This is a genomic window from Gilliamella sp. wkB195 (assembly GCF_001690445.1).
GTDB classification, from domain to species: Bacteria; Pseudomonadota; Gammaproteobacteria; order Enterobacterales; family Orbaceae; genus Gilliamella; species Gilliamella apicola_E.
The window spans coordinates 1-57,671 of the sequence record NZ_LZGP01000005.1 but is presented as its reverse complement, the minus strand read 5'-3'; the positions used below and the strand labels follow the sequence as shown (position 1 = coordinate 57,671).

General features: G+C 35.6%; 49 protein-coding genes and 1 pseudogene (1 of these 50 running past the window's edge). 34 read left to right on the top strand and 16 right to left on the bottom strand.

Annotated elements, in window-relative coordinates; translation table 11 throughout:
• A protein-coding gene (gene prfC, locus A9G08_RS01290) for a peptide chain release factor 3 (RefSeq protein WP_065561949.1) crosses the window boundary here: on the top strand, window positions 1–1,076 show its 3' portion. The gene continues 517 nt to the left of window position 1, outside the view; 1,076 of the gene's 1,593 nt are visible here — the last part of the coding sequence; its start codon lies off the left edge, out of view; its stop codon occupies window positions 1,074–1,076.
• Window positions 1,077–1,108: 32 nt separating this feature from the next.
• Here the strand turns inward: prfC and A9G08_RS01285 are convergent, their stop codons facing one another.
• From A9G08_RS01285 to A9G08_RS01270, 4 genes are read right to left on the bottom strand one after another with little or no spacing between them, the layout of a single operon-like run.
• Entirely contained in the window at window positions 1,109–2,221 is a 1,113-nt protein-coding gene (locus tag A9G08_RS01285) for a hypothetical protein (protein WP_065561948.1), read from the bottom strand.
• Window positions 2,211–3,626: a glycosyltransferase family 2 protein gene (locus tag A9G08_RS01280; protein ID WP_065561967.1), complete on the bottom strand. Its 1,416-nt coding sequence runs from the start codon at window positions 3,624–3,626 to the stop codon at window positions 2,211–2,213. Before A9G08_RS01280 ends, A9G08_RS01285 begins: the two co-directional genes overlap by 11 nt.
• 33 nt (window positions 3,627–3,659) lie before the next feature.
• Window positions 3,660–4,544, bottom strand: a complete 885-nt coding sequence (locus tag A9G08_RS01275; RefSeq protein ID WP_065561947.1) for a hypothetical protein — start codon at window positions 4,542–4,544, stop codon at window positions 3,660–3,662.
• Window positions 4,532–5,722, bottom strand: a complete 1,191-nt coding sequence (locus A9G08_RS01270; RefSeq protein WP_065561946.1) for a YaiO family outer membrane beta-barrel protein — start codon at window positions 5,720–5,722, stop codon at window positions 4,532–4,534. Before A9G08_RS01270 ends, A9G08_RS01275 begins: the two co-directional genes overlap by 13 nt.
• Before the next feature lie 294 nt (window positions 5,723–6,016).
• Between A9G08_RS01270 and ptrA the strand changes: the two genes are divergently transcribed.
• From ptrA to A9G08_RS01215, 11 genes are all read left to right on the top strand, one after another.
• A complete protein-coding gene (gene ptrA, locus A9G08_RS01265; RefSeq protein WP_065561945.1) occupies window positions 6,017–8,896 on the top strand; it encodes a pitrilysin in 2,880 nt (959 codons plus the stop codon).
• A 100-nt stretch (window positions 8,897–8,996) separates the two neighbouring features.
• Window positions 8,997–9,869 (top strand): helix-turn-helix domain-containing protein, encoded by an 873-nt coding sequence (locus tag A9G08_RS01260; protein WP_065561944.1) that lies wholly within the window; start codon window positions 8,997–8,999, stop codon window positions 9,867–9,869.
• A gap of 30 nt (window positions 9,870–9,899) precedes the next feature.
• Window positions 9,900–11,180: a 3-phosphoshikimate 1-carboxyvinyltransferase gene (aroA, locus tag A9G08_RS01255; RefSeq protein WP_065561943.1), complete on the top strand. Its 1,281-nt coding sequence runs from the start codon at window positions 9,900–9,902 to the stop codon at window positions 11,178–11,180.
• A 1-nt stretch (window position 11,181) separates the two neighbouring features.
• The gene (gene cmk, locus A9G08_RS01250; protein ID WP_065561942.1) at window positions 11,182–11,862 is read left to right on the top strand and encodes a (d)CMP kinase; all 681 of its coding nucleotides are present in this window, start codon (window positions 11,182–11,184) and stop codon (window positions 11,860–11,862) included.
• Between the two features lie 120 nt (window positions 11,863–11,982).
• Window positions 11,983–13,665, top strand: a complete 1,683-nt coding sequence (gene rpsA, locus A9G08_RS01245; protein WP_065561941.1) for a 30S ribosomal protein S1 — start codon at window positions 11,983–11,985, stop codon at window positions 13,663–13,665.
• Window positions 13,666–13,764: 99 nt separating this feature from the next.
• The gene (gene ihfB / locus A9G08_RS01240) at window positions 13,765–14,055 is read left to right on the top strand and encodes an integration host factor subunit beta (protein ID WP_065561940.1); all 291 of its coding nucleotides are present in this window, start codon (window positions 13,765–13,767) and stop codon (window positions 14,053–14,055) included.
• 199 nt (window positions 14,056–14,254) lie between these two features.
• Window positions 14,255–16,552, top strand: coding sequence for a DNA internalization-related competence protein ComEC/Rec2 (locus A9G08_RS01235; protein ID WP_065561939.1), 2,298 nt, complete (start codon window positions 14,255–14,257; stop codon window positions 16,550–16,552).
• A gap of 67 nt (window positions 16,553–16,619) precedes the next feature.
• On the top strand, window positions 16,620–17,633 hold the full coding sequence (lpxK, locus tag A9G08_RS01230; RefSeq protein WP_065561966.1) for a tetraacyldisaccharide 4'-kinase: 1,014 nt from the start codon (window positions 16,620–16,622) through the stop codon (window positions 17,631–17,633).
• Complete coding sequence (locus A9G08_RS01225; RefSeq protein ID WP_065561938.1) at window positions 17,630–17,809, top strand: Trm112 family protein; 180 nt, start codon at window positions 17,630–17,632, stop codon at window positions 17,807–17,809. Before lpxK ends, A9G08_RS01225 begins: the two co-directional genes overlap by 4 nt.
• A gap of 20 nt (window positions 17,810–17,829) precedes the next feature.
• Complete coding sequence (kdsB, locus tag A9G08_RS01220) at window positions 17,830–18,594, top strand: 3-deoxy-manno-octulosonate cytidylyltransferase (protein ID WP_065561937.1); 765 nt, start codon at window positions 17,830–17,832, stop codon at window positions 18,592–18,594.
• A complete protein-coding gene (locus A9G08_RS01215) occupies window positions 18,595–19,284 on the top strand; it encodes a DUF2461 domain-containing protein (protein ID WP_065561936.1) in 690 nt (229 codons plus the stop codon).
• Between the two features lie 24 nt (window positions 19,285–19,308).
• Here the strand turns inward: A9G08_RS01215 and A9G08_RS01210 are convergent.
• Window positions 19,309–19,626: pseudogene (locus A9G08_RS01210) on the bottom strand (MarC family protein); the annotation flags it as partial.
• Window positions 19,627–19,682: 56 nt separating this feature from the next.
• A complete protein-coding gene (gene ssb / locus A9G08_RS01205) occupies window positions 19,683–20,204 on the bottom strand; it encodes a single-stranded DNA-binding protein (protein ID WP_065561934.1) in 522 nt (173 codons plus the stop codon).
• Between the two features lie 204 nt (window positions 20,205–20,408).
• Here ssb and corA point away from each other — a divergent pair, with 204 nt between their 5' ends.
• The 4 genes from corA (at window position 20,409) to A9G08_RS01185 (ending at window position 23,184) form a co-directional block, all read left to right on the top strand.
• Window positions 20,409–21,350, top strand: coding sequence for a magnesium/cobalt transporter CorA (corA, locus tag A9G08_RS01200; RefSeq protein ID WP_065561965.1), 942 nt, complete (start codon window positions 20,409–20,411; stop codon window positions 21,348–21,350).
• 184 nt (window positions 21,351–21,534) lie between these two features.
• The gene (locus A9G08_RS01195) at window positions 21,535–22,494 is read left to right on the top strand and encodes a glucokinase (RefSeq protein WP_065561933.1); all 960 of its coding nucleotides are present in this window, start codon (window positions 21,535–21,537) and stop codon (window positions 22,492–22,494) included.
• Window positions 22,495–22,516: 22 nt separating this feature from the next.
• The gene (locus A9G08_RS01190) at window positions 22,517–22,765 is read left to right on the top strand and encodes a YcgL domain-containing protein (RefSeq protein WP_081299438.1); all 249 of its coding nucleotides are present in this window, start codon (window positions 22,517–22,519) and stop codon (window positions 22,763–22,765) included.
• Window positions 22,762–23,184: a YcgN family cysteine cluster protein gene (locus A9G08_RS01185; protein WP_065561932.1), complete on the top strand. Its 423-nt coding sequence runs from the start codon at window positions 22,762–22,764 to the stop codon at window positions 23,182–23,184. The genes A9G08_RS01190 and A9G08_RS01185 overlap by 4 nt, the downstream gene beginning before the upstream one ends.
• Before the next feature lie 27 nt (window positions 23,185–23,211).
• Here A9G08_RS01185 and A9G08_RS01180 read toward each other — a convergent pair whose 3' ends face one another.
• The gene (locus A9G08_RS01180) at window positions 23,212–23,769 is read right to left on the bottom strand and encodes a YggT family protein (RefSeq protein ID WP_065561931.1); all 558 of its coding nucleotides are present in this window, start codon (window positions 23,767–23,769) and stop codon (window positions 23,212–23,214) included.
• A 36-nt stretch (window positions 23,770–23,805) separates the two neighbouring features.
• Window positions 23,806–24,507 carry a YggS family pyridoxal phosphate-dependent enzyme gene (locus A9G08_RS01175; RefSeq protein WP_065561930.1) on the bottom strand — a complete coding sequence of 234 codons (702 nt, stop codon included), beginning with the start codon at window positions 24,505–24,507 and terminating at the stop codon, window positions 23,806–23,808.
• A gap of 36 nt (window positions 24,508–24,543) precedes the next feature.
• Between A9G08_RS01175 and A9G08_RS01170 the strand changes: the two genes are divergently transcribed.
• The 4 genes from A9G08_RS01170 to A9G08_RS01155 all read left to right on the top strand — a co-directional run bounded on the left by A9G08_RS01170 (window position 24,544) and on the right by A9G08_RS01155 (window position 27,342).
• Window positions 24,544–25,491 (top strand): type IV pilus twitching motility protein PilT, encoded by a 948-nt coding sequence (locus A9G08_RS01170; protein ID WP_255305699.1) that lies wholly within the window; start codon window positions 24,544–24,546, stop codon window positions 25,489–25,491.
• Window positions 25,492–25,590: 99 nt separating this feature from the next.
• Window positions 25,591–26,400, top strand: a complete 810-nt coding sequence (gene proC / locus A9G08_RS01165; protein ID WP_065561928.1) for a pyrroline-5-carboxylate reductase — start codon at window positions 25,591–25,593, stop codon at window positions 26,398–26,400.
• A 293-nt stretch (window positions 26,401–26,693) separates the two neighbouring features.
• Entirely contained in the window at window positions 26,694–26,903 is a 210-nt protein-coding gene (gene cspE / locus A9G08_RS01160; protein WP_034909833.1) for a transcription antiterminator/RNA stability regulator CspE, read from the top strand.
• 157 nt (window positions 26,904–27,060) lie between these two features.
• Window positions 27,061–27,342: a DUF5339 domain-containing protein gene (locus A9G08_RS01155; RefSeq protein ID WP_065561927.1), complete on the top strand. Its 282-nt coding sequence runs from the start codon at window positions 27,061–27,063 to the stop codon at window positions 27,340–27,342.
• Window positions 27,343–27,361: 19 nt separating this feature from the next.
• Here A9G08_RS01155 and A9G08_RS01150 read toward each other — a convergent pair whose 3' ends face one another.
• From A9G08_RS01150 to A9G08_RS01140, 3 genes are all read right to left on the bottom strand, one after another.
• A complete protein-coding gene (locus A9G08_RS01150) occupies window positions 27,362–27,832 on the bottom strand; it encodes a thermonuclease family protein (protein ID WP_065561926.1) in 471 nt (156 codons plus the stop codon).
• 98 nt (window positions 27,833–27,930) lie between these two features.
• Window positions 27,931–28,452: a bifunctional 3-hydroxydecanoyl-ACP dehydratase/trans-2-decenoyl-ACP isomerase gene (gene fabA / locus A9G08_RS01145; protein ID WP_065561925.1), complete on the bottom strand. Its 522-nt coding sequence runs from the start codon at window positions 28,450–28,452 to the stop codon at window positions 27,931–27,933.
• 138 nt (window positions 28,453–28,590) lie between these two features.
• The gene (locus tag A9G08_RS01140; RefSeq protein ID WP_141673897.1) at window positions 28,591–30,366 is read right to left on the bottom strand and encodes an AAA family ATPase; all 1,776 of its coding nucleotides are present in this window, start codon (window positions 30,364–30,366) and stop codon (window positions 28,591–28,593) included.
• Window positions 30,367–30,544: 178 nt separating this feature from the next.
• Here A9G08_RS01140 and A9G08_RS01135 point away from each other — a divergent pair, with 178 nt between their 5' ends.
• Window positions 30,545–32,311, top strand: a complete 1,767-nt coding sequence (locus A9G08_RS01135; RefSeq protein ID WP_065561924.1) for a DUF3413 domain-containing protein — start codon at window positions 30,545–30,547, stop codon at window positions 32,309–32,311.
• Between the two features lie 25 nt (window positions 32,312–32,336).
• On the opposite strand, the gene lipA is transcribed toward A9G08_RS01135, so the two are convergent.
• Window positions 32,337–33,290, bottom strand: coding sequence for a lipoyl synthase (gene lipA, locus A9G08_RS01130; protein WP_065561923.1), 954 nt, complete (start codon window positions 33,288–33,290; stop codon window positions 32,337–32,339).
• 10 nt (window positions 33,291–33,300) lie between these two features.
• Entirely contained in the window at window positions 33,301–33,921 is a 621-nt protein-coding gene (gene lipB, locus A9G08_RS01125; protein ID WP_065561922.1) for a lipoyl(octanoyl) transferase LipB, read from the bottom strand.
• 374 nt (window positions 33,922–34,295) lie between these two features.
• On the opposite strand from lipB, the gene aceE reads away from it, so the two are divergent.
• The 3 genes from aceE to lpdA are packed head-to-tail and all read left to right on the top strand — an operon-like array spanning window position 34,296 to window position 39,977.
• Window positions 34,296–36,962: a pyruvate dehydrogenase (acetyl-transferring), homodimeric type gene (aceE, locus tag A9G08_RS01120; protein WP_065561921.1), complete on the top strand. Its 2,667-nt coding sequence runs from the start codon at window positions 34,296–34,298 to the stop codon at window positions 36,960–36,962.
• 12 nt (window positions 36,963–36,974) lie between these two features.
• Window positions 36,975–38,537 (top strand): pyruvate dehydrogenase complex dihydrolipoyllysine-residue acetyltransferase, encoded by a 1,563-nt coding sequence (aceF, locus tag A9G08_RS01115; protein ID WP_081299436.1) that lies wholly within the window; start codon window positions 36,975–36,977, stop codon window positions 38,535–38,537.
• A gap of 15 nt (window positions 38,538–38,552) precedes the next feature.
• Window positions 38,553–39,977 carry a dihydrolipoyl dehydrogenase gene (gene lpdA / locus A9G08_RS01110; protein ID WP_065561920.1) on the top strand — a complete coding sequence of 475 codons (1,425 nt, stop codon included), beginning with the start codon at window positions 38,553–38,555 and terminating at the stop codon, window positions 39,975–39,977.
• A 769-nt stretch (window positions 39,978–40,746) separates the two neighbouring features.
• On the opposite strand, the gene A9G08_RS01105 is transcribed toward lpdA, so the two are convergent.
• Entirely contained in the window at window positions 40,747–41,925 is a 1,179-nt protein-coding gene (locus A9G08_RS01105) for a carbohydrate porin (RefSeq protein WP_065561919.1), read from the bottom strand.
• Window positions 41,926–42,272: 347 nt separating this feature from the next.
• Between A9G08_RS01105 and prfA the strand changes: the two genes are divergently transcribed.
• From prfA to A9G08_RS01080, 5 genes are all read left to right on the top strand, one after another.
• Window positions 42,273–43,358 (top strand): peptide chain release factor 1, encoded by a 1,086-nt coding sequence (gene prfA / locus A9G08_RS01100; protein WP_065561918.1) that lies wholly within the window; start codon window positions 42,273–42,275, stop codon window positions 43,356–43,358.
• A complete protein-coding gene (gene prmC, locus A9G08_RS01095; protein WP_065561917.1) occupies window positions 43,355–44,191 on the top strand; it encodes a peptide chain release factor N(5)-glutamine methyltransferase in 837 nt (278 codons plus the stop codon). The genes prfA and prmC overlap by 4 nt, the downstream gene beginning before the upstream one ends.
• 17 nt (window positions 44,192–44,208) lie before the next feature.
• A complete protein-coding gene (gene kdsA / locus A9G08_RS01090) occupies window positions 44,209–45,063 on the top strand; it encodes a 3-deoxy-8-phosphooctulonate synthase (RefSeq protein ID WP_065561962.1) in 855 nt (284 codons plus the stop codon).
• Window positions 45,064–45,471: 408 nt separating this feature from the next.
• Window positions 45,472–46,887, top strand: coding sequence for an OprD family outer membrane porin (locus A9G08_RS01085; protein WP_081299435.1), 1,416 nt, complete (start codon window positions 45,472–45,474; stop codon window positions 46,885–46,887).
• Window positions 46,888–46,896: 9 nt separating this feature from the next.
• Window positions 46,897–49,551, top strand: a complete 2,655-nt coding sequence (locus A9G08_RS01080; protein WP_065561916.1) for a beta-N-acetylhexosaminidase — start codon at window positions 46,897–46,899, stop codon at window positions 49,549–49,551.
• A 77-nt stretch (window positions 49,552–49,628) separates the two neighbouring features.
• On the opposite strand, the gene rraB is transcribed toward A9G08_RS01080, so the two are convergent.
• Complete coding sequence (gene rraB, locus A9G08_RS01075; protein WP_065561915.1) at window positions 49,629–50,015, bottom strand: ribonuclease E inhibitor RraB; 387 nt, start codon at window positions 50,013–50,015, stop codon at window positions 49,629–49,631.
• A gap of 28 nt (window positions 50,016–50,043) precedes the next feature.
• Here rraB and rnm point away from each other — a divergent pair, with 28 nt between their 5' ends.
• From rnm to rluB, 4 genes are all read left to right on the top strand, one after another.
• Window positions 50,044–50,916 carry an RNase RNM gene (gene rnm, locus A9G08_RS01070; RefSeq protein ID WP_218058368.1) on the top strand — a complete coding sequence of 291 codons (873 nt, stop codon included), beginning with the start codon at window positions 50,044–50,046 and terminating at the stop codon, window positions 50,914–50,916.
• 65 nt (window positions 50,917–50,981) lie between these two features.
• Window positions 50,982–51,602 carry an L-threonylcarbamoyladenylate synthase gene (locus A9G08_RS01065; protein ID WP_065561914.1) on the top strand — a complete coding sequence of 207 codons (621 nt, stop codon included), beginning with the start codon at window positions 50,982–50,984 and terminating at the stop codon, window positions 51,600–51,602.
• Window positions 51,603–51,631: 29 nt separating this feature from the next.
• Entirely contained in the window at window positions 51,632–52,336 is a 705-nt protein-coding gene (locus A9G08_RS01060; protein WP_081299434.1) for a DUF3592 domain-containing protein, read from the top strand.
• Between the two features lie 42 nt (window positions 52,337–52,378).
• Window positions 52,379–53,239, top strand: a complete 861-nt coding sequence (rluB, locus tag A9G08_RS01055) for a 23S rRNA pseudouridine(2605) synthase RluB (protein WP_065561913.1) — start codon at window positions 52,379–52,381, stop codon at window positions 53,237–53,239.
• Between the two features lie 303 nt (window positions 53,240–53,542).
• Here rluB and A9G08_RS01050 read toward each other — a convergent pair whose 3' ends face one another.
• Entirely contained in the window at window positions 53,543–54,559 is a 1,017-nt protein-coding gene (locus A9G08_RS01050; protein WP_065561912.1) for an amidohydrolase family protein, read from the bottom strand.
• A 1,307-nt stretch (window positions 54,560–55,866) separates the two neighbouring features.
• On the opposite strand from A9G08_RS01050, the gene A9G08_RS01045 reads away from it, so the two are divergent.
• Window positions 55,867–57,162: a hypothetical protein gene (locus A9G08_RS01045; RefSeq protein ID WP_141673896.1), complete on the top strand. Its 1,296-nt coding sequence runs from the start codon at window positions 55,867–55,869 to the stop codon at window positions 57,160–57,162.
• The last annotated feature ends 509 nt before the right edge of the window (window positions 57,163–57,671 follow it).

The window sequence follows — 57,671 nt, the reverse complement described above, 5'->3', positions numbered from 1 at the left end:
CAATTGGTTGTGGTAAGTTATTTAAAGGGGTCTATCATTTAGCTAAAAATGAAACTTATCTTTATCAAACCGGTAAAGGTCATACCATTCAAGAAGTTAGAATCATTAAAGGATTAGATAATCCTGAACTTGATAGCACCATTGGTGATGATTTAGCCCAACAACTTCGTGATGAATTAGAATTAGTGCAAGGTGCATCAAATGAGTTTGATTTAGATGCATTTTTGTCTGGTGATTTAACGCCTGTGTTTTTTGGTACTGCGTTGGGTAATTTTGGTGTAGATCATATGCTTGATGGTCTAACCGCTTGGGCGCCAGCACCACAGCCTCGGCAAACAGATAAACGAGAAGTTGAAGCAAGCGAAGAAAAATTTACCGGTTTTGTATTTAAGATCCAAGCAAATATGGACCCTAAACACCGAGACCGTGTTGCATTTATGCGCATTGTTTCAGGTAAATATGAAAAAGGTATGAAGTTACGCCATGTTCGCATTGCTAAAGATGTTAATATTTCTGATGCATTAACCTTTATGGCAGGCGATCGTGATCATGTTGAGCAAGCTTATGCTGGTGATATTATTGGTTTGCATAATCACGGTACGATTCAAATTGGGGATACGTTTACCCAAGGTGAAGATCTTAAATTTACTGGTATTCCTAACTTTGCACCGGAATTATTCCGTCGAATTCGTTTAAAAGATCCACTTAAACAAAAACAATTGTTAAAAGGTTTAGTTCAGCTTTCAGAAGAAGGGGCTGTTCAAGTATTCCGACCAATTGCTAATAATGATTTAATTGTTGGGGCAGTTGGGGTGTTACAGTTTGATGTGGTGGTTGCCCGTTTGAAATCTGAATATAACGTTGAAGCAATTTATGAGCCAGTAAACGTCACCACTGCGCGTTGGGTTGAGTGTAGCGATGCTAAGAAACTTGAAGACTTTAAACGTAAATGTGAACAGAATTTGGCTTTAGATGGTGGTGATAATCTTTCTTATATTGCACCAAGTATGGTTAATCTAAATTTAACCCAAGAACGTTATCCGGATGTTGAGTTCAGAAAAACTCGCGAACATTAATATGCTATATAATAAAAGAGACGCTGTCTCTTTTATTTACTTTCCAAACCATTCAAAGCAAATCGTTCAAATGATGACCATTGAGAAAAATATGTTGATAGCTGGTTAATCGTGCTAAATAATTTTTTTTCTTCTCCCATAAAGCTAATAGATTGATTTAAGCTTGTGGTTTGTGATTCGTCACTTTGTGTATATGGATTTTCGTTTTCTGATGTTTCATCTTCAATAATGCTGCTTTCAAGAGCGATAACAATTTTTTTATTATTGAGCTCTCCCCAAGTTAGCCATTGAGCACTAATCGTATAAATTTGTGCTAATTTTGTGCGATAAGCCATAATAATTAATTTTGAGCTATATGGTTGTGTCTTTTTGACTATATTTTTTCCGTCTTCTATATCAAGTAACCAAAATGGTAAGACTATTTCAATTTTATCCTGCCAAGTTTCACTTAATGTTTTTATTGCATTATTCCATTTTTGCCAAATGTGACTTTTATTTTGTGCATATTCAGTCAATAAGTAAGGTTCAATATCATATTGAATTCCAGCAAGACAAGGATTGTGTATTTGGCATAACTGTTTAATGACTTTATTGCGTTCAATGGCATTTTTTAGACCTGAATCAGTAATCATATCAGGTGCCCCTTCAACAGCAATAATGCTCATCTGCTTTTTAGCCGCGATATCAAGTAGTTGAAATAGCTTATCTTGATTTTGAATATGCCCATTGACTATATTTAATTGGAGATAAACTTGATTAATCCCTTTTTGTTTTAGTTTAGTCAGAAATTGACTTGGTGAATGAATCCAATTTTCAGTATGCCAATTCCACATCGAAATATTGATATCGGATCTATATTGATTGGGCAAAGAGGTATAATTTGACTTCATCTTATCCGCATTTAATTGATTAATATTTGAATAGACATTGGTATTTTTAAGAACAGAATTAGTGTTTATGAAATCTTTTTTTTCAAGTAGCTTTAATAGTAAGGTAGCACTTTTTTTGATTTCAGGAATACTTAAATAATACCAATGTTTTAAATTGATGGAATTAATATTTAACGCTAAATTTTCAGCAAATGTTGCAGGACTAATAAAACTTATCACAAATAATAAATAGATGATTTTAAGTTTATTTGTCAAATTTTACCCTCTCCATTTTTCCCCAAGATAAATTGCCTTTTATTAATCTAGCATAGCCTTTAAGCTTCCAATATAGGTATAACTGTCGATAACCAAAGTTATCTAGTAATGCAGTAATAAATAGTTTTAGTAGATATCTAGTTTTATCTAAACCTGATAATAGCACACCATCAATCGCTATAGCAAAAGCACTTATCAGGCTATTGTATCCAAAAACGATTAAAAAATAAGATAACATTACGTTGCTATCTATCATGTCAAGAGACCAAATCAACGGGATTAAAAAGTACCCTAGCAGTTCAGCAATTGGACCTAAAATATCGGTTAATATTGAAAAAGGTAATAGCATAAGGCTTAACTTTTTATATTTTAATTTAAAAGTTAACGACTTAAAATTTATAAAAGTTTGTAGCGCGCCAATATGCCATCGTATACGTTGGTTTTTTAATACCTTCCATTTTTCAGGCACTTGGGTCCAACATATGGCGGTTGGTACATAATCAATTTTGTAATCAACATTAGAGTCATAAATATATTTGTGTAATTTTAGAGTAATATCATAGTCTTCGCCAACAGAACCGACACAAAAACCACCGACCTTTATTGCAAAATCTCGTCTAAATAAACCAAATGCACCTGAAATTATCGGTAAAGTATTAAAATGATTCCAAGCAATTTTTGCCAAGAGAAATACTCTCATATATTCAAGAACTTGAATTTGTACAATGAATCTTTTAGATAAATTGATTTTAGATATTATTCCATTTCTAATAGAGCAACTATTAGCAACTCGCACCGCTCCACCGACTGCAACTGTTTTTGGGTCGTCAATTAAAGGGACTACAGCTTTGTTAATGGCGTCAGGTGCTAAGATTGAATCGGCATCAATAAGACAGATAATTGGGGAGTTGCTTAAATTAATTGCGGCATTATGCGCGTCTGCTTTGCCACCATTTTCTTTATCTATAACTCTAAGCCGGCTATCTTTTTTTGATACATAAACATCTCTTATTTTAGCATGAGAGAGTTGATTACGTTCATTTAAGTGATGCGCAATAGGTTGTAAATCAAAGTACTCTTTCACTTTTGAAAAAGTGTTGTCCGTTGAGCCATCATTTACAACTATCATTTCAACATTAGGATAATGAGTTGCTAATGTTGATTCGATACTATCAATTATAGTTACACTTTCATTATAAGCTGGTAAAATGATGGTAATTGGATGTGAAATACCGTCATTTTCGGTCTGGATTTTTCTCTCTTTGTTTGGATTTTTAAGTAACACATAAATTGTTACTAATAGTTGCACAAAATAGATGAATATTTGCACTAATCCAATTAGCATAATCGTTATAACTAAGAATTTAACACCGAACATCATTATGTTGTTTATATAATCACTCATTGTTTCACCCACATTTCTTGCTTTAAGAATTATTTAATTTTTATTGATAAATAGTTTGCTTTTTAAATCAAAATGTTCTGTTATTAGTTTTTCAATGGTTAATGATTTCTTTATGTAACATTCTTCATTAATGAAATTAAGAAGATAACAACTGTGTATAATCCCTTGTGGCGTTGTTTGTAGTCCCAGTAAGTTTTCAAAAAAAGTTTGCATATAAATACGCTCATCTTCTTTTGCAAGAATAAGGTAGGGGGTAATGTAGTTCTTAGAAATTTTTTTTAAAATAGTAAAAAATTGGTGATTGGCAAAATCTTCACAATTGATTAGCGATTCAAGCTCTAGAAATTTATTAGAAGGTAAAAGCCTAAAAAAGCAAAATACGCCTTTTTGCGGTATCTTGTTAAATAGCTTAATAATTATCTGAATTATCGAAATACCTGAAGCGTTTTTAACTAGACTCAATGCTGCAGCAATGGCGACTTCTTGACGAGAACTGTTACAAGCCTGAATTAACGCTTGATTCGTTTTTTCGCAAGGATAATATGCTAACATGTTAGCTGCATCAATTTTCTGTTTTATTGTGCCTTTTTTTAATAGTAACCTAAGTTTATTTTGGAATGGTTCCAGATCAAAATAAGTTAAAATATGTTTTTCGCGATGTTTCTCGAAAAAATAGGCAGTAATTATTGCTACGCAATTTAGCGATAATTTTTTTGTTATCTCTTGCTTAAAATAAGATTCATCACCAGTTTTCAATGCTTTTTTGTAAATTTTTAGCAATTGCAATTTTAATTTCTTGTGTCTTCTAAATTGAATTTCACGTTTGATGTAAATTGCAATGGTTACTATCAATACAATAAAGCTAATAAAAATGAAACAGGCATTATATAAATTTAGGTATCGAGTTAGAATGTCCATTTTATTCCACATCCTAGTGTTTTTTTAGTATATAACTTACGGCTGTGGTTGGTTTGAACTCTTTCTTCATTATTATAGTTTACAAACCCAGTTATTGAATTAGATATGTCATATGACAATCCAATAAAATGAGATTTGACTTTAATTAATGAACGATTAAATTTTATCGAACGGTCGGATGTTTCTTGACTATTTGCATATCCTGCAAAGAGATGTAATTCTTCTGTAGGTGATATGGTGGTTTTAAATAAATAACCACTCATATGATGGTTGTCTTGATCAAATGTGTTGTACCATTTACCTGCTATGGATAAACGATCATTAAAGAAAAATTGTTCAATACCCGGTAAAATAGTTTTAATGTTGCCATCGTTATAGTGGTCCAACTTTGCATCGAGGGTGATATGGAATGAATTTATTTGATCATTATACGGGGAAAATAATTGATAATCCCCACCGGTTGTTATTGTATATGTTGCGTAAAATTTTTTAGATGTGGCGACAGAACCTGATAGATAACCATACGCTTTATTGTTGAATGTATGCCAATAAGTGAGGCCTATTTTTTGGTCGTTGCTATGAAAACGGTTTGCCTGGGTTAAATGGCCGGTTATGGTATTTTGCGGTGATAGCCGATAAGATAGTGCTAAATCCACTTCATTCCAATTTGGCAAAGATTTAGATAATCGACTATGTGTGCCAGATAGAACAATATTCCAGTAATGTGTATTTTTTTTTATGTTATCAATGTTTGCCTGTAGGGACAGTAATTGTTCGTCATTAGGTGTGAGATTTAAGTACTTATCAAGTAACAATTTGGCTTTTTCGGGATGGTTAGGATCTTTTGCTAAAACAACACTAACTAAACCATATTGCGCATCTACGTAATTGGGGGCGATATCAAGTGCGGATTCAAACGATTTTTTTGCTTGTTCTAACTGAGTTAGTGCGTAATAATTGAAACCTAGTTGGACAAGAATATCGGAATTATTTGGCTGTAGTTGATTCGCTTTTATTAATTTTGATATTGCTAATTCAAAATTTTTTGTTTTTTTCGCATCAATACTTTCTTTTAATAATTGATCTGCTTTTATTGCATCATTATCTCTATTTGTGGTTGCTACTGTTTGATAACTGCAAAACAAAATACTGACAATTAAGACAAACTTATAGTACATATAATTACCTTAATCCATTAAATTATTTCTAAATATCAAAAACTAATGTGTATCTTTATGCGTCGATAAAATCGACAAATTTGGGAAAGTTTGGAACTGAGTAGCGTCTAACGTATTTTTACTAGATTAATACGATAAACGTATTGGGCCGAATTATATATGAAACAGATAATAAAATACATATAAAAATTAGGTATGTTTTTTGAAATTTGACATATGTCCTTTTATTGTTGGTTTTTAATCGTTTTATTTATTAATTCGGAATATAATGAACGCTTATTTGGAAAGAATTCTATGAATAATATGAAAACAAGAACACTATTTTTTACTGCATTAACTCTTTTTTCTTTTAACAATTCATTTGCTATTGAAAATAAGCATGATCATTCTGTTTTATTAGATAAAGTTCACCAAAGCGAACGAGATGATCGTCAATATGAAGTGATTGAACTTGATAATAAAATGCGTGTGTTATTAGTTTCCGATCCTAAGGCAACCAAATCACTCGGCTCTATCGCATTGCCTGTTGGTTCCTTATATGATCCAGCTCTGCAACAAGGTTTAGCTCATTACACAGAACATATGGTGTTAATGGGGTCGAAAAAATATCCTCAACCATCAAGTTTTACAGAATTTTTGGCTCGACATGCCGGTAATTACAATGCGACAACTAGCGGTAATCGCACCGCATTTTTCTTTGAAGTTGAAAATGGTGTAATTAATACTGCATTGGATTATTTAGCTGATGCCATTGCTGAGCCAATTTTTGATCCTAAATTTGCTGATAAAGAACGTAATGCTGTTAATGCTGAGATGACATTGTACCGTTCAAGTGATGGTTTTCGAATTCAACAAGTTGATTCTGAAACGATAAATCCTAATCATCCTGCTTCACAATTTTCTGGTGGGAATTTAGAAACGTTACGTGATAAAGATAATAGTAAGTTGCAAGATGCATTGGTTAATTTTCATGATAAATATTATTCAGCTAACATTATGGTTGGCGTTATTTATAGTAATCAACCGATCAAAAATTTAGAAGCGTTGGCTGAATCTACTTATGGTCAAATTCCTAATAAAAATATAACGGTTGCGCCAATTACTCAACAAGCTATTACTCAGGCGTTTACTGGTAAAGAAATTACTATGATACCCGCCCAACCAAGAAAAATGTTGTCGTTAAAATTTCCGATTGAAAATGATATCGACAAATTTTCTGATAAGACCAATGAGTACCTTATTTATCTAATCAGTAATAATAGTAAAAATACGTTAGCTGATCAGCTACAAAAACAGGGCTTAGTTGAAGCCATTCAAGCCACTAGTGATAGTAAATATTATGGTAATAGTGGCACATTTAATATTAATGTTATTTTAACCGATGAAGGCTTAGCTCAGAAAGATAAGGTTATTGCTGCGATTTTTAATTATTTACAATTAATTGAGAAGCAAGGTATTTCTGATGCGTATTATGATGAGATAAAAAAGGTCTTTGCTTTATCCTTTAAGTATAAAGATGTTAACCGTGATATGTCTTATGTAGAATGGTTATCTGATCAGATGCTTCTTTATCCAGTTAAAAATGTATTAGATTCTGATTATGTTGCTGAACATTTGAATAAAGATGCGGTTATCAATCGAATCAAAAGTTTTACTCCAGAAAATGCTCGTGTGTGGTTAATTGCCCCAAATCAAACTACAGATAAAACGGCCTATTTTCTTAATGCACCTTATAAAGTTGATAATATTACTGATGAATTAAAAACAACTTGGACCGATTTAGGTAAAGCGTTTTCTTTTAGTTTGCCTGAGTTAAATCCGTATATTCCTGATAACTTTGATATTGTGAAACAAAATAATGATCAGATTCAACCTGCTACATTTAGTAAACGGGGTAATCATATCCATTTTGTTAGTCGTCACTTTAGTAACGATCCTAAGGCTGTAATTGCTGTTTCTTTACGCAATAATCAGGCGTTTAAAGATGCAAAATCGTCAGTTGCTTTTGAGTTGCTTGATTACATCGTGAGTCGAGATTTGACGCAATTACAATTTCAAGCAGGTAATGCTGGAATATCATTATCAACGGGTCTTGATAATGGTTTGATGGTAACCGCTAATGGTTTTAATCAACATTTACCGGATATGGTTTTAGCAATTCTTAATAGTTATCGACAAGTGACCATTGATGAGCAAAATTTACAATTAGCTAAATCGTGGTATCTTCAACGACTTGATGGGGCTGACCATTTTGAAAGTATACGTCTAGCGTCAGAGCCAGTTCTCGCTTTATCGAAAATGCCTCACTATTATGAACGAAGTGAAAGACGACAAATTACCAATAATATCACTGTAAGTGATGTTCAAGCTTATCGCGATAGTTTGATGACTCAATCAGTTCCTTATATGATTAGTTTGGGTAATATCTCAAATGAAGATTCATTAGATCTTTATCATGCCGTTCAAAAGACTTTGAAGCGCGATGTTGAATTCACGCCATTAGATGAGATTAAAATTAACACTGCCTTTACAGCTAGAATCACCCAACAAGCAAAAAGCACAGATAATGCGTTGTTAATGACTTATTTTCCAATCAATTATGATTCCACTAAGAGTCAAATAGTTGGATATACTTTAGCTAACATTATGTATTCTTGGTTTTTTGATCAACTGCGTAGCAATGAACAATTAGGTTATCTAGTTGGTGTTTTTCCATCATACATAAGTGAATCAGTAGGATTGGGTTTTGCTGTTCAAAGTAATCAATATGATCCGGCTTATTTATTAAAACGTTACCAAGCGTTTTATCCAACAATGTTAACTAAACTAGAAGCATTATCTAATGATGATGTTGAAGAGTATAAGAGAAGTATCATCGAAGAGCAGACAATGCCACCACAATCTTTAGATGAAGAGTTTGATCGTTTGAGATCAGACTATCGCTTATCTCGTTTCCAATTCGATTCGCGTGATAAAAAAATAGAGTTACTTAAAAAACTCACTAAAGAGGATTTAATTGAATTTTATAAAAGTGCAGTTATTGAACAAAAAGGTTTGGTAATAGCATCGCAAGTATTAGGTCAACCTGAGGAGGGTAAAAAACAACCTGAAGCGATTACCGATTATACTGAGTTCAAAAATGCATCATCGTTACAAGACGAATTGTTAAAATAATATTCTCAAACATAGATTCGATCTGAAATATCATTACATTAAATTGGCATTGTACTTATCATATGGTACACTGCCGAAATCCCAATAGTTTGAGTAAATTATGATTACTGGATCGACTGATTATTTTGCTATCGGACAGCGGTTACGAGCTTATCGTATCGCTGCCTCTCTTAGGGCTGAAGAGGTTGCTGAAAGTCTTAGGATCTCAAGAGCTGCGGTTTACCGTTTAGAAAAAGGCGAAATCGTTAAAATAGAAACGCTTGAACGATTAGCTTCTTTGTTAGATACGTCATTTGCTAGTTTACTTGGCATTGATACAGAATATTATTCAAGTGGTGAGGGTTTTTTTGAGCGTATGCGTCAACTCGAAGAGCAGTCCACTCATATCTTTTCTCATTTCGATCCCTTTTCTTTTCTTTTAACTTCGCCTGATTATTTGTCTCATTTAGGGATGATGTTAAGAGAATCGAGTGATAATATTGAAGCTGAAAGATATGCGACTTCTTTATCTATTTTACATGATCGCAAAACTCAGTTTTATCAATCTGTCCCTAAAGTAATTAATTTAATTAGCTTACGTAATGTTGAACGGTTTTTGCATATTGGCTTAGTTGGCAATCTGACTATTTCGCCGGGTAAAAAGTCTGAAAGAATGTTGTTGGCGCGCAAGGAGGTCTATCATTTAATCGAATTAATTGAAGATCAAGCTTATGCACCAACAATTGCTATTACTGAGCAAGCTATTCCATCTATTGCTTTCCAAATATTTTATCAAAATGATAATGCGTTAGCTTTAGCTATGAGCCCGTTTAGATTAGGTGAGTTACCTAATATTACAACTGGTATCGCCTCAATAACTTCATCAGAAGATGCGATTAAGCGTTATCGTCATTTATTTGATAAATTGTGGCAAGATAGTGCCAAAGATCAGCAAGCGATAAATTTATTGAAAGCCACCTTAGATAAATTCTAAAGAATATTGAAATTATTAAAGAGAGTTACTATGTTATCTTTAACATTACAACCGATAAAAAAATTTAGTGGTACGATTAATCTACCTGGTTCTAAAAGTGTTTCAAATCGTGCCTTACTTTTGTCTGCACTTAGCAATGGTAAAACACGATTAACTAATTTACTTGATAGTGACGATGTACGCTATATGCTTGATGCTTTAAAAGCTTTGGATATTAAATATCAATTATCAAGTGATCGAACAATTTGTGATATTGAAGGAGTAGGTGGCAAATTACACTCTACTCACCCATTAGAGCTATTTTTAGGTAATGCTGGGACCGCTATGCGTCCATTAGCCGCTGCGTTGTGTTTAGCTGATAACAATATTGTATTAACCGGCGAACCTCGTATGAAAGAGCGTCCAATTGGCCATTTGGTTGATGCTTTGCGTCAAGGTGGGGCTAAGATTGATTATCTTGAAAACGAAGGTTATCCTCCATTACATATCCTTGGTGGTTTTACCGGTGGAAATATTGAGGTAAATGGTTCGGTATCAAGCCAGTTCTTAACCGCACTTTTAATGGCTGCACCGCTAGCTGCCAACGATACTGAAATTACTATTATTGGTGATCTGGTTTCTAAACCTTATATTGATATCACGATAAAAATGATGGAGATGTTTGGTGTTTCGGTTATTAATGAAAAATATCAAAAATTTATCATTAAAGCTAATCAAACTTATCAATCACCAGGCCATTATTTGGTTGAGGGTGATGCCTCTTCAGCCTCTTATTTTTTAGCTGCTGCAGCAATCAAAGGTGGCACCGTTCGCGTAACAGGTATTGGTAAAAAGAGTTTACAAGGCGATACCCAGTTTGCACATGTGCTTGAAAAGATGGGCGCTAAAATTACTTGGGCGGATGATTATATTGAATGTACTCGCAATGAATTAAATGGCATTGATATGGATATGAACCATATACCTGATGCAGCAATGACCATTGCAACTACTGCGTTATTCGCTAAAGGTCCAACGACTATTCGAAATATTTACAATTGGCGTGTTAAAGAAACGGATCGCTTATCAGCAATGGCAACCGAGCTACGTAAAGTAGGTGGGACCGTTGAGGAAGGGGATGACTATATTACAATTATTCCTCCAATTAAATTAAATCATGCTGATATTAAAACTTACAATGACCATCGTATGGCAATGTGTTTTTCATTAGTTGCACTGTCTGATACTCCAGTCACAATTTTAGACCCAAAATGCACAATGAAAACCTTTCCTGATTATTTTGAACAATTTAAACGATTAAGCGAAATATAACATGACTAAAAATATTCCGGTTATTGCTGTTGATGGACCAAGTGGAGTTGGCAAGGGCACTTTGTGTCAAGCATTAGCGAATCATTTTAAGTGGCACCTTTTAGATTCTGGTGCTATTTATCGTGTTCTTGCACTTGCTGCTTTGAAACAAAATATTGCTTTAGATGATGCTAAACAATTAGCAACATTGGCTCTTAACCTGCCGCTTACGTTTGATACCAGTAGTGATGATGTGAAAGTTTTGTTAGATGATGTGGATGTTTCTCGCGAGATAAGAACAGAAGAGACTGGTGGAGCCGCTTCAAAAGTTGCGTCAATAAATGAAGTTAGAGTTGCTTTATTACAGCGACAAAGAGACTTTAGACAGTTGCCAGGGCTAGTTGCTGATGGTCGTGATATGGGGACAGTGGTCTTTACTGATGCCCCAGTTAAACTATTTCTTGATGCTAGTGCACAATCAAGGGCAGAAAGAAGAATGAAACAGTTGCAAGATAAGCAAATTCATGCTAAATTCGCCGAAATTTTGCAGGAGATAACCGCGCGAGATGAACGAGATCGTAATCGAGTTGTTGCGCCATTAAAGCCTGCGGTTGATGCACTAATAATTGATACAACATCGCTTTCAATTCAAGATGTTTTTAATCAATCTGTTATGTATATTAAAGAAAAACTTGCGCTGTAAGTTTATATTTAAACTTTGGCGTGAACCAAGCTCCATTACAAGGATGAGTGGAGTATCGTAAACAACCCCACAAGACATGAAGTAATGTGGACGTTAAATTAAACTTAAAGTAAATAAAATATGACTGAATCTTTTGCTCAACTCTTTGAAGAGTCTTTAAATCAACTAGACACTCGTTCTGGTAATATGATCCGTGGTACTGTCGTTGCAATCGACAAAGATGTTGTTTTAGTTGATGCTGGTTTAAAATCTGAATCAGCAATTCCAGTAGAGCAGTTTAAAAATGCCCAAGGCGAATTAGAAGTTCAAGTTGGCGACGTTGTTGACGTTGTTCTTGACTCAATTGAAGATGGCTTTGGTGAAACAATTTTATCTCGTGAAAAAGCTAAACGTCATGAAGCGTGGCTAACATTAGAGAAAGCAGTTGAAGATGCTGCAACCGTTTTAGGTGTTATCAATGGTAAAGTTAAAGGTGGCTTTACGGTTGATCTTAATGGCGTTCGTGCGTTCCTACCAGGTTCGCTTGTTGATGTTCGTCCATTACGCGATACTTCTCATATTGAAAATAGAGAAATCGAATTAAAAGTTATTAAATTAGATCAAAAACGCAACAACGTAGTTGTTTCTCGTCGTGCAGTAATTGAATCTGAAAATAGCGCAGAAAGAGAACAACTTCTTGAAAATCTACAAGAAGGTTCTGAAGTTAAAGGTATCATCAAAAATCTTACTGATTACGGTGCATTCGTTGATCTTGGTGGGGTTGATGGTTTACTTCATATCACTGATATGGCTTGGAAACGTGTTAAACACCCAAGTGAAGTGGTTGAAGTTGGTCAAGAATTACTTGTTAAAGTTCTTAAATTCGATAAAGACCGTTCACGTGTTTCTCTTGGCTTAAAACAATTAGGCGAAGATCCATGGGTTTCAATCGCTAAACGTTACCCAGAAGGTACTAAAGTAACTGGTAAAGTAACTAACTTAACTGATTACGGTTGTTTTGTTGAAATCGAAACTGGCGTTGAAGGTTTAGTTCACGTTTCTGAAATGGATTGGACTAACAAAAACATTCACCCATCTAAAGTGGTTAGCTTAGGTGATGAAGTTGAAGTTGTTGTTCTTGAAATTGATGAAGAACGTCGTCGTATTTCTCTTGGTCTTAAACAATGTAAACCAAATCCATGGTTACAATTTGCTGAAGCACACAATAAAGGTGATAAAGTTAGCGGTAAGATCAAATCAATCACTGACTTTGGTATCTTCATTGGTTTAGACGGTGGTATTGATGGTTTAGTTCATCTTTCTGATATTTCTTGGAATATGCCAGGTGAAGAAGCAGTTAAAGCTTATAAGAAAGGTGATGATATTGAAGCTGTTGTTTTACAAGTTGATGCTGAGCGTGAACGTATCTCATTAGGTATCAAACAACTTGAAGACGATCCATTCAGCAGTTTTGCATCTAACTTCAAAAAAGGATCAATTGTTAAAGGTAAAGTTACCGCTGTTGATGCTAAAGGTGCAACAATCGAGATTGCTGAAGGTATTGAAGGTTACTTAAAAGCACAAGATATTGCTCGTGAACGTGTTGAAGATGCAACTACTGCATTGAACGTTGGTGATGAAGTTGAAGCGAAGATTGTAAATATCGATCGTAAAACTCGTGCAATTTCTTTATCTATACGTGCTAAAGATGAAGCGGATGAGAAAGAAGCACTTGCTGCTGTAAATAATACTGCACCTCAAGAAGATGCGTCATTTACTAACGCAATGGCTGAAGCATTCAAAGCTGCGTCAAAAACTGAGTAAAAAATATCTATTGAAAGAGTAAAGAGGGCTTGCCCTCTTTTTCTTTTGTGGTATAAAATGAATAAATTATATACTACATAAATTAAATTAGGAGTGACCATGAACAGATCCGATTTAGCTGAAAAAATAGTCAACTGGCGGGCACACCTTCCTGTGCAACTGGTTGATGATGCTGTTAGAGATATTATTGAGCAAATCGCATTAGCGATGGAGACTAACGATCGTGTTGAAATCCGCGGTTTTGGTAGTTTCAGCTTAAATTATCGTGCTCCACGTAAAGCAAGAAATCCTAGAACAGGTGGAAATGTTGAAGTTAAACACAAATATATTCCTCATTTCAAACCAGGGAAAGAGCTACGTGAACGCGTAAATAATGCAGCTAAAGCATAATTAAATTTAGTTAATTAAAAAAAGCCTTTGAGTAAAATCAAAGGCTTTTTTGTTATTGAATAAATCATTTTCTTTAATATAAAAAGTGAAAGAGTTATCTGTAAATTGGAATAGAGATCTAATATTAATTATAAATTAACTTCAAAAAAATCTGAGCATGTTAGATTGGCTGTTTAGTCAATATAAGAAGTAGAAGTTGATGCGGTGTTCAATAGATTTAATGGCAATAGCAATTTCATTAGGTAGCATTCCATTAATTTTTTTACCATCGTTACCCAATGATCAAGATTGGTATATTTTAGCTTTTATACTGATTATTTTAGCGGCTAAATTTCAACGTTATTTTACTTTTATCATCATCCTTGGATTAAGCTTTCTCTGGTCGACCGCTATAGCAAAGCAATATCTCAATTCAATTGAACCTTATATAGACCAAACATTAGCAATAACGGCAAAAGTTGAAAGTATTAATACACAGGCTCCTGCTAAAATTCAAACAATGACTCCCCATTATGTAAAATTTTCAATTACCAATATTTCCGATCAACCTTTGCCTTCACCCATACCCGTCATTATCTATTGGGAACAACCTGAATTAATAAAAGCTGGACAAATTTGGCAATTAACCATTAAAACTAAAGTAGTCCATAGTTATTTAAATGAAGGAGGGTTTGATAAACAACGATTTGCGATAGCCAATAAATCTTTATTAAAAGCCAAAGTCATCAAATCAGTTTTACTCGAGGATAAATCTAATTTTCGACAAATCGTTGCAGATAAATGCCTACCTTATATTAATTTATTTAGTTATCGAGATATTTTATTAGCACTTGGTTTTGGTGATCGCTCACAACTTGAAACTCATAATCGAATAACAATGATGCAAACCGGTGTTGCTCACTTAATGGCTATTTCTGGAATGCATATTCTATTAGTCTTTTATATTTGCTTTGGAATAACTAAAGGATTCGTTTTTTGCTTACCACAACGTTATATTTATTTCTTCCTACCGATTATAGTAGGTTGGTTGTGCAGTATTGGTTATACGTGGTTAACCGACTTTAATCCACCAGCATTACGAGCGATTTTTGCTTTATCGATTTGGATATATTTGCGTTATAAGAATAATCAAATAAGTGCATGGCAAAAAGTTAATCGTATTATTGCATTACTATTAATTATTGATCCGTTAATGATATTGTCCGAAAGTTTTTGGTTGTCTTGCTATGCTGTTGTTAGTTTAATTTTTTTGTTTGATTGGTTACCACTACCTAACGCGATGAAAAATAAAAAACGGTGGTATTTATTTAGGTTATTACATTTACAATTTGGTTTGACACTATTACTTCTACCAATCCAATTGTATGTTTTTCATGGTATAAGCGTTGTTTCACTGGTTGCTAACTTGATTGCTATTCCTATTATCTCTCTAATCACTTTCCCAGCAATTTTACTGGGACTAGTATTTAGTTTAATCAACTGCTTTTATCTTGCTTTATGGTTCTGGTTTGTTGCCCAATATTCGCTTGAATGGTTATTTCATTGTTTAGATTATCTAAATTATATATGGTTAACTATCTCAATGGATTTTTACTTTCTAAGCTTTATTGGTTGGTTAGCCTTTATAATAATAAGAGCAGCAGTTTGGCGAAGATTTAGTTTTACACTTTTCATTATTTTGACGCTGGCTTTTTCTCCATTCTATAAACAACCAGATTATCTTTGGCGAATGGATATGCTAGATGTTGGGCATGGTCTTGCTATTGTAATTCACAATGGTGAATCAGCTATTTTATATGATACGGGTGCAAAATGGGAAAACAGCTCAGCAGCAGAGCAAATTATTACTCCTTTTCTGCAATGGCATAACCTCCAGCTTGAAGGAATTATTATTAGCCATAGTCACAATGATCATATTGGCGGATTATCCTATTTACAACAACGTTATCCCAATGCCTGGCTTATGAGTTCATCTTTAAATTTACGCAATGATTATAATTGCTTAGCTAAGCATAATTTTTATTGGAAACACTTAAATCTTAAAGTGCTATGGCCGACTAAATTAGTTGATAACACGGAAAATGCTGATTCGTGTGTAATACAACTTACTGATGGTCGATTTTCAGTGCTGTTAACCGGTGATTTAGAACGAAGGCAAGAGTATGATTTAGTTATGCAACATAAGAAAAAACTATCTTCAACAATATTACAGACTCCACATCATGGGAGTAATACTTCGTCAAGTTATCCATTTTTAAACTACGTTAATCCAGTTAATGCATTAACTTCAACCTCACGTTATAACCCTTGGCAACTCCCTTCAAATAAAATCACTGCTCGTTATAAAGAGTTAAATATCAATTATTTTGTTACAGGAAGAGAGGGGCAAATAAGTCTGTTTTTTTATCCTACTTCATGGCAACAAAAAACGTTGCGACATGACATTAATCCAAGATGGTATCATGATTGGTTTGGTAGTTTACCATTTTATGAGTAAAATAAGGGAAGTACTTTAAATAGGATTACTAAAGGTTTAAAAATGATTGAAAATAGCGGGCGATATGATGATTGAAAAACTGTGGTATGGTAAAAATAAATCATTTTGGTTGCTACTGCCATTTTCATTATTATATGGATTTATTGCTTCCGTTCGTCGACAACTATACAAATTTGGTGTATTAAAATCATGGCAGTCTCCTGTTCCAATTATTGTTATTGGAAATTTATCGGCGGGAGGTAATGGTAAAACGCCACTTGCCATTAGTTTAATTGAGGCGTTGAAATCTAAAGGACTAAAAGTAGGATTAGTTTCGCGAGGTTATGGTGGAAAATCTGATCACTATCCATTAGTCTTAGATGAACATAATGGAACTGAACAAGCCGGTGACGAGCCTGTATTAATTTTTCAGCGAACCCATATACCAGTAGCAGTCGCGCCAAAACGAGTTGACGCAGTTAAAGCGTTATTAGAATCTTATCAATTGGATGTGATTTTAACCGATGATGGTCTACAGCATTATGCGTTAGCTCGTGATATTGAGATTGTTGTGGTAGATGGAAAGCGCCAATTTGGTAATGGGTTGTGGATACCTGCTGGACCTATGAGAGAAAGAAGAGAAAGATTAAAATCGGTTGATTTAATTATTATCAATGGAGATAGTACCGGTGATATAGTAAATCAATTTCCAGACAAAACTTTCACCATGCAATTATTACCGGGTCATGTAGTGAATCTCTCAACTAACGAACAATGTGAATTATCATCACTTCATCATATTTGTGCAATTGCAGGCATCAGTAATCCAAAGCGTTTTTTTGATATGTTAATTAAAATGAAAGCTGATTTAGTTCATACAGAATCTTTTGCTGATCACCAAAATTTTACCCTTCCGTTATTAGAGAAAGTAGTAGAAAATAATCAAACACTTTTAATGACTGAAAAAGATGCAGTAAAATGTCGTCAATTTGCATTACCTAACTGGTGGTATTTACCCATTGATGCAGTAATACCAAATCAAGCTATTGAAAAGATTTATTCACTATTTGAAGAAAAAAAATCACTAAGAGAAAAAAAATGATTCTATTAAGTGCTATTGCTTGTCCTATATGCCATGGTCAATTGGAGTATGATAAGCAAAATCAACAATTAATTTGCCAAAAAGATCGGCTGGTCTATCCGATTAAAGAGGGTATTCCGGTTTTATTAGCAAGCGAAGCAAAGCAATTAGTTCCATCTCATTGTGATAAAGAATAAAAAAGTTTAGAGGTAATTTTATGAGTTTTACAGTAATTATTCCTGCAAGATATGCTTCAAGTCGTTTGCCAGGAAAACCGCTTGCAGATATTCATGGCAAACCAATGATAATTCGAGTTATGGAGCAGGCTAAAAAATCGTCAGCTAATCGAGTAATCATTGCAACGGATAACCAACAAGTATTTGATGTAGTCAAAAGCTATAATGGTGAAGTAATTCTCACTAGCGATAAGCATAATTCCGGTACAGAACGGTTAGCGGAAGTAATTGATAGTTACAAATTTGCTGATGATGAAGTTATCGTTAATGTTCAAGGTGATGAGCCTTTGATTCCCCCAGTTATTATTGATCAGGTAGCCGAAAATCTAGTGAAATTCAAAACTGGCATGGCAACGTTAGCTGTTCCTATTGATAGCGTTGAAGAGGCGTTCAATACGGGAGCAGTAAAAGTCGTGACAGATAAAGATGGTTATGCACTTTATTTTTCAAGAGCGACTATTCCTTGGGAGCGAGACCGTTTTGCTAATTTAAATGAGCAAGGTAAGGTAGATCAAATTGGCGATTTTTATTTACGTCATATAGGAATTTATGCTTATCGAGCTGGTTTTATTAGGCAGTATATAAAATGGGCACCTTCGGCATTAGAGTCAATTGAAATGCTAGAACAACTGCGTGTACTTTGGTATGGTGAAAAAATTCATGTCGCTGTAGCTAAAGAACCTCCAGCAATTGGTGTCGATACTCAAGAAGATTTAGAAAAAGTAAGAACATTATTTAAGGAGTAGATGATGGCAACGTTTACAGGTTTTACTCAGGCAGGATTAAACTTTTTACAAGATGCATGGATTAATAATAGTAAGGCTTGGTTTGATGAACACCGAGCTATTTATGACAATGATTTAGTAAAACCTTTTAGATTATTAGTTGAGCAGTTAACGCCAGCTATGCTAAAAATTGATGAGTGGTTTGAAACGCGTCCCGCTATTGGTAAAACCATATCTCGTATTCATCGTGATACTCGATTCTCAAAAGACAAATCGTTATATCGTAGCCGACTATGGTTAACTTTCAAACGCCCAAATCGTGATTGGAAAGAGGCGCCAGCCTATTTTTTTGAAATCAGTCCAGATTGTTATCGTTACGGATTAGGTTATTATTGTGCATCGAAACAGACTATGGATATATTTCGTGAAGAAATTTTAAATGATACCGAAAAATTTCTAAAAGTTATTCGATGTGTTAAAAAGCCATTTGAATTAGTTGGTGAGTCTTACAAAAGACCTTTACTCAAAGATGAAAAAATATCGACATGGTACAACCGAAAAAATCTTGCCGTGATGGTAACCAATAATGATATTGAAGATGTATTAGATGGTAACTTAGCTGATAAACTTGCTAAAGGTTTTAAACAACTATTACCACTATATGATTATTTAATGCGGGTTGAAATGATTAAAAACATTCCAAATCTGTAAAATAGCTATGAAAAATAGCACTCCTCAAATATTTGAAAAGCTTAATATTAATTCTTTAACACCATTTATAATAAACTGGGTACCCACACAAACCAATAAAAAAAACATAATTCTCGAAGTGGCTTCAATGCCACTTTTTCCCATAAACCGCATTATGCTGCCTGCGCAACGCATACAGAACCATAAAATAATACATAATAGTAATGGAATAGATGATGCATAAACTACCCAAGTTGATACGTTATACCTTCCACTTTTAACAGTTGAAGACATGCTGATAATCATCGCAATGGTTCTTGGACCAGAGGTGCTTGGCATAGAAAAGGCTAAAATTGTAATATTTTTTGAAAAAGGCGTAATTTATACGCCTATATAATAATGAATCGAATAAATAACGATTAAAATGGAATATCGTCATCGAAATCCATTGGTGGTTCAGGCATAGCTGGTTGACTTGCTGGTGCAGCTGATGAAGCACGAGGTGCTGTAGGAGTAGTTGGCGCAGAGGATGTATTATTTGCACTTTGTCCCCAACTCTTTGAACCTTCATTATAAGAGTCATTATTTGGACGGTTTCCTAAAATTTGTAATATTCCACCGATAGGGTTGATAACAACTTCCGTAGTGTAACGATCTTGACCTGATTGGTCTTGCCATTTACGAGTTTGTAGTTGTCCTTCAATATAAACTAGTGTTCCTTTTTTAATGTATTCACCAGTAATTTCAGCTAATTTACCAAATACGACAATTCGATGCCATTCTGTTTTTTCTCGATTCTCGCCAGTTTGCTTGTCTTTCCAAGTTTCTGATGTAGCAACATTAAAATTTGCGACAGTATTACCAGTTGACATGACACGTACTTCTGGATCTTGACCTAAATTACCAACTAAAATGACTTTATTAATTCCTCGGGTTGCCATTATAAACTCCTAACAATTGCATATATATAATTGCGCTATTGTAACATGAGACTGAAATAACATCACCGAATTTAATTTAAATTTGGAAGTTTGTATCCAAATTTTAAAAATTTAGAAAGATTGGCTTAGACATAGGAATTTCTGCCTATAACGAGTATAATGCCACCCATTTCATATCTTAAACATTTTTCTGCCGGAGGCCTTATGATTAATGCGTTTGGATTAAAAAACAAACAATTAGTAAAAATTAATGAAGGCGATATAAAGAATGCGACCTGGATTGATTTGATCGAGCCGGAAGAAGCTGATCGTGAATTTATCCTGACCAATTTAGGTCAAAATTTAGCAACAAGTATCGAATTAGACGATATTGAAGCATCAGCTCGTTTTTTCGAAGATAATGAAGGACTACATGTTCACTCCTTCTTTTTTTATGAAGATGCTGAAGATCGCGCCGGTAACTCTACCGTCGCTTTTACAGTGCATAATGGACGTTTATTTACATTGCGTGAACGCGATTTACCTGCGTTTCGACTATACCGAATGCGTTCTCGTTATCAGGGAATGAATGATGGAAATCCGTATGAAGTTTTATTAGATTTATTTGAAGTTAAAGTTGAACAGTTAGCCGATCAAATTGAAAATATCTATAGTGAGCTAGAAGAATTGAGCTTAATTATCATGGATCGTTCTGCTCAGGAACATTATGACGAAGCGATTACTTCTTTAGCTGAGCTCGAAGATACGGCATGGAAAGTACGCCTATGTTTAATGGATAGTCAGCGTGCGGTTAACTATTTAGTTCGTCGTGCTAAGATGCCTGTTGAACAGTTAGAACAAGCGCGAGAAGTTATTCGAGATATTGAATCATTGGTACCCCATAATGAATCATTATTCCAAAAGGTTAACTTTTTAATGCAAGCAGCTACTAGCTTTATAAACATTGAACAAAGCAGAATAATTAAGATTTTCTCGGTTGTTTCAGTGGTATTTTTACCACCAACAGTGGTGGCATCAGCATACGGTATGAACTTTGAAAACATGCCAGAGTTAAAATGGGAATATGGGTATCCTTTATCATTATTATTGATGTTATTAGCTGGTGTTGCACCTTATATTTACTTTAAACTCAAAAAATGGCTTTAGTGGTTATTTTCCTTTCAACTTTTTAAAAATTTACCGCTAACAATTTTGTTAGCGGTAATAGTAAATTCTGTTAAAGCAATCTAGTTAAATCATTATAAATAGTCCATAATATTGCCAGTTTTATTTTAATATTTATTGAACTATTGTTCATATAGAAAGATTTATTTTTAGAAAAGGGAATAACATGAGTCAATATGCACTAGTTACCGATATTGGTGGAACCAACGCTCGTTTTGCACTTTATGATTTAGCAACTAATGAATTATCCGCAATAACTAAAATCCTCATTTCAAAAGATGATGTACTACTTGAATTAATTAAAAACTATTTGAAATCCCAAGCGGTAACAGTGGATATGGCTTGCATTGCCATAGCTTGCCCAATCAATGAAAGTGATTTGATTGAAATGACTAATAATAATTTGTCGTTTTCTCGTTCAGAACTTATCAAAGAACTTAAACTAACTAAGTTAGAAGTAATTAATGACTTTACTGCAGTTTCAACATCTATTCCTCAATTATCAGCACAAGATGTGATTAAAATTGGTGGTGAGGAGCCGAATCTTGATTATCCAATAGCAATCTATGGTGCCGGAACGGGGTTAGGGGTTTCTCATTTAGTTAAAGTTAATGGTCATTGGATTAGCCTATCAGGCGAGGGTGGTCATACAGAATTACCTATGGTTAATGAACAAGAAGATCGAATTTTAGCTCAGTTAAGAAAAAAATTTGGTCGAGTTTCTTCAGAGCGTTTTTTATCGGGTAATGGTATCGTTAATATCTATCAAGCTTTGTTACAGATCAATAATCAACCAGTTGAAGATATCACGCCAGATATTATCGTAAATAAAGCATTATCAAATAGTTGCCCAATTTGCTCAGAAACATTAACTCATTTTTGTACTTTTATGGGGCGATTTGGGGGTAATTTAGCCTTAACACTTAATACTCAAGGCGGTGTGTATATTGCTGGCGGTATTGTGCCTAGATTTATAGAATTTTTTAAATCATCACCATTTAGAGAAGCATTTGAACATAAAGGTCGTATGTCTTATTTAGTTAAAAAAATTCCTGTTTATGTGATTACTCATAAAGATCCGGGATTATTTGGTGCAGGTGTCTATTTGCAAAATAGCCTGAGATAATTGAGAAATAGGATTTTAGTTTATGATGTGGTGTTATATTTATAGAAGCACAAAAAAAGAAAATTGTTATCTCTATATGGAAAAAGAGAACGATTTCTCTCCAATTCCTGAAAAAATTATGTCAATTTTTGGCACGCCAGCTTTTGTCATGAAAGTCTTACTCGATGGTAAACGTCGTTTTGTGGTAGGAACAGCACAGGAAATTGAGGAAAAAATTAAAGCAGATGGATTTTTCTTACAAATGTTAAATGAAGACGATTTTAAAGTATGATTGAACCATTTTGGGAATATAAAACTTTAGATCAAATGAGTGATGACGAGTGGGAACAACTATGCGATGGTTGTGGCCAATGTTGCCTAAATAAATTACAGGACGAGGATACTGACGAAATACTGTATACCAATGTTGCATGTAATTTGCTTGATTCAAATACTTGCCAGTGCAGACATTACCACAACCGTTTTAAATATGAGCCTGATTGCATCAAGCTAACAAGAGAAAATTTACTGACAATTGAGTGGTTACCAGCAACTTGCGCTTATCGTTATTTTTCAGAAACAGGGCAGTTACCGCAATGGCATCCATTAATTGTTGGAAATAAAAAGTTAATGCACAAATTAAAAATATCAGTCAAAAATCGAATTGTGTATGAAAAAGATGTGATTTGTTGGGAAGATCATATTATTTAAAAAGAGAGCCTAGGCTCTCTTTTATTTTTATAGTATAAGCCATAAATTTCCAAGAAAATCGACAGCTAATAAGTTTAAAAACATTAATATAAAAACAAATATCATAAATGAAATATCAATCATACCTAATGGCGGTATAATGCGCCGAATAGGTGCAATAAGTGGTTCTGTTAATTGAGCAAGTAATTCATCAGTATAAGATTGTCCACGACTAACCCAACTTAAAATAGCTCTAAATAATAATAACCAAAAAATGAGGTGTCCAACCGCATGGGCCATTGCAGCCAAGGCAAATAATAGGTAATAAGGGCTAAACAACGGTGCGTTATATCCCTCAAAACGGAAAATAAACATAATTTTTAGTAATGCAACTGCATAAAAAAGAATCCATGTCGCCGTGTCGATACGGCCAATAGATGGAATAAGTTTTCGCATTGGACCAATAATCGGTTGGGTAATACGAACGATAAATTGAGTAAAAGGATTATGAAAATTTACTCGCGCATACTGCATCCACAAACGTAGAATAACTATGTATAAGCAAATAGTGAAAATAGCCCTTCCTAAGAAGATTAACGAAATCATTTAATACTCCTAAAATCTAAAATGATCTGCAATATATCACACATATTGCCGTGCACCAAAGATTGCACTACCAATGCGAACCATTGTACTGCCTGCAACAATAGCTGCTTTCATATCGCCTGACATGCCCATTGATAATGTATCTAAAAAAGGATAATCCGTTTTCAATGATTCTAAAAGCTGAGTCATCTGTTCAAATACCTCAAGTTGTTTAGCATAATCATTTTCTATCTCGGGGATAGCCATAAGGCCACGTAACCTTAAATTAGGTAATGTAATTATCTGCTTAACCAAATCGGCAACTTCATCTACTACAATTCCAGATTTACTCTCTTCATTACTAATATTTACCTGAATAAGAACATTTAGCTTATCCATATCTGTAGGTCGCTGATCATTTAAACGCTGAGCAATTTTGAAACGTTCAATGGTGTGCATCCAATCAAAATTTTCAGCAACTAGCTTAGTTTTATTTGATTGCAATGGCCCGATAAAATGCCAAGTAATCGGGGTATTAGGCATATTTTTATTAAAGTAAGCAATCTTTTCAACACCTTCTTGAACATAGTTTTCACCAAAGGCTAATTGGCCTGCATCAATTGCTTGAGCGATTAATGTGACCGGCTTGGTTTTACTTACTGCAATAAATTCAATTGTATTGGGATTTCGATCGCAATCTAAGGCAATTTTATGTATTTCATTTTTAATCTTGATTAAATTGTCATGTACTGTATTCATATTAATTCCCAATAAACTAATGGATAGTGAGTGAAAATGATAAATTCAATGTTGGCTTTTAGTGTAACGCAAAAAGCTTCTGATTTGCATCTTTCTAGTGGTGAAAAACCGTGGATTCGTATTAATGGTGAGCTAAAACCTATTGCGCAAGATAAATTATCGCCACAAAAACTTGAAATTGATTTATTTAATCTATTAAATGACGATCAAAAGGGGCTATTACAACAGCATCGACAAATTGATTTTGGTTATCATCTTGAAGATATAGGGCGTTTTAGGGTAAATATTTTTTATCAAAAACGTGGTATTTCAGCCGTATTTCGAATTATTAAGCAACAAATACCAAGCTTAACTGATATTCAGGCACCTGATGTACTAAATGAATTAGCAAAAGCAGAATCTGGAATTATCTTAGTTACTGGCGCAACCGGTAGCGGAAAATCGACAACTTTAGCTGCATTAATTGATCATATAAATCAGACGTTAGCTAAACATATTATCACATTAGAAGATCCTATTGAGTTCATTTATCAAAGTGATAAATCACTTATCCAACAACGCGAAATTAACCATTTTGGTGGTGCAATTGATAGTTTATTAAGGCAAGATCCAGATATCATTTTATTGGGTGAATTACGCAATAAACAGACCATTCAAGCTGCATTAACTATTGCTGAAACTGGTCATTTAGTTCTTGCTACATTGCACACTCGTACCGCAATACAGACAATCAACCGTATTATTGATGTGTTTGAAGAGGGAACACGTGCATTAATTCGTACTCAGCTATCTAATAGTTTAAAAGCGATAATCTGTCAAAAATTAATTCCTTATAAACAAAGTCGAAAAGCTATTTTTGAAGTTCTGATCAACACCCCAGCCGTCAGCAATTTGATCAACGAGGGTAAAACAAGGCAGATATTATCATTAATGCAAACAGGTCAACAGTTTGGTATGCAATTAATGATTGATCAAGTTAGATAGTAAAAATTTCATCTTCTTTTTATTCGTAAATATTATAAGTTTTATACAAAAATTTATTTTATAATCTTTATACTATTTCAGTCATAAAGGTATAAACAAATGGAACAGCATATAGGTTTTATCGGTATTGGTAATATGGGTAGTGCCATTTTACAAGGTATTTTAGCAAGTAATATTGTGCCGGGAACGCAAATTTATGTTTATGATCCTCATCTCGAAAAGGGCCAAGCACTTCATCAAAGCCATTCAATAAATAATTTAAAATCAGCAAGAGAAGTTGCACGAGAATCAGATATTGTTTTCATAGCGGTTAAACCTAATGTTATTGTGGATGTCTTAAATGATATTCAAAAAGAGTTAAAAAAGGATACCATTCTCATCTCGATTGCAGCCGGTGTCACGATTAAAACTATTGCACAATGTGTAGGTTATGAACAAAAAATTGTTAGAGTTATGCCAAATACGCCAGCTTTAGTAAATGCTGCTATGTGTTCTATTACACCGAATACAGAAGTGACTGATCAAGAATTAACAATTGTTGAAACTTTATTGAATTGTATTGGTGAAACAGAAGTTGTACCTGAATACTTAATCGATGCCGTAGTTGGAGCAAGTGGCTCTTCTCCTGCATTTGTATTTATGTTCATTGAAGCATTGGCTGATGGTGCAGTTAAAGGTGGTTTATCTAGAAAACAAGCTTACAAATTTGCGGCACAAACAGTGATGGGTTCAGCTAAATTATTGCTGGAGACAGGAAAACATCCAGGTGAATTAAAAGATATGGTTTGTTCACCAGCCGGTACTACAATTGAAGGCGTGCAAGTACTTGAGGAAAAAGGCTTTCGAGCAGCTATCATTGACGCAGTAGAGGCTTCAATTCAAAAATCCAAAGATTTGTCAAAAAATTAAAGATTGTTAACATGAACAATAACAAATAGTTATTGTTCATTTCATTTTTAATTGTAAATAATAGCAAATCATTGCTTGTATTAGTCATCTATTTATGAGTTAATAGTCCTCAGCATATTACATGCAGATATATTTTGTAACATTTAGATTTATGCAGTTTGTAGTTTACTTTAATCACATTTGTATTAGTTCTCTTCAGTCTTCTCTTCTGTTTGTTAATAAGTAGTCTAGGTTTTATGTTCTAATGTTTCGCCTTTGATGGCTGTAATTAATTTATTTATAGGAAGATTTTTATGTCTAAAAAAACTGGTCAAGTTAAATGGTTCAATGAAAGTAAAGGTTTTGGTTTTATTTCACCTGCTGATGGAAGTAAAGATGTGTTTGTTCATTTTTCTGCAATCTCTGGCGATGGATTTAAAACTTTAGGCGAAGGTCAACAAGTTGAGTTCTCTATCCAGGATAGTCCTCGTGGCCCTGCTGCTGCTGATGTTACAATTATCTAATTGTATTCTCATATAACCTTATCAGTATTCAAATACTGATAAGAGTTTTTACATTTAAATTATAGACTTTCCTTAGCAATTCTTATATTATCCCTCCGAAGTAATTCAATAACATATTTTATGTTCTAAATATTTATAATTTTAAGGAAAAGAAACAATGAAAAAATTAGTATTATCTGTTGCATTATTAGGTTTATCTTCTGTTGCTATGGCTGAGTTATCAGAATCTTGCAAAACTTACTTTGAAAAAGTTGATAGCTTTGTTAAATCAATCCCTGATGATGCTGCGACTAAACAACAAACAGACATGATCAAACAAAACTTAGAAACAGCTAAACAACAAATTTCTGCAATGCCTACAGCTAACCAAGAAGAAGGCTGTAAACAAGCAACTGAAGTATTAAAACAACTAGAAGCTTCAATCCCAGCTAAAAAATAAAGTCATTGTTTAGACGCTATTATTTCTTACGATAGCGAAAATCCCAAGGGGCTATTGGATGTTTATCTTTCCATAGTCCTTTTTTGTTTTGTTTAGCTTTTAATTCGAGCTTTACCATATTCTTATTACTAGCAACGCCTTTGAAGCGGTAAGCCCACGCAAAGCCATTTTCCACCATCTTAGCATTAATGTTGACTTGTTTTAGATAGATGACGCCTAAGGTCCGTTGATAAATATCCTTTTTATTTTCTTTAACATAAACAGTTTTACCCGCAATCAACGATGCTAAGTATTTTCTTGATGCATTACCATATGCTTGGTGTCTTTCTGGAGCATCAATATCGAGTAACCGGACGCGAATTTTTTTATTTGTTAATATATCAACGGTATCACCATCAATTACTTTTACAACTTTACCATTAAAGTCTGCTTGTGCTTGACCGATTACAACAAATAAGAGGATTAGGAGAGATTTTCTTAAAAAATACATTACGGATTGTTTCTTAAAATAGTAGCGTAAAAAAAGCTACTCCTTGCTAATTATCAGTAATTAATAATAGTGAGCAAGGAGTGTAAGATTATATTGAATTAAAATTCAGACGTGTCTTTAAATAAACCAACTTTAAGATCAGTTGCTTCATAAATTAATTTACCATCAACGTAAACTTCACCATCGCCGATTCCCATGATTAATTTACGATTAATAACACGTTTAAAATTAATTTTATAAGTCACTTTTTTGTTATTAGGTAATATTTGACCTTTTAATTTTAATTCACCAACACCAAGCGCTCGGCCTTTACCTTTACCACCAATCCAGCCTAAATAAAAACCGACTAATTGCCATAAAGCATCAAGACCAAGACAACCAGGCATTACCGGATCGTTTTTGAAATGACATTTAAAAAACCATAAATCAGGATTAATATCAAACTCAGCTTCAACATAACCTTTACCGAAACTACCACCGTCTTCATTCATTTCAATAACGCGATCCATCATTAGCATCAAATCAGACGGTAATGGCGGTCCATCATGACCAAATAATTCACTATTACCTGATTTAATTAGATCTGCTTTATCATACGAAGATTTACGTTCAAATGTCATAAAAAACCCTTTTATTTTGTTGTCATTACATAATTGCTTATAGAATCATTATTGATTAAAAAACTAATAATTAACCTAAGCTGTAAAGTTTTACATGATTATTTCATTAATCGCATCAATGAAATTTTGGTCTCAAGTTTATTGTGTATTGTTACTTTTTGCAATTTTTTTCCAGCGACTGAGCCAACCATCACGTCTTCTATCTTGGATTAGCATTGATTGCATACGAGCATGAATCAACTTATAAAGACTAATATTATTCTCATCTTTGTAAGGAATACCAGTTAATAAATAGAGCGCATCGGCGACATGTTCGACAGTCCAAATAGAGAATTTATCATTATTAATTGCCTCAATAATGTCATCGCTTAAGCTTAAATGGCGCTGATTACTAGCAGGAATAATAACACCTTGTTGGCCTGTCAAACCTTGGTGCTGACAAACAGCAAAAAATCCTTCTATTTTCTCATTAACGCCACCAATAGATTGAACATGGCCAAATTGGTCAACAGATCCTGTCACAGCTAATTGCTGATCGATAGGTTGATTAGATAGTGCACTAATCAGCGCGCAAAGCCCCGCTAGTGAAGCGCTATCGCCATCAATTTCATTATAGGATTGTTCAAATACTAATGATGTAGAAAACGGAAGTTGATGATTGATTGCAAACTCCGACATAATAAACGCTTGCATAATCATCATCCCTTTAGAATGAATATTGCCAGCAAGATCGGTTTTACGTTCAATATCAATTAATTCACCGTCACCAAAATGGACAAGACAGCTTAACCGTGTTGGCTCACCAATCGCTTTTGGATAACCGGGGTATTCAATAACTGACAACCCATTAATCTGCCCAACCACTTGTGACTGAGTATCAATCAAAATTTGATTGGTAAAAATCTCATCATGGAACCGCTCAGCTAAATAATTTTCTCGCCATGCTTTTTGTTCTAAAGCCTTTGTGACGGCTGAAGCATCAATATTCTCATTTTCTATAAAATAAGATGAATTTAGCAGAATCGATTGCACCCATTCAACGCTAAGTGGTAAATAATATTGATCACCCGTATATCTTGTTGCGTGTTTATAAATTTTAGCAAAAGCAGATTGCTCAATTTTGGGTAGCGCTAAGTGGTGGCTTATAAATTGTAAATAATTCATCCAATCATTAATTCGCTGAGGTTCAGTTATATGCATTTCACTTTCAAATTCAGCGTAAATAGATGATGAATAAAATTCTGGTTCAAATTCCTGCAATTCAGCTAGAGAGAGCCTATCTCCGACTAAAATAATGCGTAAATCCAAAGGCATGGCAGGAATAGATAATGGTAATGGATGAGAATCATCAGCTGAAAACCATTCAAAAGTTTGTGACAGAACCATCTGTTTTAACTTAGCCCAAACTACTGGTTGCGCAAGCAGTGAACGCAATCCTAAAATTAAAACACCACCATTAGCATCATGAACTAAACCAGCTTGTAATTTGATTGGACTATTTTCAGGTTGCCTAACACAACCAAATAGTTTCTCCATATCAACGATTGTTGCTGATAGACAATTATCTTGGGATGCAAAATTATCTTGCTTACTTTTCGCTTCAGTTAAGGTAATTTTATTATCACTAAAGTAATAGCTATAACCTAAATGGGTCGTTGTGAGATTACGCTTTACCGACTGCTTTAATAAATCAAAAAAAAGCTCGCTTTCAGATGCTTTTAAAAGCACAAAGCGAGAACGATACTGCGTATTATGATTTTTGCACAATAAGGATACAGCAGCAGCAACGCGAGGTTGCCACGATAACAAATTGGTTAATCCATCACTGCATAAATTTGTTTTAATATCGCTATTATTTACAATGTCATTTACGTTAGGTTGGACTTCTTGAGAGTTGAGTTGTTTGATTGCCAAAGTTAGTATCTTTTTAATTAGCTATATTATTAAAGCAAATTATAACAAGTATCGATAGCAACGCCAACAAATAACCAAAGGCTTTATACTAAAAAAATTACGGAAAGATTTTAAAAAATCAGTTAAACTGTGACGTAAATTTCAATTAAGTTTTTCTTGGTAATTACTACAATTAAATATGCTCAAACTCAAAAACAATCATATCAAAGACGATAAAACCTCGCAGATAGTTAGTTGGGGGCATTGGTTTACGCTATTTAATATTCTGGTAGTCATTTTACTTGGTAGCCAATATTTGCTCATTGCTGATTGGCCCCGAACATTCATGGGGCGTTTTTATGCAATTATTAGTGCGATTGGGCATTTTAGTTTTCTTACTTTCATTGTTTATTTGATATTGCTTTTTCCGTTAAGTTTTCTTATTCACTCTTCACGATGGCAAAGGATTATTGCAACTATCGTTGCAACGATAGGAATTAGTTTACTGCTTATTGATGTTGAAGTTTTCTCGCATTTTAGAATGCATCTAAATTTATCTATCTGGCAACTATTTACCTCGGATAAAGCATCTTTTCTCAATAGTGCATTTATATTAATACCCTTTATTCTTTTGGTTGAAATATTATTCTCGATTTGGAGTTGGAAAAAGCAACGCAGTTTAAGTAAACGCAAACGTTTTGCCAGACCTGTAGTAATAGGTTTTATTCTATGCTTTGTCTCATCACATTTGATTCATATTTGGGCCGATGCTAACTTCTATCGTCCAATTACGATGCAACGATCAAGCTTACCGCTGTCGTATCCGTTAACGGCGCGTCATTTTCTTGAGCGTTATGGATTTATTGAAGAGAATGGTTATCGTAATCGCGCAATTCAAGAAGGTAACCCATTTGCGATTGCTATTGAATACCCACTCGATAAAATTTCATTTAATGAAAATCAAGATAAACCGAATATCTTGATTATTGATATTGATGGTTGGAATGATCGACTATTAGCCAATAATATGCCTTGGCTAAAAGAATTTGCTAGCCAAAATATACAATTTACTAATCACTATGGAGCAAGTAGCCAAGCCTACTTAAATAACTTCTCATTATTCTACGGACTTGACCCGAATTATTATAATAGTATCTTGGCAGGGCATAAGCCTTCGGTATTATTCGAAACTGTTACTAAACAACATTATAACGTTGGTCTATTTTCTGCTGATGGTTTTTCTGAACCACTTTATCGTTATGCATTATTGTCTAATTTCACCACCCCAGATGGTAAAAAGCAGTCTAACAAGCAAACCACTGATAATTGGATGGCATGGCACGATGAACAAAATCAACTCGAAAACCACGCTCCTCTATTTTCTGTCATCCAATATTCACTGGGTGCCAAAAATAAAAAAATGCCAATAACCGAACTAGAGACAGATGCAAAAAAACTCGACCAATATTTAGAATCTTTAATTGCATATTTAACATTATCTAATGCATATGAAAACACCATAATTATTATTACCGGTTCTAATGACATAAAAATAGATGATGCTAAAAAATCAGCTTTACGTAATGATGAAATTAGCTTTAATCGAAATGCCTTAAAAGTACCATTAATTATTTCATGGCCAGGTAAAGAGGCAAAAGAAGTTAATAATATAACTTCTGAAACGGATATATTAAGAACATTAATGCAAGATGCTCTCAACGTCACTACACCTGCAAAACAGTATAGCCAAGGTCAAAATCTATTCCAAGAGCGTGAATGGATTCTAGCTGGAAGCGAAAATCAGGTTGCTGCGCTTTATGGTAATAAAACCGTGGTTATTGATGCGTATGGACGATCTAAAATCTATGATCTAAACGGTAATCAATTGAAAGATGAAAAGATAAACTTGCCTACATTCTTACAAATTGTCACCGAAAATCGTCATTTTATTGTGGTAGATAATTAAACAATGTTTTCCAAAGAGGTGAATATTACTTCACCTCTTTTCCCATTGCTTGTAGATCAGCATGATAAGATGAACGCACAAATGGCCCGCAAGCTGCATGGGTAAATCCCATAGCAAGCGCCATCTGTTTTAATTCATCAAACTCCTCGGGTGAAACATAACGTTCCACTGGCAAATGATACTTACTTGGTTGTAGATACTGACCTAAAGTTAGCATGGTAACACCATGGCTACGCAAATCTTTTAAAACCTGAATAAGTTCTTCATTGGTTTCGCCTAAACCAACCATCAATCCTGATTTTGTTGGAATTTCGGGGTGTTTCTGTTTAAACGTCTCAAGTAATTGTAGCGAACCCTCATAACTTGCTCCTGGGCGTATTTTTTTATACAAACGAGGAATATTTTCCAAATTATGATTAAACACATCCGGAGGGTTTTCACTTAAAACCGCAACGGCTTCATCAACACAACCACGAAAATCAGGAGTTAAAGTTTCAATTTTTATATTCGGGCTTAATGAACGAATCTCTTGAGTACATGAAGCAAAGTGACTTGCTCCGCCATCTTTCAAATCATCACGATCAACAGAGGTGATCACAACATAACGCAATTTCATCTCTTGAATTATTTGCGCAAGCTTATTCGGTTCCTCACGGTCTGGTGGCAAAGGGCGACCATGAGCAACATCACAGAAAGGACAACGACGAGTACAAATATCCCCTAAAATCATAAAAGTCGCGGTACCATGATTAAAGCACTCCGCCAAGTTAGGGCATGAAGCCTCTTCACAAACCGAATGTAACCCATGTTTACGCATCGTATTTTTAATATGCGTAATATTTTCTGTATTTGCCGACAACTTAATTCTCATCCAATCAGGTTTTTTTAAAGGAGCTGTATCCTCTATAGTGATTGAGGGAATTAGACGCGTTTTTTCGGCATCACGATATTTTGAACTGCGTATTTCAGTATTTTGCATAATTCACATCTTAATAGTTTGGTAGCTGATTAATAAAATAATCAGTCAATAAATGGTTAATCTCTTGGCGATCAATTTTTGAAACATATTGTTTCAACTGCGTCATTTCTAATCCAGCATAACCACATGGATTAATATAATTAAAAGGAGTGAGATCCATATCGATATTAAGGGCTAATCCATGTAAGGTACAGCCACGCTTAATATGTAATCCAAGAGAACAGATCTTCTGTTGATTGACATAAACGCCCGGAGCGTCTTGTTTTGAATAGGCGACTATCTCATAGTGTTTTAATGTTTGAATAACACTATTTTCTAAATAATTGACGACATCACGAATACCTATTTTACGTCTTTTTAAATCCAATAAGATATACATAATTTGTTGTCCAAGCGCATGGTATGTAATTTGACCACCACGATCAGTTTGCACAACAGGAATATCCGTTTTAGTAAGCAGGTGCTCAGGTTTTCCAACCTTACCTTGAGTAAAAACCGGAGGATGTTCAACTAGCCAAATCTCGTCTTGAGTTTGCTTATCACGCTGCTGAGTAAAATCATGCATAGCTTGATAAGTATGCCAATAAGGCATAGTGTTTAACTCTTTAATAATGACGTTTTTACTTGGCATATTATCTGTCAATTCAGTCTTCATTTAACAATAAATTAACAACTATATAGCAGATTTTACTATAACTTGACAACCGCTAACTATTCAAGGTATAACTCAAAACACAGTATTCTTTCCAATCTCATGAGTTAAATTTGACTTATATCAAATAATTATCTTTTTATTTATATTAATAATTGAAATAGTTGATTAATTTAATAGGAATTAACATTCTTTTCAGGGCGGTGGTTTGCTTTACTTTTTAATGGAAACTGGCAGACTGATATCAATTAAGCATCCGTAATGCAAAGTTGAAGCTTATAATTTTAGTTATGGCGTCTGTTATAGCTAAGGATAGCAAAAACTGCATTTTTTAAACAAAAAAGAGGTTTTATATGTCGGACATGCAAATGAATGATATCGATCCAGTCGAAACAAAGGATTGGCTGGAAAGTTTAGATTCTATTATTCGAGAAGAAGGCGTCGAACGTGCTCAATATATTATTGAACAGATTGTCAATAAAGCTAGAGATGGTGGTGTACCTTTACTATTTGGTTCTTCAACCAGTAACTATATAAACACAATCCCAGTCGAAGAACAACCAGCATATCCAGGTGATTGGGAAATTGAAAGACGAATCCGTTCAATTGTTCGTTGGAATGCAATTATGATGGTCTTACGAGCTTCTAAAAAAGATTTAGAGCTTGGTGGTCATATGGCATCATTCCAATCTGCTGCTACATTTTATGAAGTATGTTTTAACCATTTCTTCCGTGCTCGCAATGAAAAAGATGGTGGGGATTTAATCTATTTCCAAGGTCATATCTCACCGGGTATCTACTCACGCGCTTTTATTGAAGGTCGTTTAACTGAAGAACAGCTTGATAACTTTAGACAAGAAGTTCACGGTAAAGGTTTATCATCTTATCCTCATCCAAAATTAATGCCGGAATTCTGGCAATTCCCAACCGTATCAATGGGGTTAGGACCAATTAGTGCAATCTTCCAAGCTCGCTTTTTAAAATACTTAAACCATCGTGGTTTAAAAGATACCACTGAACAAACGGTTTACGCGTTCTTAGGTGATGGTGAAATGGATGAGCCAGAAGCAAAAGGTGCAATCACAGTTGCAACACGTGAAAAGCTTGATAATTTAGTCTTTGTTATCAATTGTAACTTGCAACGTCTTGATGGTCCGGTAACCGGTAATGGCAAAATAGTGAACGAACTAGAAGGTGTGTTTGCTGGCGCTGGTTGGAATGTAATTAAAGTACTTTGGGGCGATCGTTGGGATAAATTATTGCAAAAAGATAAATCAGGGAAATTAATTCGTTTAATGAATGAAACTCTTGATGGCGATTATCAAACCTTCAAATCAAAAGACGGCGCTTATGTACGTGAACACTTCTTTGGAAAATATCCTGAAACGGCTGAATTAGTCAAAGATATGTCTGATGAAGAGATCTTCAGACTAAACCGAGGTGGTCAAGACCCCGAAAAAATGTTTGCTGCATTTGCAAGAGCAAAAGAGACAAAAGATCGCCCAACAGTTATTTTAGCCCACACCATTAAAGGTTATGGAATGGGTGAAGCCGCAGAAGCGAAAAACATTGCACACCAAGTCAAAAAAATGAATATGGATGGCGTTCGCCATGTTCGTGACTTCTTCAACATTCCGGTTACTGATGAAGCACTCGAAAAATTACCTTATATCAAATTCGAAGAACATAGCCCGGAATACAAATATATTCATGAACGACGTCAAGCATTACATGGTTATGTGCCTTCACGGCTAACTAAATTCTCAGGAACGGTTTCTATCCCTCCTTTAAGCGAATTTGCGCCGTTACTTGAAGCACAATCTAAAGAAATCTCAACCACTATCGCTTTTGTGCGTGCACTTAACATCATGCTAAAAGATAAAGACTTAGCACCGCGACTAGTACCAATTCTCGCTGACGAAGCGCGTACGTTTGGTATGGAAGGTCTATTCCGCCAAATTGGTATATATAACCCACATGGTCAACAATATACCCCACAAGATAAAGAGCAAGTTGCTTACTATCGTGAAGATGAAAAAGGTCAAATTCTCCAAGAAGGTATTAACGAATGTGGCGCGACTGCATCATGGTTAGCGGCTGCTACTTCTTATAGTAATAACGATTTACCGATGATTCCTTTCTACATCTATTACTCAATGTTTGGCTTCCAACGCATTGGTGATTTAATGTGGGCGGCGGGTGACCAACAAGCTCGAGGCTTCATGATTGGAGGAACTTCTGGTCGCACTACATTAAACGGTGAAGGCTTACAACACCAAGATGGTCACAGCCATATTCAAGCATTAACCATCCCTAACTGCTTATCATACGATCCAGCCTACGCTTATGAGGTCGCGGTTATTATGCAAGATGGCTTACGTCGTATGTATGGTGAACAAGAAAATGTTTACTACTACATCACCACACTAAATGAAAACTATACCCAACCTGCAATGCCTGAAGGTGCAGAAGAGGGGATTCGTCGTGGTATTTATAAGTTAGATACCGTTGAAGGCCAACAAGGCAAACCAACAGTTCAATTATTAGGTTCTGGATCAATGCTACGTCATGTTCGTGAAGCGGCTGATATCCTTGCTAAAAACTATGGCGTCAGTTCTGACATTTACAGTGTAACGTCATTCACCTTACTTGCTCGAGATGGTCAAGATTGCGAACGTTACAACATGTTACATCCAAGCGAAGAAGCAAAAGTGCCATATGTTGCTCAAATAATGAATAACAATCCTGCTGTTGTTTCCACTGATTACATGAAACTCTATGCAGAACAAATTCGAGGATTTGTACCAGCAGAAAGCTACCGAGTACTCGGTACAGATGGATTCGGTCGTAGTGATAGCCGAGAAAATTTACGTCATCATTTTGAAGTCGATGCATCTTATGTTGTTATTGCAGCACTAGGAGAACTAGCTAAACGTGGTGATATTCAGCCAAGTATTGTTGAAGACGCGATTAAAAAGTTCGAAATCAATGCTGACAAACTCAATCCACGTATTGCATAAGAGGTAAAAATAATGAGTATTGAAATAAAATTACCTGATATCGGAAGCGATGAAGTTGAAGTAACAGAAATCCTAGTTAAAGTCGGCGACAAAGTTGATGTAGATCAATCACTATTAACTGTCGAAGGCGATAAAGCATCGATGGAAATACCAGCACCACAGGCTGGTATTGTGAAGTCAATCATTGTCAAAGTTGGCGATAAAGTGACGACAGGTGTTAGTATTATGGAATTTGATGAAGAGGGCGCAAGCGCGTCAAAAACGCCTGCTCCAGAAGTTTCAGCTCCAGCTTCTGCGCCAGCACCAGCACAAAATAGTAGCCAAGTAGTTGATGTTAATGTTCCAGACATTGGTGGCGATGAAGTAGAAGTGACTGAAATATTAGTTAAAGTTGGTGACTCAGTTTCAGTTGATGATTCACTCATCACCGTTGAAGGTGACAAAGCCTCGATGGAAGTACCTGCAACTATAGCTGGTACAGTAAAAAGCATCACTGTTAAAATTGGTGATAAAGTCAAAACAGGCTCCAAAATAATGGAGTTTGAAACGAATAGTGCACCCGTTAAAGCTGAACCTGCGCCAGCTCAAGCTCAAGCTCCTGCACCAGTTGCTGAGACTGCTAAACCTGCACCAACTGCAAATGAATTTGTAGAAAACGATGCTTACGCACATGCCACACCATCAGTTCGACGACTAGCAAGAGAATTTGGTATCAATCTTGCAAAAATCCAACCTACAGGCCCTAAACATCGTGTACTTCGTGAAGATATCCAAAACTATGTCAAAAATGCCGTAAAACAAGTCGAAAACGGTGGATCATCTGGTGCATTACCAGGATTATTACCATGGCCAAAAGTCGATTTCAGTAAATTTGGTGAAATTGAATCTTTACCTCTAACCAAAATTCAAAAAGTATCTGGTGCAAACTTACATCGAAACTGGGTGATGATTCCTCATGTTACTGAATTTGATGAAACGGATATCACTGAACTAGAGGCATTTCGTAAGCAACAAAATGCTGAAGCAGAAAAGAAAAAACTCGATCTCAAAATTACTCCGCTCGTGTTTATCATGAAGGCCGTAGCGAGTGCTTTAACTGCTTATCCGCGTTTTAATAGTTCATTGTCAGAAGATGCACAAACTCTTATCATTAAAAAATACATCAATATCGGTGTGGCAGTTGACACGCCAAATGGTTTAGTTGTTCCTGTATTTAAAGATGTAAATAAAAAAGGCATTATTGAACTTTCACGTGAACTTGCTGAAATCTCCAAAAAAGCGCGAGACGGTAAACTCACAGGTAGTGATATGCAAGGTGGTTGTTTCACTATTTCCAGTCTTGGTGGCATCGGAACGACATCATTTACCCCAATTGTAAATGCGCCAGAAGTGGGCATACTTGGTGTATCTCGCTCAAGTATGAAACCAGTATGGAATGGTAAAGAATTTACACCACGCTTAATGTTACCTTTATCATTATCCTTCGATCACCGAGTGATTGATGGTGCAGATGGTGCACGCTTCTTAAGCCATATTGTTAATGTTTTATCCGACTTACGTCGACTAGTGATGTAAGGGGGGAAATCAGTTATGAGTCAAGATATCAAAACACAAGTTGTTGTATTAGGTGCCGGGCCAGCGGGTTATTCCGCTGCTTTCCGTGCCGCCGATCTTGGATTAGATGTGACATTAGTCGAACGCTACTCAACCTTGGGTGGTGTTTGCCTTAATGTTGGCTGTATTCCTTCTAAAGCATTATTGCATGTTGCTAAAGTGATGGATGAAGCAAAATCCCTCACCGAGCATGGCATCCATTTTGGAACGCCAAAGTTAGAGCTCGACAAAGTTCGTGCTTGGAAAGAAAAGGTAATCAATCAGCTTACTAACGGGCTGGCCGGCATGGCCAAAATGCGTAAAGTTAATGTGATTCAAGGTGAAGCGCAATTCACCGGTAGTCACACAATGGATGTTACCTCTGCCAAAGGTATAACTAAAATTACCTTTGATAATGCTATTATTGCAGCAGGATCTCGACCAATAACCTTACCATTCATTCCTCATGACGATCCTCGTATATGGGACTCAACTGATGCGTTAGCATTAACTACTATTCCTAAAAAACTACTGTTAATGGGTGGTGGTATTATTGGTCTGGAAATGGGTACCGTATATCACGCATTGGGTTCAGAAGTGGATGTGGTTGAAATGCTAGATCAGGTGATCCCAGCTGCGGATAAAGATGTGATAAAAGTCTTTACCAAACAAATTCAAAAGAAATTTACCTTACGCTTAGAAACTAAAGTAAATACGGTCGAAGCCAAACATGATGCAATCTATGTCACCATGGAAAAGAAAGATGGAACCATCGAAACGCACACTTACGACGCAGTACTAGTGGCGATAGGTCGAGCGCCAAATGGTAAGCTTATCAACGCTGAAAAAGCTGGAGTAAATGTGACCGATCGTGGTTTTATTGAAGTCGATAAACAGATGAGAACTAACGTTCCACATATTTATGCGATCGGTGATATTGTGGGTCAACCAATGTTGGCTCATAAAGGGGTTCATGAAGGGCATGTTGCAGCTGAAGTGATAGCTGGTAAAAAACATTATTTCGATCCGAAAACCATACCATCCATTGCTTACACTGAGCCAGAAGTTGCTTGGGTAGGATTAACAGAAAAAGAAGCGAAAGCAAAAGGTATCGATTATGAGGTCGCCATATTCCCATGGGCAGCATCAGGGCGAGCAATTGCGTCTGATTGTTCAGAAGGGATGACTAAACTAATCTTTAACAAAGCCGATAATCGCCTTCTTGGTGGTGCGGTAGTTGGAGCAAATGGTGGTGAACTTCTTGGAGAGATCACTCTTGCTGTAGAGATGGGCTGTGATGCAGAAGACATTGCACTAACCATCCACGCTCACCCAACCTTACATGAATCAATTGGACTCGCGTCCGAAGTGTATGAAGGTACGGTTACCGATCTACCTAATCCAAAGGCCGTTAAAAAATAAGTAATATCTACTCTTATCATTGAAATAATGCCGTTAGCTTACTGACGGCATTTTATTTTTCTTGCTTGAGAACATTAACATCCCAAACTTACCGATTAAATGAGTAAAAGAGGGGGAGATAACTATCTAATTCATCAGAATAATCTAACCTACTTTTATTATCCTGCGATTTTTAACCGCTAAATTTTTTCACATTATCAGATTAAGTACGAATAAAAAATTACAATTTCAACAATCCTATTTATTAAAAATGATCTAATGATTCGCAAAATGTTAAATTACAATATCAAAAAAAGTTGAGGAGCGGGGTTTTTGAAGGTGTTTTTTGCAAAATCATGGAAAATAAAAATGTAGCCAAAATTCTTTTTTATAATGAGAGTCTTCTAATTGATAGGGAAGATTTGATTTTAATATCTTGCAATTTTTAACCGCTAAATCTTTTCACATTATCGGAGAAGTACGAATAAAAACTTACAATTTCGACAATCCTATTTATAAAAAATGATCTAATTATTCGCAAAATGATAAATCACGATATCAAAAAAGTTGAGGAAAGGGGGTTTTGAAGGTGCTTTTAGCAAAATTATGGAAAATAAAAATGTAGCTAAAATTCTTTTTTATAATGAGAGTCTTCTGATTGATAAGAAAAAATTGATTTTAATATCATTATTAATTGGTTGATCATTTCACCAACTAGCCAAAAGCAATAAAAAAGCCAGTTTTAAAAATAAGCATTAAACTGGCTTAATCGAGAATTTACTTCAACTAATTAAAAGAAGTATTTAAATCTTACACGAGCACCATAACGATCATCGGTGTTATCGCCATGAGATTTACTTCTATCAAGTAATGACCAATAAGCACCTAAATAGATATTAAAGTTATCCATATCTAACACATCATCAATTAGATATGAGGCATTAACAGTATGAATTTTATATTTACCTTTGCTATTTATATGGCCATCTTTAACACGGTTATATGGATTAAATTTCTTGATATCATTGTTAGCAAATAAGTAACCTAAGCCGATTTTTTCCCAAACAATATTTGTGCCAATGGTCATATCTTTTTCATCTTTAGCATTCATATAAGCAAAGCTGGCATTAAATCTGAATCCTGCTGCATCCCAATCGCCTTGATTGTTCCATGAAAAAGTCGCGCCATAACCTGTTCTTTGTGATTGATCGCGGAATTTACCGTTATCATCATGATAACCGTAAGCATTTTTTACCACATTGGTTTCGGCAGCAATTGCGGTTGAAATGCTTTCATTTTTCCAAGATAAAACTGGACGTAAATAGACCACGTTTTTCTTCTTATCAATTTCATAACCATGATAAGCCGATTTATTAAACATTTTCTCGCCATTATTGACCAATGCATTTAACTCAAAATTGACATTATCAAATAGCGGTGTATTTAACTGAATACCGCCACCATTATTACTACGACCACGACCCTCTTTCAACATATAGATATAGCCAAAGCCGTCTTCATATAAATCATTGGCAGTATTACCTGAATATTCAATAAAGGTATCTTGTCCAAGCGGGAACATATCATAAGCTTCATAACGACCTATTTTAATATTCCACTCGTTTTTCTGACCAAAATAAAATGCCGCATCATCCAGATTCACATCACCACCTAAATCTGCTAAGGGTTGCACCACGAATCCAGCAAAGTTTTTGTTGTTAATTTCACGATAGCCATCTAAACCAATCAATATACGACCATTGATATCCCAACGATCTTTGTCAGAAGGTTTATTTTTTTTATCAGCAGTCTCCCTCAAAGAACTAAGTTGCTGTTTGCTACTAGCGGCATCCACATTAAATTCGACGTCTCCATATAACTTTAATTGTCCTTGCGGAGTATCCCATTGAATAGCCGCATTTGCCATTGAACTTAACCCAATCAGACTACACATAAACATCTTCTTCATAAAATTAACTCCTTGAATAGTTATAATATTTAACAACAGTTTTATGTATGCGATAACAAAATTTAAAGCAAAATGGTGGTTCAATTTTAATAAAAGTGTTATTGATTCGTGATGACATCGTTTACAAATGATGTTATATGGAGTTAAGTAAATTTAAAATGACCAAAATTGAAATCTGTGACACGTGTAACATTTTTTATTCAATCTAATAATCATATCCTCACCAATACAGTGCAATTAACAATATTGTTTAGCTTAGCCATAAGTAAGTAGAAACTGTATTTTAAAGGCAATTAAGTATATAATGCCGGGCAAATTCAATTAATCATTATCAAATATATAGAGTTATGAAACCTTCAATTATCAGTAAATTGGAAACGCTACAAGAGCGTTATGAAGAGGTTCAAGCATTACTATCTGATGCAACGGTTATTGCCGATCAAAACCGATTTCGAACCCTTTCAAAAGAATATGCACAATTAACCGATGTGGTTAAGTGCTTTGCTAATTGGCAGCAAACTCAAGAAGATATCGAAACTGCCAAGATGATGCTATCTGATCCTGAAATGAGTGAAATGGCTCAAGAAGAGTTAAATGAAGCCATGGCTCAAGTTGAACAGCAAGAAAAACAATTACAAGTACTCCTGTTACCGAAAGATCCGAATGATGACTACAACTGTTTTGTTGAAGTTAGAGCGGGCACAGGCGGTGATGAAGCTGCAATCTTTGCTGGTGATTTAGCCAGAATGTACACAAGATACGCCGAATCTCGCAACTGGCGTGTTGAAATCATGAGTGCAAATGATGGTGAATATGGCGGTTATAAAGAAGTGATCATGTTAGTCAGTGGTGATGGTGTTTATGGCCACTTAAAATTTGAATCAGGTGGACATCGTGTTCAACGCGTACCTGAAACTGAGTCACAAGGTCGTATTCACACATCTGCTTGTACTGTTGCTGTTTTACCAGAGATTCCTGAAGCAGAAATGCCAGAAATCAATCCAGCGGATTTAAAAATTGACACCTACCGTTCATCCGGTGCAGGTGGTCAGCATGTTAATACCACTGATTCAGCAATCCGTATTACCCATATTCCAACTGGGATTGTGGTTGAATGTCAGGATGAACGTTCACAACATAAAAACAAAGCGAAAGCGATGTCTGTATTAGTTGCACGTATACAAGATGCCGAAGCGCGCAAACGTCAACAAGAAGAAGCATCAACCAGACGTAACTTATTAGGCTCGGGTGATCGTTCAGACCGTATTCGAACATATAACTATCCTCAAGGACGGGTTACTGACCACCGTATAAATCTTACCATTTATCGCTTAGATGAAGTGATGGAAGGTAAATTAGATATGCTAATTGAACCAATAGTACAAGAGTACCAAGCAGATCAGCTTGCAGCGTTATCGGAACAGGATGAATGACCTATTTAGAATGGCTTAAATTTGCGTCGCAAACCTTAACTGAAAGCGAAAGCCCAAAACGTGATGCAGAAATTTTATTGAGTTTTGTAACTCATAGAACACGCACCTTTTTAATGGCTTTTAGTGAAACATCATTAACTGACGATGAAGTCATTGCGTTAGATGCTTATTTAAAAAGACGTCAAGAAGGTGAGCCAATTGCCTACATAACAGGTGAAAAAGAATTTTGGTCATTAAAATTTAATGTCTCTAATTCGACATTAATCCCGCGCCCCGATACTGAAAAGCTTGTCGAACTTGGTTTAGAATATTTACCAAAAGTTCCTTGTGAAGTTCTGGATTTAGGGACTGGAACCGGAGCGATAGCAATCGCCATGGCAACTGAACGTCCTGATTGCTTATTTACCGCAATCGAAAAAAACAAAGATGCGTTAATATTAGCTCAAAAAAATGCCAAGCAAATCGATGTTAATAATGTTTACTTTTTACTGGGTGATTGGTATAAGCCGATAAAAAATCGTAAATTTTCTATGATTACCAGTAATCCCCCTTATATTGATCCAACCGATGTTCATCTATCGCAAGGCGACGTTCGTTATGAGCCTCGCAGTGCATTAGTTTCTGAAGATGATGGACTTGCCGATATTAAAGTCATTGTACAAGGCGCAACTAAACATTTAAATCAATATGGTTGGCTGCTAATCGAGCATGGTTGGAAACAGGGCTTAGCGGTGCAAACTATTTTTAAACAACACGGATTTCAATTAGTCGAAACCTTCACCGATTACAGTGGCAATGACAGAGTCACACTTGGTCGTTGGTTTAAACCTTAACTAGGAATGAGTTTATGATTAAACAAAAAAAAGTAAAAGTAGGTAATATCACGGTAGCTAATGATTTACCGTTTGTATTATTTGGTGGTATGAATGTGCTTGAATCACGCGATTTAGCCATGAAAATTTGTGAACACTATGTCACAGTAACCGATAAACTGAATATTCCTTATATTTTCAAAGCCTCTTTTGATAAAGCTAATCGCTCATCAGTTCACTCTTATCGAGGACCAGGGTTAGAAGAGGGGATGAAAATCTTCCAAGAATTAAAACAGCAATTTGGTATAAAAATTATCACTGACGTTCATACCGAAGAGCAGTGCCAACCCGTTGCAGATGTCGTTGATGTTATTCAATTACCCGCTTTTTTGGCAAGACAAACAGACCTAGTTGTTGCAATGGCGAAAACTGGTGCGGTAATCAATGTCAAAAAACCACAATTTGTTAGCCCAGGACAAATGGGCAATATTGTCGAAAAATTTGAAGAAGCGGGTAATGACCAAGTTATCCTTTGTGATCGTGGTAGCTGCTTTGGTTATGACAACCTTGTTGTTGATATGCTTGGCTTTAACGTAATGAAAAAAGTTAGCAAGGGTTCGCCAGTGATTTTTGATGTAACTCATGCGCTACAATGTCGTGACCCAATGGGAGCAGCGTCAGGTGGTCGTCGTGGTCAAGTTACTGAATTAGCTCGTTCAGGGATGGCGGTAGGTATTGCCGGATTATTCTTAGAATCACATCCTGATCCAAGTCATGCAAAATGTGATGGTCCATCAGCATTACCGTTAGCAAAACTTGAACCATTCTTAAAACAGATGAAAGCCATTGATGAATTAGTAAAAAGTTTTGAAGAGCTAGATACTGAAAACTAATTGCGCTATCAATTCCTAAGAGAGATGTTATACATTTCTCTTTTTTTTACCTATTACTCACCCCATTAAACTTATTCATTTCATTACTAATTCTGCCCTTAATTTCATGACTTAAAAATCATCAAAAAAATAGAGCTTAATTAATTTATCACGTAAAAAAAGAGCCGAAAATCCCACAAAAATAAGCCGAATTTTCATCATTTTGGTGATTTAGATCACGAATTTAGATTAATTAATTTGCGAACTAAAATATGTTTATGCATTATAAAAATGCATATTTGTCCAATCTCGACCTAAATATGTTTCGTAGTTTAGAAAGCAATTCAAAGTAATAACGAATTTAGTTTGGCTTATAGCATCCGATTAAAGCAATTTAGCGGTCAGTTATATAAATATGGGAATGAAATTATGAGTCTGGATAATGCACTTGGTTTACCCTATCGTTTTAATCATTTTACTAAACTTTTTTTATCGATAACCATTTTAAGTAGCATATGCCCCGCACAAGCTCAATATGCTAGTGAATTTATTGATGATGCATCATTAACCGGTAACGTATTTTTTTGGAATCGTGATCGAGAAAGAAAAAATATTGAAGAACATAAATATGAAAAAAACCTCAGGCACTCATCATTCAACACAAATTTAGATTTTAGATCAGGCTATATTGCTGATCACCTTGGTATTGAACTGGGCGGATATGGTGCATGGGAAGTCAGTAACGGTGGCAATGGTCATCCTAATGAAATTGGTTTTAGTGGCGCCCGCACCCGCTGGGATGAGGATTGGAAAAAAGATGTCAGTGGTGTGAGTTTTTATAAAGCACAAGTCAATTTTAAACAAGATGAACGGTTTTGGCTAAAAGCCGGTTTTATTCAGCCATCTGGTCAAACACTATTAGCCCCTCACTGGAGTTTATTACCGGGTACTTATCGAGGTTTTGAATTAGGCACAACGCTCGATTTTGATCAAGCTGGTGCCTTATCGATGTCTTATATGTGGACAGATAAATATAAAGCGCCATGGTACAAACGCCTTTATGAATTTAAACAATGGGGAAAAGGGAAGAAGATTGATTATCTACACTCAGCCGGTTTGAAATATGACTTTAAAAATGATTTAGTGTTAGAAACCGCCTTTGGTCAAGCCAAAAATTACATGAATCAATATTTTGGTAAAGCATCTTATAAAACAGACATGCTTGATAATCCGTTAACCATGAGTTATCAATTTTATGGTGCCAAAGACCAGTCTCATAAAGGGGATAAGGTCTATGACGGCTTAGCATGGTTACAAGCGGCAACATTAGCTTACCAAGTTGGACCAGTTGGTCTACGCCTTGAAGGGGTAGCAATTAAGGCTGAAGGTAAACAAGGCTTCTTTTTACAACGTATGACGCCTGATTATGCTTCATCTAATGGACGACTAGATGTTTGGTGGAACTCACGATCGGACTTTAATGCTAATGGTGAAAAAGCCCTATTTGCTGAAGTGACTTACGATTTAGGGAATCTATCAACGTATCTAACCGGCTGGAGAACGGGGGCATCTTATGCTTTTGGTTGGGATGCAAAACCAAATTCAATAGCAAAAAATCAAAAGAATCGCTTAGTTGAATCAGCTTACAATTTTGATTTAGGCTACACTATTCAAGACACTTGGGCTAAAGACACCTCTTTCCAATTACATTACACCAAATATAATAACCATGAAAATCATATCAACAGTTGGGGTGGTGGATATGGCAACATTTTCCAAGATGAACGAGATATCAAGTTTATTGTCACAATACCTTTCACTGTGTTTCAAGCAAAGCAAAAATAGGGAAATATTATGAAAAAATCTAAAATATTGTTTACTTCAATCGTTTCTCTGCTAAGTTTTGGAGTAGCTTCTTCGGCTTACGCCTCTCAGAAAATTGTTGATGAAATAAGTTCAAAGCTTAGTGTCAAATATACTATTGTTGATAATCAAGCTGGTGAACATGGTGTTGATTGTGCAATTTTAGGTGCTGATTGGGCTTCTTGTTTCAAAGCCACAATCTCGTTAAACAATGATGGCGAAGCTATCAACGACAAAGATTGGGCAATCTATTTTAGTAGTATCAGAATGATATTGGCGGTTGACAATGATCAATTCAAAATCACTCATCTTACCGGTGATCTTCATAAAATAGAGCCAACTGAAAAATTTACCGGATTTCCGGCTAAAGCCAGCATAGATATTCCTATTATCGGTGAGTATTGGCAGTTAAGCGAATCGGATGTTATCCCTCGCTGGTATGTAACATCCACCGACGCCACACCAAAAGTGATCAGTAATACGGAATTGGATGATTTTGTTTCCCTAACTGGTGAACAGAGGAAGCGCACGCCCGATGATCATAATATTCTAATGACGACGGTTAATCGATTTGAACGTAATGCCGATATTAAGCCACTTGATAAAAAGGCCATGCGCGGACAAATTATTCCAACGCCGGTGAAACTTACCCTTGCTGAAAAAGATATACAGCTTGGTAAAAATGGCATTCATCTTCAATTAAAAGGACTTAATGACGCCAGCTTAGCCGTACTCAATCAACAATTTAACAATTTAAATATCCCATTAACGGATAAAGGTTATAAGATTGTAGCAAATATTGATGCGGCCAAATTTAAAAATGGCGTATCAGGTGCTTATCAACTGAATATTGGCGATAAGCAAGCGACTATAACTGCCTTTGATGAACGGGGGATTTTTTATGGTGTAGAATCGATCTTATCGTTGATTCCCGTTAACGAAAACCCAACCATTGCTATGCTAAAAGTCAAAGATTACCCACGCTTTGACTATCGGGGCATTATGTTAGACACCGGACGTAACTTTAAAACAAAGCAAGCGGTGTTAAGATTACTCGATCAAATGGCGAGTTATAAATTAAACAAATTCCATTTTCACCTTAGTGATGATGAAGGGTGGCGAATTGAGATCCCAGGTCTTCCGGAATTGACCGAGGTCGGTAGCAAGCGTTGTCATGATCTGAGCGAAAACAAATGCCTATTACCGCAATTAGGATCAGGGCCTGATAGTGATAATTTAGGTAGTGGCTATTTTAGTCGTGATGATTACATTGAAATTGTCAAATATGCTAAAGATCGCTTTATTGAGGTGATCCCTGAAATTGATATGCCAGCACATGCCAGAGCGGCAATTGTGTCTATGGAAGCACGTTATCAACGCCTAATGCAAGAAGGTAAACAAGCAGAAGCTAATGAGTTTCGTTTAGTTGATCCAAGTGATGATTCAAATACCACAACGGTACAATTTTACGATCGAAAAAGTTACCTAAATCCTTGCTTAGATTCATCTAAACGCTTTGTCGATAAAGTGATCACTGAAATTGCCAAGATGCATAACCAAGCAGGACAACCACTGACTGTTTGGCACTTTGGCGGTGATGAAGCCAAAAATATTCGTCTTGGTCCGGGATATCAAGATATCCACGCAAAAGAGGCGGGTAAAGGCTTAATCGATCAAAGCATTGAAGATCTACCGTGGGCAAAATCCCAAGCCTGCCAAACATTGGTTAAACAAGGCACCATCAAAGATATAAAACATCTACCGAGTTATTTTGCTATTGAAGTCAGTAAAATAGTTAAAAACCATGGCATTAATCACATGCAAGCCTGGCAAGACGGCGTAAAATATGCCGAAAGTGCCAAAGACTTTGCTGTCGATAAAGTCACTGTTAACTTTTGGGACACACTTTACTGGGGTGGTTTTGACTCAGCGAGTGAATGGACCAACAAAGGTTATCAAATAGTGATATCGAATCCTGATTATGTTTATCTTGATTTTCCTTACGAAGTTAATACGTTAGAACCCGGTTATTATTGGGCTACTCGTTTTAATGATGAACGTAAAATATTTAGCTTCGCGCCAAATAACTTACCCCAAAATGCTGAAACATCCGTTGATCGTGATGGAAACCCATTCAATGCTAAAGGCACGTTAGATTGGTCTGGCAGTTACGGCTTATCCGCACAACTATGGAGCGAAATTGTTCGGACTGATAATCAGATGGAATATATGATATATCCAAGGTTAATCGCTGTTGCGGAACGAGCATGGCATCAAGCTGATTGGGAAATTGCTTACCAAAAAGATCGTGAATTTTCGAAAGGAACGACGCATTATGTCGATCAAAACCAATTACTTAAAGATTGGACATTATTTGCTAATTTAGTGGGACAACGCGAATTATCCAAACTTGATTTAGCCAAAATTGTTTATCGCTTACCAACACCGGGGGCGAAAATTGAAAATGGTAAACTCATTGCTAATATCGTCTATCCGGGATTAGCCATTGAATATTCAACTAATCAAGGCGAAAGTTGGCAGCGTTATAAAGGACCCGTTGCCATTAACAATGTTGAACATGTATTGGTTCGTAGTGTCTCTCCAAATCAGAAAAGAACCAGTAGGGCTGTAGGCTTAAAAATGTAAAATATAATTCTTATCCGCTATTTTAGCGGATAAGAATAAATCCCAAAAAGTTGAAGGGTGATTAAGAAGGGGATTAATTAGTGCAAAGTTTCCACATCTTCAGCATCATCATCACTGCCATCCTCGAAGTAGGTTCCCCAACCGTCATAATTAACCCCGAATTGGTTTGCCAATGTAATCACCTGAGCAATTTGATTGTTAATTGACTCAGCATTTAACGGACTTTCAGCGATAATATCAAAACCAATAACAACATTGCCTTCATCATCAACATCCTCATCAGGATCGGTTGCTTCATAGCCTAATTTATAAGCTTCTACCGCCACTTTTTCGAGCTGATCGAAGTTTTGTGATGAGATATGGTGCTCAATAATATACATAGCATGTGGATCACTACCGTCTTCTAAAAGTTCCTGAATAATAGCAAGAGTGTCTTGCTGAGCAAGCTGAATTTGATCTTTCATAATATACCTTTTAGTGGTCGTGCAAATTGTGTGGTATATTACACGTTTAAAAATAATTTTCGAGAAAAAAGTGATTGTTGACTTACATTCGCACACAACTGCATCAGATGGCATCTTAACGCCAACTGAACTGGTTAAAAGAGCTGCAGATAATCAAATCAACATGCTAGCTATCACCGATCACGATACGATCAAAGGTTTGCCTGAAGCAAAAGAGACTATCGCGCGTGAAAACTTACCAGTAAAATTGATTTACGGTGTAGAGATATCGACGATATGGAAAAATAGTGAAATTCATATTGTTGGATTGAATGTCGATATTGAAAATTCGCAGTTGCTTGAATTGTTATTAGCCCAAGAAAAAGGTCGAATTGATAGAGCAATAAGCATTAGTGAAAAATTGGCTAAAGTCAATATTCACGACGCTTATCAACAAGCCCAACAATATTCGAAAGGCGATATCGTTTCTCGAGCCCATTTTGCTCGCTTTTTAGTGGCTAATGGTTATGTCAAAGATATGAAACGGGCATTTAAAAAATACCTAGGCAAAGGTGGTTATGCTTATGTTCCGGCCAATTGTTGCGGTATTGCTGATGCGATTAATGCCATTCATTCTGCTGGTGGACAAGCTGTATTAGCACACCCATCTCGTTATGATTTGACCCTAACTAAATTAAAATTATTAATTAGTGAATTTAAAACATTCGGCGGTGATGCGATTGAAGTTTCACAAAGCCGACAAACACAAGATGATTTACAAAAACTAGCCAAACTGGCAAATGAATTTGAGTTATTGGCTTCGCAAGGCTCTGATTTTCATGATTTGGTTAATTATCTTGATTTAGGTAAAACAACACCATTGCCGGGTAGCGTAACACCTATATGGCATGATTGGGTATAATTAAACCGTGATGAAAAACCCCGTTCCTCACATTTTTTAACCAGCAATCAACAAAGAAGAATATTATGAGCCAAACATTTTATATTCACCCAGATAATCCACAAACAAGATTATTAGATCAAGTTGTCAAAATATTAAATGACGGCGGTGTGATAGCATTTCCGACTGATTCCGGTTATTCGCTAGGTTGTTTGCTTGATAACAAGTATGGTGTAGATCGCATTTGCCAAATTCGCAACCTTGATAAACACCATAACTTCACCTTAATGTGTCGTGATCTATCCGAACTCTCATCTTATGCGTTCGTTGATAACACCACTTTTCGGTTGCTAAAAAACAATACACCAGGAAAATACGTCTTCATCTTACCTGCAAGTAAAGAAGTGCCACGACGCTTAATGAACGAAAAACGCAAAACCATAGGACTTCGCATTCCCGATAATAAAATAGATTTAGCGCTTCTCGAATTACTTGGACAACCTTTAATGACCACCACGCTAATTTTACCTAACGAAAATGAAGCCCAGTCTGATCCTGAAGAGATAGAAGATAAAATCGGTCATCAACTTGATGCCATCGTTCATGGTGGCTATATCAGCGAACAACCAACCACAGTTATTGATCTAACTCACGATTATCCTGATATTATTCGGGAAGGAAGTGGTGATACTTCACCTTTTAAATAAAAAAAATTAAACATTATATAGGGAAAGAAATGAAGAAAATAATGGCACTTATTTTAATTATAAGTATTGGATTAATGTCATTGGTACTCTATCTATCGATAAAACAGATCAATTTTATTAACTCTTCACTAAGTACTACCGGCACCGTTATTGACTTTGAAGAGTCGTATTCAAAAGATTCTAATGGCAATCGATCCGTATCTTATTATCCTATCTTTCAATTTGTTGATACTCAGGAACAAGTCAGAAAGGTTAAATCAAATGTTGGTAGTAATCCTTCAGCTTATCAGAAAGGTGATGTGGTTGATATTATCTATGATCCGCAAAACGCTGATCATGCTAAAATTAACGATACTTTCTCAATGTGGCTTGGAGAAATAATTTTAGGCATACTCGCAAGCCTACTATTTTTAACAAGTGGTGGTTATTTTTATTTTAAATCCAAAAAAAATAAACTAAAACGAGCATTGTTAGCAAGTGGCCGACAAATTGAAGCCAAGATAAATTCGATTGAAAAAAATACTGCATTAACTGTCCGAGGTCGCTCTCCTTACATCATTTATAGTCAGTGGCAAGACAGAACAGCACCCGATGAGATTCATCTTTTTAAAAGTGAAAACATTTGGTTTGATCCAAAACCTTTCATTAATCAAGAGACAATAACCGTCTATATTGATGAAGCAAACCCAAAACGTTATTATGTCGATATTCGTTTTTTACCCAAGGTAAAATAAACCAACTTTAGATAAAGATACCTGTGAAGGTAGCGAGGCAAAATGAAAAAATTGAATTCTGAAAAATTACAAAAAGTATTAGCCAATTTAGGCAATGGTTCTCGTCGTGAGATTGAAGCCATGATCGTAGCTGGCAAAATTAGCGTTGACGGTAAAATAGCAACGCTAGGTGATCGCGTTGACGTCAATGCCAACCCTAAAATCCGTATCAACGGCCACTTAGTCCAGTTAAGAAGCAAAGAAAAAGAAGTCTGTCGCGTACTAGCTTACTATAAACCAGAAGGGGAGATCTGCTCTCGCCATGATCCGCAAGGTCGTGCAAACGTATTTGAACGATTACCACGAATAAAAAACGCACGCTGGATCAATATTGGTCGGCTTGATATTAATACCTCTGGATTATTACTCTTCACCACCGATGGCGAACTAGCCAACCACCTTATGCACCCAAGGCATGAAATCGAACGGGAATATGCGGTACGAGTATTCGGCAATATTACCGACCAACAACTGAATCAACTTCGCAAAGGTGTACAGCTTGAAGATGGTCCAGCTGCATTTAACTCTATCAAACCACAAGGTGGGGATGGCTTAAATCAGTGGTTCAATGTGGTTATTACTGAAGGTCGCAACCGAGAAGTCCGTCGCATGTGGGAAGCCGTAGGTGTTCAAGTTAGCCGATTACTCCGAATTCGTTATGGTAATATCACCTTACCGAAAGGTTTATCTAGGGGTACATGGATGGAACTAGGCATAGACTCGGTTAATTACTTACGACAATTAGTAGGCTTACCAGAGGAACTGAAAAGCTTTACCAGCAAATCAACCTCAGAAAAACGCATTCCAAAACGGGTAAAACTCAATCCAAGAACGAATAAACGTGTAAGCAAAACTCGCATTTAAATTGCGATTAACCCTTAAATAAAATATTATTTAAGGGTTAAAAATCAATCCGCCAACCAATCTTAACTTCTTTCATCAAGATGATCCCATTTTATCAATAGACCCATGAATTAAAACAATTATACGCATAATCTATCTTCAAATTTCTACAACTTTAATCAAAGCAGATTAAATAGTGAAAAGACGATACGTAAGTAAGCTAAAAATAAAAAAATAAAGAGAAATGAAAACTATCGTCTATAAACAAAAAAATCCCACAAAAAGTGAGATTTTATAAAAATTTAAAATCAGATTTCTAGGCAATTATTCAAGCCCTAAAACCATTCGCCCATTTTTGGTTGCAACATTCACCACATTATCTAAATCAGTATAACGACAACCCGTCACGAGTAATTTAAGCTCTTCCCACATATTACCGGTTGAAAAAGGTAACATATAATCACTCACATTATCCGTACCGATAGCAACAGGAATACCCGCAGCAGCCAGTTCATCCACAGGCGTTAAAGAATTACGAGTAGGGCCATGTTCTTCACGACGAGGGCTATCAATCCAAGCAAATGGACAAGCAATCACCATCATCTTTGCCTCTTTCATTTTTTGATAAAGTTTTTGGCGATATTCCAAACTATGCGCAGTAATCGAAATACTATGAATAGCGACCACCTTACCATGCATACCATGCTCAATAGTTTTATCGGTAAGTTGCTCAGTCTCGATCTCATCTGATGAATTAAATTGATCAACATGCACATGTACCATTTTGCCTAATGATTTACCTGTTTGCATCAACACATCTAAATGGACAAGCCCCATACCTTCACCATGATCACGCTCATCACGACGAGGCAAGCCACCGATAATATCCACTAAATCAGCCCCTTTATCAAACCAATAACGCGCCTCTTTATCAATAACCCCTTTAAGCGTTTGGTTCACTAATTTAATGGTAATATCTTTTTTATACGTCTCACGCGCACGCAGAGCACCTCGAATCGCCCGTTCCTCAGCAATCGGATCAATATCAACAAACGACCCCATTGCTGACACACCTTGCTCAATCATCCGCTCAACAGCCATGCTAAAATGGCGATAATAATCATCTTCACTCATAGCGGCTTTTACTTTATCCAGCGTATCCCATTTCTCAATCAACGTCTGTTTTTGATAGACATCAAAACTATCAACCGTAATGGTAAAAGCACGGTCTGCGTGCATATGTGAATTAACCCAACCACCATTTTGCTTAATTTTATTCATCAAATATGCTTTTAAACTTTGATCTCGACTCGTTGTTAACAGGGTTTTACTATCGGTCATAATGGGCCTCTACAATTGAGTTACTTTTAAAATTAATTGGACAAAAAAAATCCCCCAAAAAGGAGGATCAAACTACTTTACATTCATTATTGTTTAGGACTGCAAAATTACAATTTGTCATAAATAGTTAACTTTAATCTTGAATAAATTGCAGAGGATTCTAATCATTTGAATGATAAGATCAAGCACTTTAAATTAAAAAATATTTAAACAAATGAAATGGTTAAAGTATTATTTTTGAGATTTTAACCCAACCAAATCATCATAAAATAGTCTATAGTTTCTAAACAACTAACCCAAACTTAGCTAACTGATTATTTAATAATAATTAACGAGAGTCGAAAAAATGAGATTAACATCATCAATGTAAAAATAATTGAGGAGTCTATACCGTCACAATATTGTATTGACTGCAAATTTAATAATTTATCAGCACAAAACAATAAAAGGGTTAATTCCAAACTCAACACACCAAATTTAACACCAATTTTTACTAATCAAGGTGAGATTCAGAAAAATTAGTCAGACTTTTAGAAAATCTCAACAATATTGGACAATCATTAAACCCAGTGAACGCCTTCTACACAATATTCTTAATCCCAATAAATAATATCTAAAGACAGCTTAAAAGCGTTGAAAACGGATAATCTTTTTAATAAAAAAGTTGAGGAGTGGGATTTTTGATCTTCTAAATTCCATTTCAAAATTATTTAATGATCAACGTCATTGATTTTAAACTCAAAGATAAAATTTTCAGGATCAATAATCACATTTTTAAAGATTTGTAATTGCAACATCTTCAATTAAAACAGCAATTAACCAAATATCATTTTGATCCTATTTAGATCTTATTTACTAAAGTTAACGCAAATGAGCGAAAAAAGTGTTGCAACGTGTTTTTCCAATCACTATACTTTTTACGCGGTTTAGTTACGAGGCTAAAACGTAGCTTAGAAGTGTAAAATTTCAAATAAATCAAAAAACTACTTGACAGGATTGTCGTACATGTTCTATAATTTTCAACAGGCAACAGGCAACAGGCAACTTGGCCAACCTATAATTTAAATTCGTCTAAGTTCAGCTCCCATCTTAAATTTTTTACTGACGTTTATTTTTCTGCGCAGTCAAGTGAAATTCTGCGAATTTTCGCGCGATCGCTTCCGCGATCCTCTTTTCGATCGTTTTCCGGATCCATTTTCAGATCCTTTTCGCGATCCTTTTTCGGATCCTGTTTTCGATCTTTTTCTAAATTATCCCGGCAGATTGTTTTTTTCGTGGTCTTTTTCCTTCCTTTTTCGGGTCACGCATTGACTTCACAGACAACTAGGAATGCGATACAGGGTAGTGCGCCGTATTTGACTTTCGACGGCGGTCGTACTCGTGTTGTTGATGCTAACGGTCTGCTTGGGATTACACTATCTGATGGTACACATTATACGCCTTCTACGAATACTTCATCTGATTCAAGACCTATCGTCTTGCCCGTTGAGGGGCAGAGTTTTGCTGATATTGGTATGTTGGTTCCTAATAGTGCTAATTCAGTCGATTTAAGTACACTTATCGGTCCACCTTATAATTATTGGGGGGATGATGATGGTGATAATGACATTAATGCTACTGGTTCGTTAAGTTTATCTATCTTAGATAGATTTAATCAAGCTATATCACGTAATTCCGTGTTAATGGCTTGTAATTCTCCTTATGTTATTATATTATCCAGTACTAACGGTACATTATCCACACGTTATGGTGTTCCTAATCGTATTGATTTCAGTGCTCGTAATGCGTATTATCACGTAATTCCTAAGACTACGCCGGTGCTTTGTTTTGTAAGACCTGCTTCGAATAGTGGTATAGATGGTCCTTCTTCGATGTGGAACCCTAGAGGTGGTTTTATCCCTCAGTCAACTGACCCATCACATTACGGTTTAAACTTTCCTACAACTGGCGCTAATGGACTGTACTTTGAATTAAATATTAGAGGTAGTCTTCAGCCATTGTCTTGGTCTTCGTCTCCTGTTTCTCAGGGTGGTATCACAGTCACAATGTCTAATCCTACTGCTACACGCGTTCGTGTTACTTTAACTGGTCCTTATGCTACCACATCCCAGCATAATTCAGACAATCCTGGTCGTGTTCCCACTCCATCTTTGCCTCAGACCTTCGAGTTGGTTGGTCGTGACCGTCAAGGTAATCCTGTCGTTAAATATGGTTTTACTTTGAAGCAGTGGTTTGTTCACCGTGGTGATAAGGCTGATACTTATCCTAATACTTTATCTTGGTGTAATAGTATTGGTTATCGAATGCCTCGCGTAAAGGATTTAACCAACGCTGTTCATACTTATCCTGGTGTAGTCGTACCTAGTGCCACCCCTTCCTCACCAGGAAATGAGTTTATGCGTCATATAGGTTCTGGCTTTTTCTCGGAGTGGGGCGTTATGTCTTACTATCGCGTTGGCTTCATCAGCCATTGGCACTGGACTAGTGACCCCTATGTCTATGGTAATGCCCAGGATACCAATTTTGTCGTGCAAACAAACTCCGGTCATGTGAATGGGTACTCCTATCCTTATCCCCACCCGGGGCTTTGTGCTTATCCTTAGTTCTTATTTCTTCGTCCTTAATCCATAATCCATAATCCTTAGGGCGGGGGTGGGAGTGATAAAAAATAGTATTAGGTGATTAAAAGTAAGCTACGAGTCAACGTCGTTTAGCCATAAAAAAAGCGATTTTGTGGCTTAGCGACGTTTGAATTACCCGCCTAGGCGGGTTTATTTTTTAGGTATTTTATCGCAAAAAAAGTTGAGGAGCGGGGTTTTTGGGGTTTTAAATTTCACTTAAAAATTATTTAATGATCAACATCATTAATTCTAAATGCTAAGATAAAATTTTTCAGGATCAATAATTATAATTACTAAAGTTTTGTAAATGCTATATTTACAATTAAAACAATAGGTAGTCATTTTCTGATCATGGTTTTTCATAAAAATCTTTACGAAAGTTAACGATCTAAAGTAAAAAAAGTATTGCACCGTGTTTTTTCAGTCACTATACTTTTTACATAATTTTAGCGGGATAGCTAAAACAATAAATAAAAAAATATTAAATAAAT

Bases quoted from the DNA above. Each gene is read 5' to 3' on its own strand.
- prfA (WP_065561918.1), top strand. From the start codon at position 42,273: ATGAAACCTTCAATTATCAGTAAATTGGAAACGCTACAAGAGCGTTAT.
- A9G08_RS01280 (WP_065561967.1), bottom strand. From the start codon at position 3,626: ATGAGTGATTATATAAACAACATAATGATGTTCGGTGTTAAATTCTTA.
- A9G08_RS01155 (WP_065561927.1), top strand. From the start codon at position 27,061: ATGAAAAAATTAGTATTATCTGTTGCATTATTAGGTTTATCTTCTGTT.
- A9G08_RS01225 (WP_065561938.1), top strand. From the start codon at position 17,630: ATGATTCTATTAAGTGCTATTGCTTGTCCTATATGCCATGGTCAATTG.
- corA (WP_065561965.1), top strand. From the start codon at position 20,409: ATGATTAATGCGTTTGGATTAAAAAACAAACAATTAGTAAAAATTAAT.
- A9G08_RS01050 (WP_065561912.1), bottom strand. From the start codon at position 54,559: ATGACCGATAGTAAAACCCTGTTAACAACGAGTCGAGATCAAAGTTTA.
- cspE (WP_034909833.1), top strand. From the start codon at position 26,694: ATGTCTAAAAAAACTGGTCAAGTTAAATGGTTCAATGAAAGTAAAGGT.
- lpdA (WP_065561920.1), top strand. From the start codon at position 38,553: ATGAGTCAAGATATCAAAACACAAGTTGTTGTATTAGGTGCCGGGCCA.
- aceF (WP_081299436.1), top strand. From the start codon at position 36,975: ATGAGTATTGAAATAAAATTACCTGATATCGGAAGCGATGAAGTTGAA.
- A9G08_RS01060 (WP_081299434.1), top strand. From the start codon at position 51,632: ATGAAGAAAATAATGGCACTTATTTTAATTATAAGTATTGGATTAATG.
- proC (WP_065561928.1), top strand. From the start codon at position 25,591: ATGGAACAGCATATAGGTTTTATCGGTATTGGTAATATGGGTAGTGCC.
- A9G08_RS01185 (WP_065561932.1), top strand. From the start codon at position 22,762: ATGATTGAACCATTTTGGGAATATAAAACTTTAGATCAAATGAGTGAT.
- aceE (WP_065561921.1), top strand. From the start codon at position 34,296: ATGTCGGACATGCAAATGAATGATATCGATCCAGTCGAAACAAAGGAT.
- ptrA (WP_065561945.1), top strand. From the start codon at position 6,017: ATGAATAATATGAAAACAAGAACACTATTTTTTACTGCATTAACTCTT.
- A9G08_RS01195 (WP_065561933.1), top strand. From the start codon at position 21,535: ATGAGTCAATATGCACTAGTTACCGATATTGGTGGAACCAACGCTCGT.
- A9G08_RS01275 (WP_065561947.1), bottom strand. From the start codon at position 4,544: ATGGACATTCTAACTCGATACCTAAATTTATATAATGCCTGTTTCATT.
- A9G08_RS01135 (WP_065561924.1), top strand. From the start codon at position 30,545: ATGCTCAAACTCAAAAACAATCATATCAAAGACGATAAAACCTCGCAG.
- ihfB (WP_065561940.1), top strand. From the start codon at position 13,765: ATGAACAGATCCGATTTAGCTGAAAAAATAGTCAACTGGCGGGCACAC.
- A9G08_RS01150 (WP_065561926.1), bottom strand. From the start codon at position 27,832: ATGTATTTTTTAAGAAAATCTCTCCTAATCCTCTTATTTGTTGTAATC.
- A9G08_RS01180 (WP_065561931.1), bottom strand. From the start codon at position 23,769: ATGATTTCGTTAATCTTCTTAGGAAGGGCTATTTTCACTATTTGCTTA.
- A9G08_RS01260 (WP_065561944.1), top strand. From the start codon at position 8,997: ATGATTACTGGATCGACTGATTATTTTGCTATCGGACAGCGGTTACGA.
- A9G08_RS01170 (WP_255305699.1), top strand. From the start codon at position 24,544: ATGATAAATTCAATGTTGGCTTTTAGTGTAACGCAAAAAGCTTCTGAT.
- A9G08_RS01235 (WP_065561939.1), top strand. From the start codon at position 14,255: ATGCGGTGTTCAATAGATTTAATGGCAATAGCAATTTCATTAGGTAGC.
- A9G08_RS01105 (WP_065561919.1), bottom strand. From the start codon at position 41,925: ATGAAGAAGATGTTTATGTGTAGTCTGATTGGGTTAAGTTCAATGGCA.
- lipA (WP_065561923.1), bottom strand. From the start codon at position 33,290: ATGCAAAATACTGAAATACGCAGTTCAAAATATCGTGATGCCGAAAAA.
- prmC (WP_065561917.1), top strand. From the start codon at position 43,355: ATGACCTATTTAGAATGGCTTAAATTTGCGTCGCAAACCTTAACTGAA.
- lpxK (WP_065561966.1), top strand. From the start codon at position 16,620: ATGATTGAAAAACTGTGGTATGGTAAAAATAAATCATTTTGGTTGCTA.
- A9G08_RS01215 (WP_065561936.1), top strand. From the start codon at position 18,595: ATGATGGCAACGTTTACAGGTTTTACTCAGGCAGGATTAAACTTTTTA.
- A9G08_RS01190 (WP_081299438.1), top strand. From the start codon at position 22,517: ATGATGTGGTGTTATATTTATAGAAGCACAAAAAAAGAAAATTGTTAT.
- rluB (WP_065561913.1), top strand. From the start codon at position 52,379: ATGAAAAAATTGAATTCTGAAAAATTACAAAAAGTATTAGCCAATTTA.
- A9G08_RS01080 (WP_065561916.1), top strand. From the start codon at position 46,897: ATGAAAAAATCTAAAATATTGTTTACTTCAATCGTTTCTCTGCTAAGT.
- rraB (WP_065561915.1), bottom strand. From the start codon at position 50,015: ATGAAAGATCAAATTCAGCTTGCTCAGCAAGACACTCTTGCTATTATT.
- rpsA (WP_065561941.1), top strand. From the start codon at position 11,983: ATGACTGAATCTTTTGCTCAACTCTTTGAAGAGTCTTTAAATCAACTA.
- A9G08_RS01085 (WP_081299435.1), top strand. From the start codon at position 45,472: ATGAGTCTGGATAATGCACTTGGTTTACCCTATCGTTTTAATCATTTT.
- kdsB (WP_065561937.1), top strand. From the start codon at position 17,830: ATGAGTTTTACAGTAATTATTCCTGCAAGATATGCTTCAAGTCGTTTG.
- aroA (WP_065561943.1), top strand. From the start codon at position 9,900: ATGTTATCTTTAACATTACAACCGATAAAAAAATTTAGTGGTACGATT.
- A9G08_RS01270 (WP_065561946.1), bottom strand. From the start codon at position 5,722: ATGTACTATAAGTTTGTCTTAATTGTCAGTATTTTGTTTTGCAGTTAT.
- A9G08_RS01175 (WP_065561930.1), bottom strand. From the start codon at position 24,507: ATGAATACAGTACATGACAATTTAATCAAGATTAAAAATGAAATACAT.
- ssb (WP_065561934.1), bottom strand. From the start codon at position 20,204: ATGGCAACCCGAGGAATTAATAAAGTCATTTTAGTTGGTAATTTAGGT.
- lipB (WP_065561922.1), bottom strand. From the start codon at position 33,921: ATGCCAAGTAAAAACGTCATTATTAAAGAGTTAAACACTATGCCTTAT.
- cmk (WP_065561942.1), top strand. From the start codon at position 11,182: ATGACTAAAAATATTCCGGTTATTGCTGTTGATGGACCAAGTGGAGTT.
- A9G08_RS01065 (WP_065561914.1), top strand. From the start codon at position 50,982: ATGAGCCAAACATTTTATATTCACCCAGATAATCCACAAACAAGATTA.
- fabA (WP_065561925.1), bottom strand. From the start codon at position 28,452: ATGACATTTGAACGTAAATCTTCGTATGATAAAGCAGATCTAATTAAA.